Below are 56,457 nucleotides of genomic sequence, written 5' to 3'. Positions count from 1 at the left end.
TCGAAGTGCGCTTGTGCGCTGAAGATGAACACTTCACGCCGCAGACTGGCACGGTGCAAGCCTTTGCAGCACCTGCAGGCTTGCGCTTTGACCATGCGCTGCACGCGGGTGCAGTGGTCACGCCGCATTACGATGCGATGCTGGGCAAGCTGATTGCCCACGCGCCCAACCGCGCTGAAGCCATCGACCGCCTGCGCACAGGCCTGGACCAGACCGCCGTGCTGGGCCTGCCCACCAACCGCGCGTTTTTGGCCGCATGTTTGCAGCACCCGGTGTTCTGCGCGGGTGAGGCATTGATCCCTTTCCTGGCCGAACAGGCCGATGCGCTGCGCCAAAGCCTGCAGGCGACGAGTAAAACCAGCACCGTGGCTGCCTTAGCTGTTCTCTACGCGCAACAAGCGCCCGCCGCCGCCATGCCCAGCCCCTTCACGCGGCCGTTGCGCATGGGCCTGGGCACAGGCACCCTCTCGCTGAACTTGCAGGAACTCGGGCAGGGCCGTGTGCGCATTCAAACAGGCGATGCCACACACGAAGCCCGCGTGACGCACAGCCCTGAAATGCTGCACATCGACCTGGACGGCTGCCGCTGGCAAGCCCGCGCCGTGGCGTGCCGGGGCACCACCATCGCTGTGCAGTGGCATGTGCAGCTGCAAGGCCCAGAGACCTTTGAGCTGTGGCTCACCGACCAAAGCCACAGCGCGCCCAGCACAGGGGCTAGCGCACAAGCCGCGCAATCGTTGCGCGCGCCTTTTAATGGCAAGTTGATCACATTGCATGTGCAAGAAGGCCAATCGGTCCAACAAGGCGATGCCGTGCTGGTGATCGAATCGATGAAGCTGGAACACATCTTGTGTGCTCCACGCGATGCGGTGGTGCACAGCCTCTCGGCCAGCGTGGGCCAGCAAGTGGGACCCGGCCAGGTGCTGGTGCAATGGAAGGACGCGACATGAACACCGCCGATGGCACAACTGATTTCACAGCCGAAGACCTGCAAAGCCTGCAGACCACCGTGGAGCGTTTTGCCAGACAAGCCATTGCCCCGCATGTACCCGCTTGGGAAGAAGCCGGTCAGTTTGACCGTTCGCTTTACATTCAGGCCGCACAGCTGGGCCTGCTGGGCCTGGGCTACCCCGAGCATTTAGGCGGCAGACCCGCGCCTTGGCGAGCGCGCAACCTGCTGTCGCAAACGCTGGCGCGATACGGCGGCAGCGGCGGCGTGATGGCCAGCCTGTTTTCGCTCAACATCGGCTTGCCGCCGGTCATGGCGCATGGCACTGCCGAGCTGCAGGCCGAAGTGGTGCCCCCGGTGTTGCGCGGCGAGCGTATCGCAGCACTGGCCATCACCGAACCCGGTGGCGGCTCCGACGTGGCCGGCCTGCGCACCACGGCGCGCGCAGACGGCAGCGACTATGTCATCGACGGCGAAAAAGTCTTCATCACCTCAGGCCTGCGCGCCGACTGGATCACGCTGGCCGTGCGCACCCACCCGGCCAGCAAGGGCGCCAGCGGCATCTCGATGGTCGTGGTGCCGGGGGACACTCCGGGCATCTCGCGCATACGCCTGCACAAAATGGGCTGGCACAGCTCGGACACGGCACAGCTGCGTTTTGATGGCGTGCGCGTGCCACAACGTTACCGGCTGGGTGAAGAAGGCGCGGGCTTCAAGATGATCATGGGCAACTTCAATGGCGAACGCCTGGCCATGTCGGCCATGGCGCTGGGCTTTGCGCAGGCTTGTTTTGACGAAGCGCTGGACTGGGCACGTCAGCGCCAGACCTTTGGCGCGGCCTTGATCGAGCGGCAAGCGATCCGCCACAAACTGATGGACATGCAAATGCGCATCTCGTCCACCCAAGCCTGGGTGGATGCGGTGACGCAACAAGCGGACGCAGGACAGACCGGTGCCGAGTGGGTGGCCCAGGTGTGTCTGCTCAAAAACCACGCTACCCAAACCATGCAGTTTTGCGCCGATGCCGCCGTGCAATTGTTAGGCGGCATGGGCTTCATGCGCGGCACCGTGAGCGAGCGGGTCTACCGCGAAGTGAAAGTGATGATGATTGGCGGCGGGGCCGAAGAGATCATGAAAGAGCTGGCGGCCAAGCAGCTGGGCATTTGAAGCTGGGCCCAAGGCCTGAACGCCCACACGCGCCTGCACAATTGGAGAACCTGGCCTGGTGCTCAGGCCGGTCTGGGCTGACCTGGCGGCAACTCGTCGCGCAGCGCAAAAGCCATTTGCAACATGCCCGCCAGCAGCCCCACCAGCACCCCCACTTGCACGGCCCGGTTGTACGAGCCCATGGCATCGAACACCAGACCGCCCCCCAACGCGCCCATGAAGCTGCCCAGCTGGTGGCTCATGAAAGCGATGCCGCCGAGCATGGCTTGCCAGCGAAGACCAAAGGTTTCGCCGATGTAGCCCGTCACCAAGGGGGCCACTCCCAGCCACAAAAAGCCCATGATGGCGGCGAACACCAAGGTGTTCTCAGGCGTTGGCACCGACAGGAAATACCAGGCCAGACCGAATGAGCGCAGCACATAAATGCCCCCCAACAGCAGCAACTTGTTGTACCGCCCACCCGCCCAACCAAAAAAAAGACTGCCCAGCACATTGAAGCCCCCAATCATGCCCAGCGCCTGGGCACTGAGCATCGGGTCCATGCCGCACAAATCGAGGTAGGACGGCAGATGCGTGGTCAAAAACACCAGCTGCATGCCGCACACAAAATAGGCCAGTGTCATCACCGCAAAAGGCGGGTGTTTCAAGGCAAACCGGGCCATGTCGGGGGCATTGTCTTTTTCACCATGCGGTGAAAGCGGCACCGGCAAGGCGTCCACCCGACCGGCGTACCAGGCGGCGGGCAAGATGATCAGGGCCATGACGACAAAACCACCCACACCCACGCGCCAGCCATGCGCTTGAGACAACAATTGGCCGATGGGCGCCGCCATCAAGGCCCCCAAAGAGCCTGCGGCGGACACGATGCCCAGCACCGTGCTGCGCAAGGCCGGCGACACCGGCCGCGAAGCCACCGCCATGGCAATGGCCGATCCGTTACAAGCCATGGCCGCACCAATGGCCACGCCAGCGCCCAGGATCACACCCAGCAAGCCTTGCGCCAGGCACAGCAAAGTCATGCCCAGGATGTAAAGCACGGCACCGGTCATCATGAGGGGGCGGTAGCCGATGCGCACAGCCAAAGCCCCCGCAAAGGGCTGCAAAAACCCCCAAGCCAGGTTTTGCACCGCAATCGCCAGGGTGAACTGGGACACCGAAATGCCGATGTCCTGGGTCAGGGCAGGCATGAACACGCCCAGGCTTTGGCGCAAGCCCATGCTGACCGACAACATCAGCGCAGCGCCGATCAGGATGGGCAAGCCCGGACGCAAGGCAATCAAGAGGTTCATGGTGTGCTTCAGTGGTGCTTGGAGTCACTCTAACCACACCCACCCCAGCAGGCTGGCCTTTTCGCGACAGGCCACGCGCAGCCCTGACCTGCCATGACCCGCCCGTCCCTGACCAGCACTGGCCCGGCCGCGAGCTGCGAAGATCAGATCCAGCCTGACTTCAAACGCGCGATTCATCCTGCAAAAGCTGATAATGACCAACCAAACCTCTTGGAAATTCTGACCATGCGCACCACCTTCAACTACAAGCACCTGTATTACTTCTGGGTCGTGGCCAAGGAGGGTGGCATTACCCGGGCCGCAGACAAGCTGGACATGGCGGTGCAAACCGTGAGCGCACAGGTGCGTGAACTGGAACGGTCCCTGGGTTATGCCCTGCTCAAACCCGCAGGGCGCGGTCTGGTACTGACCGATGCCGGGCTGGCGGCCATGCAACAAGCCGACCAGATTTTTCAGTTGGGCGAAAACCTGCCGGCGCTGGTGCGCGACGCGGTGAGTTCTCCCACGGTGCGCTTGGCTGCGGGCATCTCGGACGGCCTGCCCAAACTGGTTGTGCGCCGCCTCATGCAGCCCGTGATGGGCGAGCCGCATTTGCGCTTGCTGTGCCACGAGGGTGAATTTGACGACCTGCTGGGTGACCTGGCCCTGCACCGCTTGGATGTGGTGCTCTCAGACCGCCCCGCGCCGGGCAACGCCAACATCAAGCTTTACAACCATGCGCTGGGGACGTCCCCAGTCTCTTGGTATGGCACGGCGGCGCTGGTCAAGGCCGCCAAAAAGAAGTTTCCAGCCAGCCTGACCGAGGTGCCTGTGCTGCTGCCCACGGGCCACACCGCCGTGCGTGCACGATTGGACCACTGGTTTGAACAGCACGGCATCCGTCCACGCATCGTGGGCGAGTTCGAAGACAGCGCCTTGCTCAAGACCTTCGGCGAAAGTGGCATGGGCGTGTTCCCGGCCGCTGAGTGGGTGCACGATGAGCTGCTGGCGCACTACGACGTGCAGCGCCTGGGGCCCTGCGAAGGCGTGAAAGAAAACTTCTTTGCGATCGGCACAGAAAAGAAAGTGCAACACCCGCTGGTGCAGCGGCTCTTGCAGGCCAACGACGCGGCCCATTGAGCCACGAACACACGGAGGCACGCAGGCTCTGCAGCTTTAGACGTGAAAAAGCCCCCAGGGCTTGTGACCCTGGAGGCTTCTTCAAGAGCGCCGCGCGTCAGGACTTGGCTGAACGCACACTCAACAACATGGTCACGGCCAGGATGCCAACCACCACACCCAGCGAGATGGCCACCGGGATCTTGAAGATGTCGATCAGGCACATCTTGGTACCAATGAATACCAGAATCACAGCCAAACCGTAGTTGAGCAAGTGGAACTTGTTGGCCACGGCCGCCAGCAAGAAATACATGGCGCGCAAACCCAGAATCGCGAACACGTTGCTGGTCAGCACAATGAAGGGGTCCGAGGTGATCGCAAAAATCGCCGGGATCGAATCCACCGCAAAGATCACATCGGTCAAGGCAATCAAGCAGATCACCATGAACAAGGGCGTGGCGATCTTCTTGCCGTTCTCCATGGTCCAGAATTTTTCACCGTCGTAGTTTTTGCTGACAGGCAAAATTTTGCGCAACAACTTGAGCGCAGGGTTATCGTCCAGCGAAGGCTCCTGCCCAGCGGCCCACCACATCTTCACACCCGTGAGGATCAGGAAAGCACCAAACACGTACAAGATCCAGTGGAACTGCTGGAGCAACCAGCCACCCACCAAAATCATGATGGTGCGCAGCACGATGGCACCGATGATGCCGATCATCAGCACGCGCTTTTGAAACTGGGTTGGTACAGCGAAGTAGGTGAAGATCATCAGGAAGACAAAAATGTTGTCCACCGCCAATGATTTCTCGATCAGGTAACCGGTGAGGAATTCCAGCGACTTGGTGTTCGCCAACTCCACCGAACCGGTGGTGTCCTTGATGGCCCACCAGAACAAGCCGTTGAACAAAAAGCTCAAGGCAATCCAGATCAGCGACCAGTTGAGCGCCTCCTTGACGCCGATGTCGTGCGCGCCCTGCTTTTTGAGCACGACAAAATCGACAAACAGCGACACCAACACAATGGCCACAAAAGTGGCCCATAACCAAAGGGGGGCAACGGTTTCCATAAAGACCTTTCAAATCCAGCAAAAAATCCAAAGCACCGGGTCGCACGCCGTGTGAACGACAAGCCGGTGAACGGTTTGAAGTCTAGGGCAGAAGGCACAATTTTTTGCTGAGTCAGAAGGCTATTTACTTCGCAAAAAAGGGAGTGTTTGGCTGAAAATTTCTGCTGCACACGCTCTTTTCCCCACAAAAAAACCGCCAGACCCTTGCGGGCGCTGGCGGTTTTTCATGCAGCAATTGCTGCTGGATTTACTTCTTGTCGCTGAAGTAGCCCGAGGTCACTTTCCAGCGGCCGTCGGTGATCTGCGACATGCGCGAGGCGTTGCTGCCCAAGCGCTTGGTGGCGGTGAAGGTCATCTCGCCCGTGCCGAAGATATCGGGTGGGATCACCATGGTGTCCATGGCCTTGATGATGCTCTCGGTGGTCACGTTGGCGCCCGACTTTTCAATGGCGCGCATGAACGAGTCGATGGCGTTGTAGCCGTAGACCGAGAACACGGTGGGGTCTTCGTTGAACTTGGTCTTGTACTTGTTGGCCCAGAAACGGATGGGCTGTGCGGCCTCATCCAGATAAGGGTGCTGGGTCGACATGGTGGCGTAGAAACCATTCATGGCGGGGCCACCCAATTTGTGGATTAGGTCGGTGTAGGCTGCGCTCGAACCCAAGAAGGTCGGGTTGAAGCCCAGGCGGCGGGCGGTGGCGATGCCGCCGATGGTTTCGCGGATGATGGTGCCCATGACCACGAAATCGCACTTGGACGAAGCCAGCTTTTGCATCTGTGATGCAAAGTCGGTCGCGCCACGCTTGTAGGTGGTGACTTCGGCAAATTTCATGCCCATGGTCTGCAGGCCGGCCTCGGCACCACGGAACACTTCCAGACCAAACTCATCGTCTTGGTGCATGGCACAGATTTGCTTGGCGTTCTTTTCCTTCACCAGAATCGGCACACCCAGACGCATCTGGTCGTAGTAGGTGGCGGCAAACGAGTACTTGAGCTTGTGGAAGGGCTCGTACATTTCACGCGCGGCCGTGACGGGGAAGAAGTTGATCACGTTCTTCTGGAACTGAACAGGCATGGCCGCCATGTTTTGCGCGGTTCCGATGTGGCCGATCATGGCGAAAATCTTGTCCTGGTTAACCAGCTTTTGCGCAGCCAAAACGGCGCGGCGGGGGTCATAAGCCGAGTCTTCGACCAGCAGCTTGAACTTGCGGCCATTGATGCCGCCTTGCTCGTTGGCTTCGTCCACGCGCAGCATCATGCCCAGGCGCACCTGCTTGCCAAAGCCGGCCAGTGGGCCCGACAAATCCTGGATGGAGCCGAGCGTGATTTCGGTTTTGGACACGCCTTGCGTCTGGGCCGTGGCCGCGCCAGCGGTCAGGGCCATCGCAGCGGCGATGAGGCTGAGTTTGATTTTCATGTTGCAGGTCTCCTGTTGTAGAAAAGGGTGAGGTGAGTCAGCGGTACATCGCCTCGATCTGGGGCGCGTATTTGTTCTCGACCAGTTTGCGCTTGAGCTTCATGGTCGGGGTCAGTTCTTCGTCTTCGGCTGTCAGTTGGGTGTCGAGCAGCCAGAATTTCTTGATCTGCTCCACACGGGCAAACTTCTTGTTGACGCGGTCCACTTCGGCTTGGATCAAACCCTGCACCTCGGCGCTGTGCGTGAGGCTGGCGTAGTTGGAGAAGGGCACGTCGTTGTCCTGCGCGTACTTCTCCACGTTTTCCTGGTCGATCATGATGATCACAGTCAGATAAGCCCGCTTGTCGCCAATCACCACCGCATCGGTGACGTAGGGCGAGAATTTCAGTTCGTTTTCCAATTCGCTCGGGGTGATGTTCTTGCCCCCGGCTGTGATGATGATGTCTTTCATGCGATCGGTGATGCGGAAAAACCCTTCCTCGTCCACCACGCCCACGTCGCCCGTGTGCAGCCAACCATCGGCATCGATGGTCTCGGCGGTTTTTTCGGGCAAATTCAGGTAACCCATGAACACATTGGGGCCACGCACCAAAATTTCACTGGTCACCGGGTCCAGACGCATTTCGTTGTACTCGGCTGCCGGGCCGATCGAGCCGGGCTTGATCCGGTCGGCGGGCACACCCGTGGATGCACCGCAGGTCTCGGTCATGCCCCAGACTTCGAGCATGGGCAAGCCCAGCGCCAAATACCAGCGCACCAGATCCGGGGAGATGGGGGCCGCGCCCGTCACCAAAAAGCGTGCGCGGTGGATGCCAATCATCTTGCGCACGTTGTTGAGCGCCAACAAACGCGCCACATGAAAGCGCAGCTTGAGGCTGGCGGGCACCGGCTTTTGTGCCAGCACCAAATCGGCCACTTGCTGGCCCACGCCAATGGACCAGCCGTAGACCGCTTGCTGTAAGCCGCCCGCTTCCTTGAGCGCGATCATCACGCCCGAGTAGAACTTTTCCCACACACGGGGCACGGCGGTGAACACGGTGGGCGCGATTTCGCGCACGTTTTCGGGCACGGTTTCAGGGTTCTCGACAAAGTTGAGCTTGGCCCCGGTGTACATCGAGAAATACTCGCCGCCCATGCGCTCGGCGATGTGGCACAGCGGCAAGAAGCACATGCACTCGTCGCGCTCGTCGCGGGCAATCAAGGTGTTGTAGCCGCGAACGGTGTAGACCAAACCGTGGTGGCTGTGCATGCCGCCCTTGGGTTTGCCGGTGGTGCCCGAGGTGTAGACCAAGATGGCCAGGTCTTCCGGTTTGCAGGCAGCACTGCGCTGCGTGAGCAGGTCAGGGTGTTGCTGGGCATGTTCGCGGCCCAAGGCTTGCAGCTGTTTGAGGCTGATCACCATAGGGTCGTGGAAGTCGCGCAAACCGTCCATGTCAAAGACGACGATTTTTTGCAACAAGGGCAAGGTGTCGCGCACGGCCAATGCTTTGTCGAGCTGCTCGTCGTCTTCGACAAACAGCACGCGGGTGCCCGAGTCTTCGCACAGGTAATGCACCTGCTCGGCCGCGTCGGTCGGGTAAATGCCGTTGGACACGCCGCCCGCGCTCAGCACGGCCAGGTCGCACAGCACCCATTCGATGTTGGTGTTGGACAGGATGGAGGCGGTGTGCCGCGCCTCAAAGCCCAACGCCATCAGGCCGTGGCCAATGTCGCGAACGGCTTGTGCGGTCTCGTCCCAGGTCCAGCTGCGCCAGATGCCCAAGTCTTTTTGGCGCATCCAGACGTGGGGGCCGCGAGCGGCCACCGCGTTCCAGAAAATAGCGGGGATGGTCTCGCCCGCCATGACGATGTTTTTTTGCGGCGCGATGCCAGAGGTGTCCCAGAGTTGGCTCATGTCTTATCTCCAGGTTTTCTTCTTTTTCCAGCGGCGGTCAGCTCGCACGCCTTCTTCCTTCATGCCCAAGTAGAACTCCTTGATGTCGTCCTTTTCACGCAAACGGGCGCAGCTGTCTTCCATCACAATGCGGCCGTTTTCCAGCACATAGCCGTAGTCCGAAGCGTTCAGCGCCATGTTGGCGTTTTGCTCCACCAGCAAGATGGTGGTGCCGCGCTCGCGGTTGATGCGTACCACGATCTCAAAGATTTCCTTCGTCAACTTGGGACTCAGGCCCAAGCTGGGCTCGTCCAGCAAGATCAAATCGGGGTTGGCCATGAGGGCGCGGCTGATGGCCAGCATCTGCTGCTGCCCGCCCGAGAGCAAACCCGCGTCTTGCGCAGCCCGCTCGCGCAGGATGGGGAAGTAGTTGTACACGGCTTCCATGTCTCGGGCCACGCCATCGCGGTCCTTGCGGGTGAATGCACCCATGAGCAGGTTGTCGCGAATCGACAGCAGCGGAAACACCTCGCGGCCTTCGGGCACATGCATCAGGCCGCTTTGCACAATGAAGGCTGGGTCTTGCGCGGTGATGCTTTGGCCCTTGAACTCGATCGAGCCCTTGCGCGGGTCGATGATGCCGCTGATGGTTTTCAGGATAGTGGTCTTGCCCGCGCCGTTGGAGCCGAGCACGGTGGCGATTTCGCCTTGGCGCACCTGCAGGCTCACGCCACGGATGGCCTTGATCGGGCCGTAAGCGCTTTCCACGTTGAGCAGCTTGAGCATCACGTTGTCAGCAACGGGCTCAGCGGCCGCGTTCAGAATGGGGTTGGCTGCGCTCATGCGGCACCTCCGGGCACATAGTTTTCGCGGCGCAGGCTGGACACATCGTCCACCGAGCCCAAATAGGCCTCGATCACACCCGGGTCGCTTTGCACCTGGCTGGGCGTGCCGGTGGCCAGTTCCTCGCCCTGGCTCATGGCCAGCACGCGGTCGGACACTTTGGACACCAGGCTCATGTCGTGCTCGACCATGAGCACGGTGATGCCCAGCTCGTTTTTGATGTCCGAAATCCAGAACGCCATGTCCTCGGTTTCTTCGACATTCAGGCCCGACGACGGCTCGTCGAGCAGCAGCAATTTCGGCTCGGTGCACAAGGCCCGCGCCAGCTCCACCACTTTGCGCACGCCGTAGGGCAGGCCGGCCACCATCGAGTCGCGGTGGTGTTGCAGGTCGAGGAAGTCGATGACCTCTTCGACCTTTTCACGCGCCTCGATCTCGGCCGCTCGGGTTTTGCTGCTGAAGAACATCTCGCTCCAGACGCCCGTCTTGCGGTGCGTGTGGCGGCCAATCAGCAGGTTTTGCAGCACGGTGGCGTGCTCGAACAATTCAATGTTCTGAAACGTGCGGGCAATACCCAGGCCTGCAATCTGGTGCGGCTGCTGGTCGGTCAGGCGCAGCGTGCCTTGTGGCCCAGCGTAGTCGATCACGCCCGTGGTGGGTGTGTAGATGCGGCTGATCAGGTTGAACACGGTGGTCTTGCCAGCACCATTGGGGCCGATCAGGGTGAAGACCTCGCCGCGTTTGACGTCGAAGCTGACCTTGTTCACGGCCAGCACACCGCCAAAGCGCACGCTCAGGTCTTGAGCGGATAAAAGGATGTCTGCGTTCATTTCAGGCGGTCCGACTTCTGGAACGATTTCTGGCGCTTGAACAGGCCACGGCGGTAAAACGGGAACAGCTGGAACCAGGTGCGCACCTTGAGCCAGCGGCCATACAGGCCCATCGGCTCGAACAACACAAAGGCGATCAGCACCATGCCGTAGACCGTGCCCTGCAAGCCGGCAGCGCCACCAATGGCGGCTGGCAAAAAGTCCTTGCCCAATGAGATCAGCTGCGGCATGACGATCAGGAAAATCGCGCCCAGGAAGGCCCCGTGGATCGAGCCCAGGCCACCGATCACCACCATCAAGAGCAAGTCAATCGACTGGATGATGCTGAACTGCTCGGGCGAGAGGAACTGGATCTTGTGCGCGTACAAAGCGCCGCCGATGCCCGCCAGTGCGGCCGACAAGGCAAATGACAAGGTCTTGTAACGCGCTAGGTGAATGCCCATGCTTTGCGCCGAAATTTCGGAGTCACGGATGGCCACAAAAGCGCGGCCCGTGGACGAGCGCAGCAGGTTGACGATGGCCAGCGTGGCCCCCACCGTTACCACCAAGCAAAGGAAGTAAAACTCTTCGGTGCTGTCCAGTGTCCAGCCGCCCAGTGTGGGGTAGGTGACCATCAGACCCGCATTGCCGCCCGTGACGCTTTCCCAGCGGGCCATGCCCTCTTCGACAATAAAGCCGAAAGCCAGTGTGGCCATGCCCAGGTAAATGCCTTTGACACGCAGCGCAGGCAGGCCCACGATCACGCCCGCAATGGCCGAGAACACCCCCGCGCACACCAGCGCCAGCGGAAACGGCACCCCGGCATTGACCATGACAGCCTGGGTGTAAGCTCCCACGCCCAAAAACGCGGCGTGACCCAGCGAGAACAGACCCGTGAAACCAGCCAGCAGCATCAGGCCCAAGCCCACCACCGCGTAGATCAGCACAAAGGTCAGCTGCGCCAGCCAGTACTCGGGCACGGCCCAAGGTGCGACCACCAAAAAGATGGCAAGCAAGCTGTACCAGAACACATGGCCGCCGTGTTTGGCCAGTGTGATGTCCTGGTTGTATTCGGTTTTGAAGATGAAACGCATGCCGGAGCCTCAGACTTTCTTGCGCAGTTGCTCGCCGAACAAGCCATTGGGCTTGAGCACCAGCATGAGCAACACCACGATGTAAGGGGCGATGTCCTTGAAACCTTCGGGCAAATAAAAGCCCGAAAGCGACTCGACAATGCCGATCACCAAACCGCCCACGATGGCGCCAGGCAAGCTGCCAAAGCCCCCCACCACCGCAGCCGGAAAGGCTTTGAGGCCAATGAATCCCATGTTGGCGTGCACAAAAGTGATGGGCGCCAGGAGCAGACCGGCCACCGCCGCCACACCTGCCGCCAAGCCCCAGACCAGGCCGTTGATGCGCTTGACCGGGATGCCCATGTAATAAGCAGCCAACTGGTTTTGCGAGGCCGCTTGCATGGCGATGCCCAACTTGCTGTACTTGAACATGGCAAACAGGCCCAGGCACAAGATGCCGGTGGCGCCGATCACCACCATTTGCTCGGCCGCGATCACCAAGCCACCCAGGCGCAACACCTCACCCGCATAAGGCACGGGCATGGTGTGGGTGTCGGTGCCCACATCGGGGATCATGGTGATCAGGCCGCGCAGCACGTAGCCGACACCAATGGTCAGCATGACGATGGAAAAAGCCGGTTGCCCCAGGATGGGGCGAATGACCAGGCGCTCGACCAAGACACCAAAAATACCCATGGCCACGATGGCTGCGGGCACCGCAATCCAGAAGGGAAAACCCAGCAGCGTCATGGCGGCCAGGCCCGAAAAAGCCCCCACCATCATCAGGTCGCCCTGGGCAAAGCTCACCGTTTCGGTGGCCTTCTAAATCAGCACGAAACCCAGGGCAATGAGTCCATAAATACAGCCCTGGGCCACACCGCTGATCAGCAGTTGCAGCAATTGCACACCTGTCTCCTCTTGGTTCTGTCAAGCCGAGTCCGCTGAGCTGGGCCGGGCACTGTTTCAGCACCGTGCAAAGCATTTGCGAACGACCGTGCGATTATGTCTGTCTTACACGAGACTTTCCCTAGGGGTTGTCCCCCATTCGAACTCACACACAAGGCTTCAATATCCCTTCATGACAAATGCCATACGCATCGGATCCGGGCTCGGTTTTTACGGGGACAACTGGGAGCCCGTGGTCGCCAGCATCGAACGCGGCCAAGTGCAATTCATCGCCAGTGACCACCTGGCCGAATTGACGCTGGCCATTTTGCAAAAAGACCGGCAACGCGACCCTGCTTTGGGTTATGCCCGCGATGTGGTGCCCATGCTGCTGCGCCTGTGGCCCCTGATGCAGCCGCGTGGGGTCCGGTTCGTTTGCAACGCGGGCGGCCTCAACCCGATGGGCGCGGCGCAGGCGGTGCAAAAAGCCTTGGCCGCCGCAGGCTGGCACCCGCGCATTGCGGTGGTGAGCGGCGACGATGTGCTGACGCAACTGCAAGCGCCCAGCGAACGCTTTGACCACATGATGAACGGCGCCGACGTGGCCAGCGTGCGCGAGCGGCTGGTGTTTGGCAACGCCTATCTGGGCGCACGGCCCATCGTGGAGGCACTGGACCAAGGGGCCGACATCGTGATCACTGGGCGCGTGGCCGATGCTGCGCTGTTTCTGGGGCCACTGGTGCACGCGCTGGGCTGGAAGCTCGCCGATGCGGCCACCCCCGAAGACTTTGACCGACTGGCGCAGGGCATGACGGTGGGGCATTTGCTCGAATGCTCGGGCCAGGGCAGCGGCGGCAACTTTGGCAGCCAAGGCAGCTGGCAAAACATCCCGGACTTGGCGCACATCGGCTACCCGATTGCCGAGGTCTGGCCGGACGGCACGGCCTACATCACCAAAGCACCCGATACAGGCGGCCTGGTCAACTTCGACACCGTGCGCCAACAACTGCTGTACGAGGTGCACAACCCGCATGCGTATTTTTCGCCCGATGTGGTGCTCGACATGGGTCAGATCCAGTTGCACGACGAGGGCCAGCACCGCGTTCGCTTGACCGGGGCCCAGGGCAGTGCCCCCACCGATCAGCTGAAAGTGGTGGCCGGTTTTCAGGACGGCTTCAAGGCCGAGGTCAGCTGGGGCTTTTCCTGGCCCGATGCCTGGGACAAGGTGCAGGCGGCAGAAAGCATGGTCCGCAGCCAACTGAAAGAGCGCCAAATGCCTTTTGACGAGCTGTTTGTGGAATACCCCGGGCTCAATTCGGCGCACGGCCCACTGGCACCTTTGCCGCCAGCGGCCGAGTTGAACGAGCGCGCCGAGATCTGGGTGCGCATGGTGCTTCGCACCCGCTCCAAAGCCGTGGCCGATGGCTTTGGCCGATTGTTCCCCTGGATGGCTTTGAGCGGCCCGGCCTACACCTGCGGCTTTCAGGGCCTGAACGCCTCCAGCGCCTTGCTGGGCATTTGGCCCACCTTGATCCCGCGTGACCGTGTTCAGGCCCGTGTTGAGATTTTGGAGCCCGGCGCATGACCTCACCCCTTGTGAAAATCCCCTTGGCCCGCATCGCCCACGCCCGCAGCGGCGACAAAGCCGACTGGGTGGACTTTGGCTTGTTTGCCTGGAACGAGGCGGGCTATCGACTCCTGGAACGCGAAGTGACAGCGACCACAGTGCAGGCCCACTTTGCGCCCTGGCTCCCGGGCCAGGTTGACGCTTGGCCTTTGCCCAACCTATTGGCCATGAAGTTCGTGCTGCACGGCGCTTTGCAAGGCGGCGGCGCACGCAACCTGCGCCTGGACAACCTGGGCAAAGCCATGGGTGCGGCGCTGCTGCGTCTTGAAATCGAAGTCAGTGCCGAAGAACTTGAGCAGGCACAAAAAAGCCCCCGAAGGGGCTGGTGGCCAGAGATGGCACCCCGGACTTGATCCGGGGTCCAAGCCTCAAACGCGCTCGATGATCAGCGCAATGCCTTGGCCCACGCCGATGCACATGGTGCACAGCGCGTAGCGGCCAGCGGTTTGCTGCAGGCGGTTGATGGCGGTTGTGGCCAAGCGGGCACCCGAAGCACCCAGCGGGTGACCCAAGGCAATCGCGCCGCCCCAGGCGTTCACGCGGGCGTCGTCGTCTTTCAGGCCCAACATGCGCATCACGGCCAGGCCTTGCGCGGCAAAGGCTTCGTTCAACTCGATCACGTCCATGTGGTCGATGGTCAGGCCGGTTTGCGCCAGCACCTTGAGCGTGGCGGGCGCGGGGCCAATGCCCATGACGCGCGGGGCAACACCTGCCGTGGCCATGCCCACGATGCGGGCTTTGGGCGTCAAGCCGTTTTTGGCGGCGGTGGCTTCGTCGGCCAGCAGCAAGGCGCATGCGCCGTCGTTCACGCCCGAGGCATTGCCTGCGGTCACAGTGCCGTCCGGGCGCACCACGCCTTTGAGCTTGGCCAGCGCTTCCAGGCTGGTTTCGCGCGGGTGCTCGTCGGTGTCGACGATGATCGCATCGCCTTTTTTCTGCGGGATGCTCACGCCCACAATCTCGCGGGCCAAGTGCCCGGCCTTGATGGCGGCCACAGCGCGCAGTTGGCTGTTGTAGGCCATCAGGTCTTGCGCTTCGCGCTCAATCTTGTAATCGGTGGCCACGTTTTCGGCCGTCTCGGGCATGGAGTCCACGCCGTACTGGGCCTTCATCAGCTTGTTGATGAAGCGCCAGCCAATGGTGGTGTCGTACACGGCGTTGTTGCGGCTGAATGCGGTTTCGGCCTTGGGCATGACGAACGGGGCGCGGCTCATGCTTTCCACGCCACCGGCAATCATCAAACCAGCTTCACCGGCCTTGATGGCGCGAGCGGCGGTGCCAATGGCGTCCAGACCCGAGCCGCACAGGCGGTTGATGGTGGCGCCGGGCACATCGATCGGCAAACCGGCCAGCAAGCTGCTCATGTGGGCCACGTTGCGGTTGTCTTCACCGGCTTGGTTGGCACAACCGTACAACACATCGGTCACTGCAGCCCAGTCCACGTTGGGGTTGCGCTCCATCAGGGCGCGCAGGGGCACAGCGCCCAGGTCGTCGGTGCGCACACTGCTCAAGGCACCGCCGTAGCGGCCAAAGGGGGTACGGATCGCGTCGCAAATGTAGGCTTGGTTCATGTGACTGGTCTCTTCAGGGTTGGAAATGTGCATTATATTGCACATCATGCGGGGATTGATGTCATTTTAGAGGTGGTCATTGGTCTGGCGTGAGCGTTTGGCGACTCCCCGGTGAAAAGATCTCTGGTGTCTGTCCGCAAGGCGGGGCGGCTGCTCTGGCCGGGCTCCGGGGAGAGTCTGTACGTTGATAAGGTGCCTGGTGTCTGTCCGCAAGGCGGGACGGCGGCGCTGGCCGGGCTCAGAGGCGCTTCGCTTTGCCGCATCGCCCGACCAGCGCCGCCCTCCCGCCTTGCTCGGTTGTTGGTGATATGTGCCCTGACACGTTCTAAACCCTCCGCGAAACGCCCACGTGAGTGGCCGGGGTGCGGGGCCGGGGCGATGTGGCAAAGCGAAGCGCCTCTGAGCCCCGGCCCCGCACCCCGGCCTCTCACTCCTCAAGCCCCATCCCCGAGCTACAAAGACAACAAGCCAACCCACATAAGAGACAATCCACCCCATGCTGATACAACCCTCACAAGCCGATGTCCGGCGCTTTTTTTGTGGTGTCTACGCCAAAGCCCGCACGACTGCAACGCTCGAACCCATGGAAATGCTGGTCAGCCAATGGATCGACGAACACCCCGAATACCATGCCGAACTCGCCGACGTCGATGCCGCCTTGGCCAACATGCTGAACGACGACCCCAATCGGACCAACCCCTTTTTGCACCTCTCGATGCACCTGTCCATCAGCGAGCAATGCAGCATCGACCAACCCCGGGGCATTCGCCAGGCGGTGGAACTGCTGACGCACCGGCTCAACTCGCTGCACGACGCACACCACCGGGCCATGGAATGCCTGGGACGCATGATTTTTGAAAGCCAGCGCTCAGGCCGCATGCCGGACGGCGAGTCCTACATCGCCTGCGTGCAGCGCAACGCCACCCAAGACTGAGGCCCAGCGGCCCAAAAAATGGCCAACAGACAACAAAAAACCCGCCGAGGCGGGTTTTTTGTGAGGTTCGCGCTGAGGACGATCAACGGAACTTGGACTGTGGCACAACCTTCATCTCGCCATCCAAAGAAGCGATGTAAGCCGACATGGCCTTCAACTCGGCATTGGAGAACTGCTTGGCGATGCCACCCATGACGCCATTGTTGCGGCCCCAAGTGGACTGGTTTTCGGTTTTGTAGGACTTGAGGGCCACAAACAAAAAGTCTTTGTGCTGACCGGCCAGCTTGGGGTAGCTCGGGTCGATCGGCTTGTTGAAGTTGTCCCCGTGGCAGGAAATGCACGCACCCTTTTGCAGCAAAGCCGCAACTTTGGCATCCGGGGCCTTGGGGGTCTTGGTCACGGGCTCCACCTTGGCGTGCTGTTCGTAGTAAGCACCCAGATCGGCCATGTCCTGCTCAGACAGGCTGTCGGCAATGCCACGCATGGTGGGGTGCTTGCGCTCGCCTTTTTTGTAGGCATTGAGAGCCGACACAATGTATTTGGCGTTTTGGCCAGAAATCATCGGCACGCGATAGACCTCAGGGAAGCTGGCTTGGTAGCCTTTGATGCCATGGCAACCAATGCACATGGCAATTTTTTGCTCTGCAGCTTTGGCGTCGCCCTTGATCTCTTGGGCATGGGCAGATACAGCGGTCACAGAAGCGACAGCCAAGGCAAACATCGAGGTCAACAGCTGGTTCATTTTGCTTACACAATCCAAGTGATTGATAAAAATCAACTGCGGATTATATCGGGCTGGCCCTCATAATCCTGACAAGCCCCTTTCCCTTTTTTGAGAAGTTGTCGCCATGAAATTCCAAGGTACCGAAAACTACGTCGCCACACCGGACCTGATGCTGGCCGTGAACGCCGCCATGACCCTCAAACGCCCCCTTTTGGTCAAGGGCGAACCCGGCACCGGCAAAACCATGCTGGCCGAAGAAGTGGCCGAAGCCTTGGGCTTGCCGCTGCTGCAGTGGCACATCAAATCAACCACCAAGGCCCAGCAAGGCCTCTACGAATACGATGCCGTCAGCCGTCTGCGCGACAGCCAACTGGGTGACGAAAAAGTCAAGGACATCGAGAACTACATCATCAAGGGCGTGCTGTGGCAGGCGTTCACTTCCGAAACGCCCGTGGCCATCCTGATCGACGAGATCGACAAGGCCGACATCGAATTCCCGAACGACCTGCTGCGCGAGATCGACCGCATGGAGTTCTATTGCTACGAGACGCGCCAGCTGATCAAGGCCAAGACCCGACCGCTGGTGTTCATCACCTCCAACAATGAGAAAGAACTGCCCGACGCCTTTTTGCGCCGCTGCTTTTTCCACTACATCAAGTTCCCCGAAGCGGACACCATGCGCCAGATCGTGGATGTGCACTTCCCCACGCTCAAGAAAGACCTGCTGGCCCTGGCGCTCAAGACTTTTTACGATGTGCGCGGCCTGCCCGGCCTGAAGAAAAAGCCCTCGACCAGCGAACTGCTCGACTGGCTCAAACTATTGGTGGCGGAAGACATCCCGCTCGAAGCCTTGCAAAGCGCAGACCAAAAGGTGTCGGTGCCACCGCTGGTGGGCGCCTTGCTCAAGAACGAGCAGGACGTGACCCTGTTTGAAAAGCTGGTCTTCATGAACCAGCGTAACCGCTGAGACATGCCAGATGAGCTCCCCCAACCCCTTCCTTGAAGGCATTTCGGATGCCGTAGGCTTTGTCGGCGGTGCCTTGGCCGGTTACTGGGCTGGCCAATGGCTGGGTCTGAATATTTTCAGCGCCGGCTATGACAACGCCAGCATCGGCGGCATTTTGTTGGTGGGCCTGGGCGGTGGCGCAGGTCTGCACTTGGCGCGCTTTTGGCGCAGCAAACAAAAAGCCAAAGACACCGACCCATCATGAATCACTGGATCGCGCCCATGTCGCTCTCAGGTCAGCACGTTCAGCTCGTGCCTTTGTCACACGAGCACCGCGATGACCTGGCCGAAGCCGTGCGCGACGGCGATTTATGGAACCACTGGTACACCGCCATCCCCACGCCCGAAGGCATGGCAGCCGAAATCACCCGCCGCCTGGACTTGCAGGCCAAGGGCAGCATGTGCCCGTTTGCCGTGATCGACCCGGCAACTGGCCAGGCCGTGGGCATGACCACCTTCATGAACATCGACGCGGCCAACCGCCGGGTGGAAATTGGCTCCACCTGGTACCGCCAAAGCGTGCAGCGCACACCGCTGAACACCCAAGCCAAACGCTTGCTACTGGCCCATGCCTTTGAGCACCTCAACTGCATCGCGGTGGAGTTCCGCACGCATTTCTTCAACCAGCAAAGCCGCCGAGCCATCGAGCGCCTGGGCGCCAAGCTCGACGGCGTGCTGCGCAGCCACCAGATCAACCCCCACCCTTTGGGCGCTGGCGCACTGCGTGACACCTGCGTCTACAGCATCATTGCCAGCGAATGGCCCAATGTGCGCACCCACCTCGACTTTCAATTGAGCCGCGCCAGAACCGAGGAACCCCGGTCATGCTGATCGACTTTTTCTACACCCTCCGCGCCGCCAAATTGCCCGTTTCGGTGCGCGAGTACCTGACGCTGCTGGAAGCGCTGCAGGCCAACGTGGTGGGCCCGGCGTCTGACGCCTGCAGCATCGACGATTTTTACCACCTGGCCCGCACCGTGATGGTCAAGGACGAAAAGCACTTCGACAAGTTCGACAAGGCTTTCGGCGCTTACTTCAAGGGGGTGGAGATGCTGACCGACTTCACCAAGGAAGTGCCGCTCGAATGGCTGGAAAAAATCCTGCAAAAGGAACTCACGCCCGAGCAAAAAGCCGCCATCGAAAAAATGGGCTGGGACGAGCTGATGGAGACGCTCAAAAAGCGCCTGGAAGAACAAAAGGAACGCCACGAAGGCGGCAACAAATGGATCGGCACTGGCGGCACATCCCCCTTTGGCAACGGCGGCTATAACCCGCAGGGCATCCGCATTGGCGGCAAGGGCGGCAACAAAAGCGCCATCAAGGTCTGGGAGCAACGCGCTTACAAGGACTACGACGACCAACAGGAGCTGGGCACGCGCAACATCAAGGTGGCCCTGCGTCGCCTGCGCCGCTTTGCGCGTGAGGGTTCGCAAGAAGAGCTGGACCTGGACGGCACCATCCGCAAGACAGCGGCCAACGCGGGTTATCTGGACATCCTGATGCGCCCGGAGCGCCACAACAATGTGAAAGTGCTGCTGCTCATGGACGTGGGCGGCACCATGGACGAACACATCGCACGGGTCGAGGAAATGTTCTCGGCTGTGAAGGCCGAATTCAAGCACCTGGATTTTTATTACTTCCACAACTGCGTGTACGACTTCATGTGGAAGAACAACAAGCGCCGCTACGCCGAGAAATTCCCGACCTGGGACATCTTGCGCAAGTACAACAAGGACTACAAGCTGATCTTCATTGGCGACGCGACCATGAGTCCCTATGAAATTTTGCAAAAAGGCGGCAGTGTCGAATACAACAACGAGGAAGCCGGGGCCGAATGGCTGCAGCGCCTGACGCACACCTTCCCCAAGTTCGCCTGGATCAACCCCGAGCCGCAAGGCGTGTGGCAATACCGCCAGAGCATCTCCATCATCCAGCAACTGATGAGCAACCGCATGTACCCCCTGACCCTCAAGGGGCTGGAAGATGCGATGCGTTTGCTGAGCAAATGAGGCGGCCCGCGCGGCCTGTTGGCCCGCACTGCATGGCTGTGGCCGTGCTGCTGGCCGCACTTGGGCCTGCCGCGCTGGCACCTCTTTCGGCCATGGCACAAACCACCGAAACGCCTGCGACCCTCACCGCCCAACCACCCCCAGCCAGCCCACAAGCCTTCGGCCTGGAGGTGCGCAGCAGCGACGAGGGCATCCGCGACTATTTGACGCAACACCTGGACTTGCAGCGCTACCGAAGCCTGAGCGATCTGGACGAGACGGAGCTGGCCCGCTTGCTGCGTGACGCCGATGTGCAGGCCCGCGAATTGCTGGGCACCTTGGGATTTTTCAAACCCACGCTGAGCTGGTCGCAAGACAAAAGTGGCAGCACCGGCAACTTGGGCCTGGTGCGGGTGGACGTGGACCCCGGACCCGCTGCCCGCGTTTCGGAAGTGCAGTGGCAGTGGCTGGGCGATGTGGCCGACGACCCCCAGGCGCGGGCGCAGCTCCAAGCCATCGAGCAGCAATGGACTTTGCCTGCGGGCGAAACCTTCAGCCAAAACGCCTGGAGCCGGGCCAAAAACCAGGCCCTGCGCCAGCTGCTGGCCGAGCGTTACCCCTGGGGCCGTATCTTGCACAGCCTGGCCTTGGTGGACGAGCCCAGCAACCAGGTGCGTCTGTGGTTGACCCTGGAGTCTGGCCCGGCCGTGCGTCTGGGGGCTTTGCAAATTTCCGGGGCTGACAAATACGGTGCCACCCAGGTTGAGCGCCTGGCGCGCTTGCCCGTTGGCCAGGTCTACCGCCAAAACGATTTGCTCGAAGCACAGCAGCGCCTGGTCACCAGTGGTTTCTACGATTCGGTGTTTGTCAGTCTGGATGCCGAAGGCAATCCGGCGCAGGCACCGGTCAAGGTCGAGCTCAAAGAAAGTCTGCGCCAGAAGTGGGTGTTGGGCTTGGGTGTGCGCAGTGACAGCGGTGCCCGCGTGAGCGCCGAGCACACCCACCACAGCGTGCCGGGCCTGCATTGGCGCTCGGTCAGCAAGCTGTCTGTAGACAAGGACTTGCAAAGCGCGAGCCTGGACCTGCTGGCTCCGCCAGATGCCAGTCTCTGGCGCTGGAACACCTCGGCCAAATTCGATCGTGAAAAACTGTTTGACGTTTCCCTGCAAAGCCAACGCTGGCGCGCAGGTCGCACCCAACTGGGTGAGCGCGTTGACCGCTCCTACTTCGCCCAATACGACTCGGCCCGCTTGCAAGGCGACCTCCAGCTCCAGCGCGAATCCATCAGTGCCAACTACGGCTGGACCTGGCGCAACTTTGACAGCCTGCCCTTTCCCAGCCGGGGCTTGGGCGTGGGCGTGGAGTTGGGTTCGGGGGTAACGCTGGGTGACCAGCGTGAGCCTTATGTGCGCTGGCTGGTCAAAGGCCTGGGGCTTGTGCCTTTGGGCACCAGCCTGGGTCGCCTGGCGGTGCGGGCCGAAATCGGCAGTGTGGTCAGCCGCGACACCTCCAACCTGCCCGCCACTCAGCTGTTCTGGACAGGTGGCGACAACAGCGTACGCGGATACGCCCCCAACAGCATTGGCGTGAGCGAAGCGGACGGCATCACCGCACCGGGCCGCTATCTGGCCGCAGGCAGTCTGGAGTGGCAGCGCCCCATCCGCATCAAAGGCCAAGCCACCGATTGGGAAAGCGCCGTGTTCGTCGATGCCGGGGCTGTGGCCAATGACACCGGACAACTCCAGCCCCAAATCGGCTACGGTGTCGGCGCCCGCTGGCGCAGCCCGGTCGGGCCGGTGCGCATGGACCTGGCCTATGCACAGGTGCTGCGCAAGCTGCGTCTGCACCTGAGTGTGGGTTTCACATTTTGACGATGAACACCCACCCCGAAGCCCCGACCGACAAGGATGCCATGGCACAGACCATGGCCTCGTCTTTGAACTCGACGGCGGATGAGACCGTCCCTGAGCACGCGCCTTCTCGCACGCTCCTGCGGCGCATGCTTGCCGCCTTGGGTGCTTTGTCGGCCGTGAGCCTGTCGGCTTTGCTTGGGCCCTTGGCGCTGGCCGCCGCGCTCTGGGGCCTGTGGGCCTGGACGGGCACGCCCGGGTCTTTAGGCACGGCCCTGAACATGGTCCACTGGGCCTTGCCCTCGGGCCAGCAACTGCGCAGCACCGACGTGCAAGGCAATCTGCAACAAGGCGGGCGCATTGGCCTGATCAGCTGGCAAAGCGATGGCTTGCAAGTGCAGGCCCAGGATGCCCAACTGGTGCTGGACTGGTCGCAGCTGTGGCGTCAGGCCTGGCCCCTCAAGAGCGTCCAGATCAGCAGCCTGCGCGTGCAAGACCAGCGCCCCCCCCAGCCCCTCACACCGCTGACCGAGCTGCGCCTGCCCCTGCCCTTGCAACTGGCGCTGCAGGTGGACCAATTGAGCTGGCAAGGCCACACGGCGGTGACGCTGTCCGATGTGCGGGCCCAGTACGCCTTTGACGGGCAGGACCACCGCCTGAATGTCGAATCGCTGGCGCTGGCCCAAGGCCGCTACACCTTGCAAGCGCGTTTGCAGGGTGCAGCGCCCATGGCCTTGCACATCACGGCCCAAGGCCAGGTGCAAACCCCGGCCAGTGGCCGCACACCGGCCGTTCAGTTACAGGTCCAGTCCACGGTGCAAGGCCAGCTGTCAGGTCCGTCAGCCCAACTCTCGGTGCAGGCCGAGCTGGCCCCCACACCCGGGCAAGGCGCTTTGGGGCGCGCACAAGACAAGGTCCATCTGGCGCTGCAGGCGCAAATCCAGCCCTGGCAAGAACAAGCGGTGGTGCAAGCCGATGGCCAGTGGCAAGCGCTGGACCTGGCCCCTCTGTGGCCGGGTGCCCCGCAAACACGCTTGCAAGGCCAGGCCAGGCTGCAGCCCGAAGGCGCGGCCTGGCAACTCGATGCGCAACTGGAGAACCTGCTGCCCGGTGCCTGGGACCTGCAGCGCCTGCCCTTGGCGCAGCTGAGCCTGAACGCCCGCCATGCGCAGGGCCTGTGGCAAATCCAGCAAGCCGGGGCCCGCCTGGGCGCCGGCCAAGTACAAGGCCAAGGCCAGCAAACCCCCCAAGGCTGGACCGGGCAGCTGGACATCCAGAACCTGCAGCCCGGCTTGCTGCACAGCGCCTGGGCTGGACCCGCCGTGCAAGGCCGCCTCAAAGCCGAGGCCTCAGGGGCGGACAGCATCGCGCTGAGCGCTGACTTGCAAGCGCTAAAAGCGCAAACCCCCGCTGCTTCCTCCAGCCCAGCCGCTTTGCAATGGGAGCAGCTCCAACTCACAGGCCAATGGCACCCGGACCGCTGGGACATCGACAGCCTGCGCCTGGAGGCTGCAAGAGCCGTGCTGGAGGGACAGTTCCAATGGCAACCGGCCCAAGAAGCGGTGCAAGGACGCATGACACTGCAACTGCCCGGCATGCAAGCCACGGCCCAAGGGAACCTGGCTCCCATGACCGGCCAAGGCCGCCTGGACGTGCAGATGCAAGACGCCGCCCTCAGCCAGACCTGGCTGCAAGGCCTGCCGGGTTGGGACGCCCAACTTAAAACTTTCAAGGCCTTCAAAGCCAGCGGGCCGGCTCAACTGCAAGCCCAATGGCAAGGCGGCTTCGCCCAAGCCGATGCGCCGCTCTCCCTCCAACTGCAGTGGCCGCGCATCGAGTGGACACAAGCCGGCCCCAGCAGCGCCCCCACAAACAAACCCACCACCCGACCAGCGCCCTGGTTCCTGGCCCCGGGTCAACTCCGCCTGCAAGGCACCCCCCTGGCGCTGCAGGCTGAGTTGCAAGCCCGCCTGGGCCAGGGCACGAACAGCGCCCAGCTGCAAAGCACCTGGCGCGCCAGCCGCGACGATGTCCGCAGCCCCAGCTGGCAAGGCCGCATCGAACAGCTGGCCCTGAGCACCCCCAACACCCAAAGCCCCTCGGCTACGCCCTGGCGTCTGGCCTTGCAGTCCACGCTCGCCTGGCAAGCAAGGCTCGAGCCCTTGGCCCTGACTTGGGGGCCATCGAACTGGTTGCTGCAAGGCCCGGGTCCTGGCCGCCCCCGCTTACAGGCCGAAGCCGGTGGCTGGACGGCGCCCAACGCGGGCCAGCCCCTGCAAACGCATGGGGCCCTGAGTTGGTCAGACCTGCCCGTTTCCTGGGCGCAAGCCTGGCTGGGCACCGACCTCCTGAACGACATCACGCTCCAGGGGCAGGCCCAGTGGCGCATGGATCGGGACCTGAACTTGAGCGTGACGGCTGAGCGCAGCCAAGGCGATTTGCGCATCAAGACCGACAGCGCATCAGGCCAGAGCACGGCGGCAGGTTTGCGCCAGGCCAAGGTCTTTTTGCGGGTGCAAAACGAGCAGCTGCTCACCGAGCTGAACTGGGACAGCGCCCAAATGGGCCAGGCACAGGCCCAGCTGAAAAGCCAACTGAGCCGAACCTCTGAGGGCTGGCAATGGCCCGAGCAAGCACCCTTGAGCGGCAGCGCGCGGGCCAGCTTGCCGCAAATCGGGGCCTGGTCGGTTCTGGCCCCGCCTGGCTGGCGCGTGCAAGGCACACTGGACGCGAACCTGACGCTCAGCGGAACGCGCAGCCAGCCACAGTGGCAGGGTCGCTTGCAGGCGGATCAACTGGCGGCCAGATCGGCTGTGCAAGGCATCGAGTTCAGCCAAGGGCAAATGCAGGCACGCCTGCAAGGCCAAAGCCTGGTGCTGGAGCGCTTGAGCCTGCGCGGGGCCGGCGCACAAGGGGGCGAACTCCAGGCCCGTGGCCAGGTCCAGTTCAAGACGGCACCGGGTGCCCCTGCAGGCAGCCTCCAAAACCCTTTGCGCACAGCCGATCTGGCCTTGCAGATCGAGGCCAAAAACCTGCGCGTGAGCAACCGAGCCGATCGGCGACTGAGCGTGTCGGGCGATGTGACGGCGCGCATGGCACAAGGCCAACTGCAACTGCGCGGGGGCCTCAAGGCCGACCAGGCCCTCTTCATCCTGCCCGACGACAGCACCCCCAGCCTGGGCGACGATGTGGTGGTGTTTCGCCCCGGCATGGGCGAGCTGAATGTGAGCGCCCTGAGCGCCCCACCCGACCCCAATGCGTCCTCCGGTTCCTGGCTGGGTGTGCCCGATGTGCGCGTCATGCTCGACTTGGGGCAAGACTTTCAGCTGCAGGGCCAAGGCCTTGTCACCCGTCTGACCGGTCAGGTGGAATTGCTCAGCAACGCCAGCACGCGGGGCCAACCCCGTCTGAGTGGGCAGGTACGCACCGAAGGCGGACGCTACAAAGCCTATGGCCAGCAACTGAACATCGAGACCGGCGTGCTGCGCTTCAATGGCCCGTATGACAACCCCAGCCTGGACATCATTGCGCTGCGGCCCAACCTGCCGCAAAAAGTGGGCGTGCAAGTCACGGGCACCGCATTGCTCCCACGCATCCGCTTGTACGCAGACCCGGACCTGCCCGACGCAGACAAACTGGCCTGGCTGGTGCTGGGCCGCTCTGCAGCCAACGGCGGCGCCGAGTCGGCCGTGTTGCAACAAGCGGCGGTGGCCCTGCTCAGCGGCAACGGCAAAAGCCTCAGCGGCGAGTTGGCCAGCAGCCTCGGGCTGGACGAAATCTCATTGGGCAGTGGCAGCCGCTCGGACGCCTCTGCCACAGGCGCGGCCGTGACACTGGGCAAACGCTTGTCCAAAGACTTTTACCTCGCCTACGAAACCAGCCTGAGTGGCGCTTTTGGCAGTTTGTACATTTTTTACGACCTCTCGCGCCGCCTGACTCTGCGGGCGCAAGCAGGGGAACAAAGTGCGCTGGATTTGATTTTCACGGTGCGAAGGGATTGAACCCTTGGTCAACGCTCTCCGTGAAAACGATGATCCCTCAACATCAAAACCAATACTAAAATTCCAATATCCCAAGCTTCACTTGTTCTGACAGCTTCAAACATTCAATTGACACGCGCGCCGTGATTTCACCCTGAATGAAACTGTTGGCCGCACTTTGAAAACCACTTCATTTTTGAGCGTCGCATGTTTCCGCAGTCCAGCCTGATCCAATTTTCGGCACCAGACATCCGACGCAAGACGCTCAGACTAATTATCTTTATTACATATTTACCAAAACTGTTCTATCATCCGCGAGTTGTCCCTGGCTGGGGCTCGCGATTCACTGATGTCAGCTTTCACCTATGAACAATCCCACATGGCGTTCTGAAGATGGGCAGCTCTTGCGAAGTTTGCGGGAAGAGGCAGGTATTGATGAACTGGTATTCGCTCGGACCAACACCGTGTCCTTGGCCCAGCTCAGAGAGCTTGAGCGGGGTGGCAACAGCAGCTTTTACAACCCCGCCATCAAGCGCAGCACGGGTGTCAAACTGCTGAAGAAACTGGGGCACGACCTGGTCACACCAGAGATGGTCAACCTGGCCATTGAGCCCGCCGAGCCCAAAGTGATCGCGCAACCCTCTGCCATGGCCCCCGTGATGGCGCAAGCGCTTGTCAGCCCGTCCCAGACCCCTTCAGATTCCCAGCCGCGTGGGCTGTTTCAACCACCTTTTTTTTGGGCTTTGAGTTTGCTCAGTCTGGTGGCACTGATCACCATTAAACCGTGGAATTTGCTCGATTTACCTGCACCCGACAGACGCTCTGCCCACTTGGCAACGCAGGACCTGCCCAGCAGCGCCCTGTCGACACCAGCGCCTGCGCAGCCTTCCCTTGCCAAAAGCGCTCAGACGCCGCCATCAGAACCAGCCCAAGTGATCGCATCCGCCTCTGCAATGGCTGAACCACCTGTGGGGACGGTCAAAGTCTCGGCACCCACAGTCACCTCGGCCTGCGATTGGCAGCACCGCAACAACAGCAAAGCCCACACCCCCAGCCAGCCACTCAAACCAGGTAATTACGTCTATTTGGAAGCTCAAGCCGATACCGAACTGTGTGTGCTCGACAGCCAAAACCAGAAAACTCTGCTTCAACTCAAAGCAGGCATGGCCAAAAGCGTTTATGGCTCCGCACCTTTTCTGGTTTTCAGCCAGGATTTGCAAACTCTGAAATTGTTTTTCCAAGGCCGCCGCGTGCATGAAGCCCTGGATGACATGCAGTACCTGCTCTTGAACAGCCAACCCCTTTAAGGCCACGGTTGACGTGCCGCCAAGTTCAGCGCGAAAAACCAACCGACACGCCACGTGTCTCTGGGCCCCGAGGACCATTACAATCCGCAACCTGGCCACCGTAGTTCAATGGATAGAACTCTCCCCTCCTAAGGGAGTGATACAGGTTCGATTCCTGTCGGGGGCACCAGGCCGCGCGTCAGGCCCGAATGGGGCCCAACGCCACCAGGCGCTGGATGGCCTGGCGCAAAGGGGCTGTGCGTGGGTTCTTGGCAAGGGTCTTGAGGCTGTAACGGTGGCCGGCCGGTAACACGTGCAACTGGACCCCCAGCATTTCTATCTGCTCGAAGGCTTCGAGTTCATTCACATTCGATTGCATTTGCGAGGGGTCTACCAAGGTCACCGTGCCCTTGCCGATGACCTCCATGGCTTCACCTCGCTCGATCACCAAAGCGGTATCTTCGTCGATACCCACCCCCAGCAAATCCGGGCGCATGGCCAAAGTGGACAACAAACGCGCCAAGCGTCTTCGTTCCGAAAAATGCTGATCCACCACCGCCTGTGACAGCAAGCCCAAGCCAATGTCGGTGTCCACGGCCTCCTTGCTGGGTCGCAAAACCGCAGGCCCTTGGGCGATCATGTGCCGCGACATGACCGCTGCACCTGCACTGGTGCCTCCAATGCAGCAACGGTTGAGGTGAAAGGACTGGTGCAATGATTGGTAGGCCGGGGTACTCCACAAAGTGTCCATGAGTTTGGACTGGTCTCCGCCACTCATGAAAATGCCATCAGCTTGCAGGATCTCCGCCTGCAATGGCAACGCGTGTGCACTCTCTCGATCATCGATGGCCAAACGCTGCACGTCTTCTACCCCAATAGACCTGAAGGCATTTTGGTAACTTTGCCACACCCCTTCAGGGTCGCCACTGGCAGCTGTGATGACACGGATGCGTGCCTGGCTGCCACCACAATAATCGGCGAATTTGCGCAAGATGATGCGATCCTGCAAACGGTCCTCTGCGCCGCCCACGATCACCAGGCGGGAAATTTTGGGGTACTGTGCCCAAACAGGCGGCCCCACCAGCGCAGCAACACCTGCAACGGTCATACCGCCCAATACATCTCTTCGGTTCATGGGGGCACTCTAACCCATGAACGAAGAACAGAACTGTGCAGCAGACCCCTTAAAAAGCCAGCTTTTCGGCTTCCAGATATGCGAGGCTGATGTACTTGCCGATGTTGCCTTCGAAGCCTTGCATGTTCTTGGCACGGGCGGCCACACGGGGGTCTTTGAGCACCGCAGCTTTGGCATCGGCTTCAGACTTACCGTCCTCCACCGCTTTGAGGCAAGGCTCCCAGATGCCGGCCATGAACTCGCCATAGGTCTTGAGCAAATCCTTACGCGCGTGGCCATGGCCTGGCACCCACAGCTGATCGCCCGTGGCCGCCTGCAGGGCTTTGTAATATTTGAAGGTGCCGGGGTAAGAGCCTTCGTCCATGTTGGCGATGCGGTTGGTCATGGCAATGTCCCCCACCGCTGTCACCTTGTCCTGCACCACTTCCACGCACAAGTCTGAGGGGGTGTGCGCCGTGCCATAGTGGTGCATGCGCAGGCTCACGTCGCCTACCTGGATGAGCTGCCCGTGCTGCACGGGCGAGTTGGGCAAGACCACCTGGGTGCCCAGGGTGGACTGGTTGGTCCAGCGCTCCATCAGGCTGCGCCACAAATTGCCTTCAGTGCCTTTGAGTTTTTCGATGGTGCTGGGCAGCGCGTAAATGGGCAGCTTGTCGCCATAGGTTTTGACAAAGGCGTGGTTGCCCAGCCAATGGTCGCCATGGTAGTGGCTGTTGAACACGGCCACCACGGGTTGGTCGGTCACTTGGCGGATCATGCGGATGGCCATCTGGCCGATTTGCAGCGAAGCCCCCGAATCGATCACCACCACCCCGGCCGGGGTCACCACAAAGGTCACGTTGGCCATCATGCCCCGGTTTTCAGGGGTGGGAAATCCATCGGGGGAGTAGATCATCCACACATGGCGCGACAGCTGTTGCGCGGGGATGTCGGCCACGGGCGGGCCTTCGATGAAATCCTGCGCTTGCTGCGCCAGCAATCGGGCCTCAGGCCACAGGGCTGCGCCACCCACGGCCGCACTGGCCAACAGTAAATGTCTTCTTTTCATGGTCATTCCTCCTCTCGCGGTGCAGCGCCAGACAGTGTCAGTTGGCGCTGCACATCCCCATCAAACGGCATAGCCCTTGTTGGGCAAAGCGCCCATGATTTTGGGGGTGTTGAGTTGGCGTGGCTTGATGCGACCGCCTTGCGCCTTGAGCCAGGTTTCGACCACTTCCCAGACCTGCTTGTTGCCCTGGTTACGGGCTTCTTCAGCCACCGGGGCCCAGCCAGCGACCTTGTACTTTTTACCCGCCTCGATGAGCTGGCCTTTCAAGCGCAAATCACCAATGCGCTTGCCTGCGGTCTCCACAGGGTTGCAGCTGTAGCTCAGACCCCCCACGCGCACCATGTCGCCGCCTTGCTGGTAATAAGGGTCAGGGTTGAAGAGGTTGTCGGCCACGTCTTCGAGAACGGTCTTGATGGTCTCACCCGTCATCTCGGTCACGGTGGCGTACGAGTAGGTGGTGGCGGTCATGTCAAGCAGCCACTCGCGCGTGATGGCCTGGCCCGGCAAGAGCGTGGTGCCCCAACGGAAGCCGGGCGAGAACGCGATGTCAGCGCCTTGCACGTCCAGCAGCGCATCGACCAGCAACTGGTCGCCCGTGCCGTTGAAGTTGCCACGGCGGTAGAGCAGACCATCGGTCACGGCCAGTTTTTCGGCCAGCTTGGCCTCGTAAGGCGCACGGATCTTGGTGATCAAGGCGTCCATCTCTTTGTCGGCGGGCAGCATGTTGGAGAACACGGGCAGCAGCTTGTATCGGAAGTCGCTGACTTTTTTGTCCTTGACCTCGAAGTCCAGCACGCCCAAAAACTTACCATTCGAGCCCGCATTGGTCACCAGGGTCTTGCCACCCTTGTTGGACACGATGGAGGCCACGGGCATGCCGTCGTGGGTGTGACCACCCATGATGGCATCGATGCCGCTGACGCGGCTGGCCATTTTCAGGTCAACGTCCATGCCGTTGTGGCTGATGACAACGACGACTTGCGCGCCTTTGCCGCGCGCCTCGTCCACCATCTTTTGCATGTTCTCGTCCTGGATGCCGAACTCCCAGTCGGCCACCATGTAACGCGGGTTGGCAATCGGGGTGTAGGGGAAGGCTTGGCCAATGATCGCGCAGGGCACGCCATTGATCTCGCGGATCACATAGGGTTTGAACACCGGGTCGCCAAAGTCGTTGGTCTTGATGTTTTGCGCCACAAAGTCGACCTTGCCCGCAAAATCTTTTTCGACGATTTCCTTCACGCGCTCCATGCCCAGGGTGAATTCCCAGTGGCCAGTCATCACGTCCACGCCCAGCAGTTTGCAGGCATCCACCATGTCCTGACCATTGGTCCACAGGCTGGTGCCCGAGCCTTGCCAGGTGTCACCACCGTCGAGCAGCAAAGCGCCGGGACGGCTGGCCTTCATGCGTTTGACCAGCGTGGCCAAATGCGCAAAACCACCCACCTTGCCATAGCGCTTGGCGGCTTTTTCATAGTCCAAGTAAGTCAGCGCATGGGCCTCTGCCGTGCCCGGACGGATCTTGGCCACTTGCAACAAATACTCACCCACCAAATGCGGCAGGTTGCCCTGCATGGAGCCAACCCCTAAGTTGATGCTGGGCTCACGGAAATAAATCGGCTTGAGCTGCGCATGGCAATCGGTCATGTGCAGGAAAGACACATTGCCGAACTTGGGGATGTCATACAGACCATTGGCGGCTGTGCTCGCGCTGGATTGGGCGTAAGCGCCCATGCTCATGCCGGCCATCGTGCCAGCGCCCATGATTTGGATAAATTCGCGTTTGGAGAGATTCATATTTGCAACCACTGATATATAGGGGGCTAAAAAACCCGGACCAGCCGGGTTTTGGGTCGTTTACTGGTTAACAGGCGACTTAGGGTCCAGCAACAGGCCCACGATGTGGCGAACCTGTGTTTCGTTCAAGATACCCATGTGGCCGGCGCGAGGCATGTTCGAGCAAGCGTTGTAGGCCTTGGCGTTCCAGATCTTGCCCCAGGTGTACTCCACGATGGCTTTGCTGGCCGGATCGTTGGGGTTGGTCACGCCACGAATCTTGCCGTAGTTGTACAGGCTCGGTCCAATGGTGCCGTAAGAAATTTCTTTCTTGTCCATCTGGTGGCAGTTGTAGCAATTGCCGCCGTTCACAGCCGTGGCCGAGTCGGTCCAGGTCAGGCCACGACCGCTTTGCGCAATGGCTTCACCTTGCTTCCAGTCACCGATGAACTTGCCGTCCGATGGCCATTTGATGGCTTTGAGGTTGGCTTCTTCGATGCGCTTGGCTGTTTTTTCATCCAAGGGCTTGCCTGCCACATCGGCATCACTGCAGGCGCGGTTGGTTTCGTCGGTGGCCGTGATGCGCTCCACTTTCACATGGCTTTCATCACGGAAAGAGGCCTTGACGATCTTGTCGGTCAGGGCATTGAGCTCGGCCACAGATGGCGCGGATGCGCAGCCTGCAGCCACCAATGCGGCAGCCAAGCTGGCCAATACAAGTTGGGTCTTTTTGTTCATGGGTTTCTCCTGCTCAGATCAGCGTTTGATGGCCGGTGCAACCGAGGCAGCGCCCTTGGCGTTCACACCCAGATAGGTCGACAAGGCAATGGTGGCATCGCTGGCAAAGCCAGGATAGGGGAAACGCTGCTGGCGGTAGCAGTCGTTCAGGCGCAGCTGCATGCTCCACATCTGGCCGTTCGAGACGCGATAAGCTGGCCAGGCAGCAAAGCCTACGCCATCGCCGGGGTTCTTGGTCAGGATGGGCAGATCTTGCAAACGGATGCGCTTGCCTTCTTCACCGTGGCAAGAGGCGCAGGAGAAGTCGTGCGAGCCACCACGCTGAAAGAAGAGGCGCTTGCCCACTTCATAAAACGTTTTTTCCTGGGCATGCGATTGCGACAGGTTGAACCTCAAGCCTTTGGATTCGGCAGCGATCCAGGTGGCCAAGGCGGTCACATTGGCCATCTCGCCACGACCAAATGCGGTCTTGGAGATTTCGGCAGCATTGAAGCCCTGCAGGGTTTCCATGCAGGTCACCAAGCGCGACTCCAGGTCCTGCATGCGCTGGGTGTCAGCGAAGTATTTGGGCAACTCCACAAACGCACCTTTGACCACGCCAGGGCCTTTGCCCAGATCGCATTTCTCGAGACTAGCATTTTTGGGTCCGCGTGCTTTTTTCCAGAGGTCTTCGCCTTTGGCTTCAAAGAGTTCAGCGGGGTTGCCGTCTTGCAACATGGCGCGGTATTCGTCAATGCCTTGGCTGGCGGTCTTTTGGGCCAGAGCGGGCATGGTACTCAAGGCCAGTGCTGCTGCCATGGCCAAACTTGATGCTTTGTTCATTGTCACCTCTGTTGGTATTTTTCAAACGCGAAAAGGGTGAAGTAGTCACTTCACCCTTTGCACTGTCATCGCACGATCACGAAACGGTGGCTTCGTCGGTGCGGGTATCGCCTTTATTGTCTTTCCAAGTCACCGCAATTTTGTCCCCGGCTTTGGCGCCTTTGACGTTGAATTGCAGGAAGGGGTTTTTCGACACGGCGGGGCCCCATTCAGCGGAAAACACGTCCTTGCCGTTGAGCTTGGCTGTGACTTCCTGGATGAACCAGGCGGGCACGGTTTTGCCGGAAGCGTCTTTGCGTTGGCCGGATTCCATCTCGTGGCTCATGAGCACACGAACGGTTGCTTTGTCGCCAGATGACTGGGCACGAATGCGCATTGGATCTGCCATTTTTCTCTCCTAAATCTTTCAGTGAATCAATGTGTGGTCGATGGGTCAAGGGGGATTAACCGCCGCAACCGCCCAAAGTGACCTTGACTTCTTTCTTGGCCCACAAGGCCTTGCCGTCGTTCATGATGGCCACAGCATAGACATCAGAAGACTGGCCCATTTTGGCGCGGGTCGAGAAGTTGGCTTCAACAGCATCGGTCACATGGAACATGGCCACCAAAGCGGATGGGTTCTTTTCAACCATGATCAACAACTGCTTGACGCCAGGCAGCGCTGTGCTGGCACCCAAAGGCACCACAGCGCCGTTTTCAGCGATGTCCGGACCGGTGATGGTCACGTCTTTGCTCTCGGCCATGCTGGTGGCACCAGCGGCTTTGGCAGCGTCTTGCACCGACTTGGCGTCGAATGCGGCTTTGTTGAAGGCAGCGTGGGCGAACTGTGGGAAACCCGCAGTGGCCAAGAGGCCAGCCACAACAGCGCTTTGCTTGAGTGTCTCGCGACGGTTTTGCATCTGATATCTCCTTGATGGTTGAGTGATGCTATTGAAACAGGTTCAGAAGTGCAACGGGGATACCCCGAATCACTTGCTGGCCCCCTTGGAAATCCATTCGGCAATTTGCTTGGCGTCAACGTCTGGCAGTGATTGTGCGGGCATGGGGATTTGACCATAGACACCCACACCACCGGCCTTGATTTTGCTCAAAATATAGTCGGTTTTACCGGCTTGCTTTTTCGCAATTTCATTGAAACCAGGGCCCACGATTTTCTTGTCCACACCGTGGCAAGCGGTGCAGCTGTGCTTGTTCAGGAGCGCAATCGCAGCCTTGGCTTCGTTGTTTTCAGGCTTGGCAGATGCTGCAGGAGCTGCAGCGGCCACTGGCATGCCGGCCTTGGGCTCGGGTTTGGTGGTGTCCGCTCCACGCTGTGGACCGACGATGCGGTTTTGTTCTTGCAGGTTACCGTGGGCATTTCGCGCAAAGTCAGGCAAGAACGATGCCACTTTGGCTTCAGGCGTGCACTCCTTCATGCAAATCTTGTTGGCGGTGTCGGGTTTTTTAACGCCACCAAATTCATTGCCGGGCCACATCGCATGGGCTGTGCTCATGCCGTTGCGGTTGGGCATGCGCGCCTGCACTTCGGCGATGTTCTTGTCAGACAGCACATAGTTGTCCGGCACGATGTTGGCCATGTTGAGCATGAAGGCCGTAACGGCATACACCTCTTCCGTGGTCAGTGTCTTGGGGTTGGTCCAAGGCATGGCGCGGTTGATGTAGTCCCACAAGGTTGAGACTGTGGGCACCTTCATGATGGTGGTGCGACCGGGGTAGTCGGTACGCTTCAAGTTGGCTACGCGGCCATTCTTGATGTCTTCGGCGGTGGTGCCACCGATGAGCGGACTGAAGACCTCGTTGGACTCACCAAACACACCGTGGCAGTGGGCGCATTTGCCTTCCCAAACGTCCTGGCCTTTGGCGACCGACCCAGCGCCTGCTGGCAGACCCTTGAAGTCAGGGCGCACATCGATGTCCCACTTGGCCACTTCCTTGGGCGTGGCAGCACGCCCCACACCAGGATATTGGGTGCTCTGTGCAGTCGCCAAGCAAGCGACCGCCATCAACGCCACCGTCAAAACGGCATTACGAAACCTGGACATTTTTCACCTCACCGTTTTCCTGCACCAACCACGATTGGATGGCATTGTTGTGATAAATGGAGCGCGTTCCGCGAACACTGCGCAACTGCTGGTATGTGGGCTGCACATGACCTGTTTCGTCTTGTGCGCGGCTTTGGATGATGGCTGGTTTGCCGTCCCACACCCAATCCAGGTTGAAACGGGTCAAAGCTTTGGACAAGACCGGGGTTTCCAGTCGTGCTTGACGCCAGTTGCGACCGCCGTCTGTGGACACATCCACGCGCTTGATCTTGCCTTTGCCCGACCAGGCCAGACCCGTGATGTTGTAGAAACCTTTGTCCAACAACACTTGACCGCCAGAGGGTGTGGTCACCACGCTCTTGACTTCCTGGATGTTGGTGTATTGGCGATGAGTACCATCGGGCTGCAAGTCGACGTAGTGAATCGCTTCGTCTTTGGCGGCATAGGGCTTGTCGCCCACTTCCACGCGACGCAGGTACTTGACCCAGCTCACACCTTGCACGCCGGGCACCACCAATCGCAGGGGATAGCCGTTTTCGGGCCGGAGCATTTCACCGTTTTGGCCATAGGCCACGATGACTTCACCCGATGTGATCAGGCTCATGGGGATGGTACGGGTCATTGACGACCCGTCACCGCCTTCGGCCAAAACGAACTTGCCGTTTTTCAGATCGGCACCGGCCAACTCAAGCAAAGTGATCAAAGGCACGCCCGTGAACTCGCTGCAGGAGAGCATACCGTGGGTGTACTGCACAGTGGGCACGGCCACATTGCCCCATTCGGTCGCTGTGTTGGCACCGCACTCGATGAAGTGGAAACGTGACACCGATGGCAAACGCATGATTTCGTCCATGGTGAACACCATGTTCTTTTTGACCATGCCGTTGATCATGAAGCGGTGCTTGGATGGATCGATGTCCCACCAGCCCTGGTGGTGACGCTCGAAGTGCAATCCGCTGGGCGTGACGATGCCAAACAAGGACTGCAGTGGTGCAAACGACACCGAAGCCTGTGTGGTTTGTGTCAGCCCGGGGCTTTGACGGCGTTGCAAGTTCGCTTCAAACTTGGAGGGCTTGCCATATCCTTCAACGGCCACACCCTGCCCCAAACCCGTGGCGTGCTCGGGCAAGTTCAGAATATTGGGGTCACCACCTTCGGCGGGCACCGGGTTGCCCTGGGCCATGGCCATGGGGGCAGCGGCGCCTGCAGCAGCAGCCGCAAAGGCGTTGCGAATGAAATCGCGGCGACCTTTTTTGCCTTCGGCAAAGACTGCTTTGATGCCACTGGGTGTCAGGAAACTTTCAGGTGCTTTTTGCACCCTTCCTGAATTGATGCTGTCTTCTTTCACACAAACTCCTCGTTTTGAGTTGTCAATTCACGGCCGTGTCGATGGCGACCTGGGTGCACATGGCACGGCACACCACCACCGCTTTTTCGTCTGCAATCCGGTAAAACATCTGGGCCCCTTGGCGACGCTTACCCAAAATGCCTGACCTGTACATGATGTTCAGGTGTTGAGACATATTTGGTTGTGCCACGCCGATATGGTCCAGCAGCTGCCCTACATTCTTTTCCCCTTGGCACAACTCGCTGATGATGCGCAAACGAATGGGCGTGGAAAGGACTGCAAACATTTCTGCTGCCTTCTCAAACACCTCATCGGTTTCTTCGCTCATGCGGGCTTTGCTATTAGGTTCATATATTCGGATGTGCGAATATATACGATAAACAATGAATCTGAATCAGGGATTACACGGAAAGTTTTTCCTGATCAGGAAAAACCCTGATCAGGAAAAAATAGCTCTCAGATCAGAACTTCCAGCTGTACTGCACACCCAGAGATTGCTGAGACATGCGCACGGTTTCTGTGATGGTGGTCGTTCCCATTTGCATGTTGTACATCGAAGGGCCGGTGACCGTGTTCTTGGGCGCGTACATGTAAGCCCAAGTGAACTCGGCATCCTTGCTCAGTGCATAGGTGCCACCCACGGTGTAGTGCTGCTTGATCACGCCAGGCGCCAGGATGTTGAAAGTCACGTTCTCAGGCTTGACCGGGTTGGTGCTCTGGTTGTAGCCCGCGCGCAACACCATGGTCGGCGTGGCTTGCCATTGCACGCCCAGTTTGATCACGCTGACATCAGACCAGCCAAATCCCGGGCCATTGGGCGAACCCATGGGGTTACCTGCCATCAAATTGCTCATGGGGTTGCCAATGGAGAGCACACCGCTGTAGTTGACGCGTGAGTAGTCTGCCGCCACCGACACCGCTGGGGTCACTTGGACATTGACGCCCAAAGCATAGTTTTCAGGGATATCAAAGGAGCCCGAGCCTGCGAACAGACCGGCATATTCGTCGAATTTGCCCATCTTGATTTTGGGCGAGTAGGTCGCACCAAACTTCAAGCTGTCGCTCAACTGACCCAGGTAGCCCAAACGGACCCCCACGCCCGTGCTGCGGTCAGTGCCAGTGTTGCTGACTTTGCTCGGCGCCATGGAGAAACCTGCAAACGCATCCAGCCCTGTGGCACTGAACTGCTGCACCACGACGAGCGGCGACACGCCCAACGAGTGCTGTGCGTCAAGTTTGTAGGCAAATGTAGGGGCGATGATCAGTTGCATCAAATCGACGCCCAGCTTGCCTTGGCCGCACAACAGGTTGCCTTGATAAGGCTGACCATTGTTCGGGTTCATGCACATGACATTGCCGCCCTCGAACTCGGTGTTCATGCCGCCATTGCCATAGACCGTGACACCCCAACTGCGGCGGTCATCGATCTTGGTGTTGTAGGCAAACTCGGGAATTGCAAAGGCGCTGCCACTGCTTGTCACATCACCTTCAAGCATGCCGCCAAAGCCAGGGGCCGAGCGTGCCGCACTGCGCTTGGGCATGAAAATGTCCAAACCGAGATCGGCACGGTTGCCCGCCCACACGGAAGCGGCCGGGTTGTTGATGCCCGCAAAAGCGTTGTCGGTCACAGCCACGGCAGCACCACCCATGCCCTTGGACTTCATGCCAAAGCCATGCGGAAAGTAACCGTCAGTTGCCCAAGCAGCAGAACCTGTGGCCAAAACAGCCGACACGACGGTGGCGCGCAAAGTGTTGATTGATTTCATGTTGATCTCCTGGTGTTGACCGCTCAGAACTCGCCTTTGCTACCGCGTTCCATCATTTCCCAGATGGTGTCGCGCACGGCTTTGGCTTCTTCTTTCAAGGGCGAGGGGAGCTTGCGGCCCATCTTGACCATCATGTCCATGTTGAGGGTGTAGAGCCAAAGGCCGTCTTCCTTTTCAACCATCGACACGCGGCATGGCAGGTAAGCGGCCATGTGGGGGCTGAAGTCCACCATGCGGCGGGCGGTGGCGGGTGAGCAGAAGGAGTAGACCGTCAGCAGCTTTTCTTTTTTGCCAGAACGCGCTTCGAGTTCTTTGGACAGGGGCAGCGTGCCGACATCGCGCATGTTGCGCTCGGTGGCCACTTGTTTGAGGACTTGCTCAACCTCTTGGGCGGTCACTCCTTTCTTGACCTTGCGCTCCCAAGTGGTGGCCACGGCGATGTCGCCCTCGCCTTCCACCCAGCGGTCCCACATGCGGCTGGCTTCTGAGCCTGCGCCCGATTCAAGTTTGCCGAGGGTGCTGATGGTTCCGCAGCCTGTGAGCCAGATCGAGCTGGCCAGAACGACCCATTTCATCCATGTGAAAGATTTGCGCATTGATTTTTTCTCCTGAGGTCATGCATTGATGGAACCCAGCGATACACACCATGTGTCCTGCTGGATTGACATCAATCTTCCATGACCAGGAAAAAATAAGGTATTGGCAGATACCCTATACCCCACGGGGTAAGGTATCTGTCAGTCCCAAAGGCTCTGAAGACTTAAAACCTCATTTGAACTTGTAATGGTCGCGGTTGAGCACTGCCGCCACCGAAGTCACATCCTCTGGAAACATGCCCAGGTTGAGCTCTGTGTTGCATTGCTCCACCATGCCGCGCAACAATGAAGCGTTGTTGATGCGGCCTTGGGGTTTGTAAATGGCACTGCCGTTGCCACCGACTTTGGAGACATGGCAGGCCACACACTTGCTTTCGGCAATCAGTTTCTCACCCAGCTTGTAGTCGGCATCCTTGAAAATGGCCGGCTGCGCATGCACGATTGTTGCAAAAAAAGAACTGATCCAGACCATCGCGGTCTTGTTACGGTTGTTCATTCAAGTCTCCCATCAAAAAAGCCGCTCAAGGGCAGACCCTTGAGCGGCAAAAAAGCCACGAGTACCAATCGAGCTTTCTAAATCATGCCATGGCGATCAAGCCTGCAAGGGCTTGATTTACTTGGCACCAGCCAAAATCCAGGTGGCCAGCGTCAGGGCGTCGGCATCGCTCAATGCCGCTTGGGCGGGCATGGGCACTGGGCCCCACTTGCCAGAACCACCGGCTTTGATGCTCTTGGCCAAAGTTGCTGCCGCGTCTTTTTGACCGCCGTATTTCTTGGCCACATCCTGGTAGGAAGGCCCCACCATTTTCTTGTCCACTGCATGGCAGGCCATGCAAGCATTTTTCTTGGCCATGTCCATGTTGGCGAAGGCGGGGGCTGACATCAGGGCAGAGACGGCAGCAGCAGCAAAAATCAGTTTCATGAGGGCTCCATGTGAGGGGTTTTTAATATAACCAACCGCTAATTTAACCTAAATCAAGACGGCTTTGAAAAAAACCGCTCAAGTTGGGCTGGTGAATTTTACTGAGGGCAAGCCGTAAAAAGACCCAAAGCCATCCCCAAAACACGGCCATCTGACTCACTCAAATGCAGTCGGCTCGGGTTTAACCACCGCTTTGCCAGCAGCAGCCCAAGCATCAAAACCTCCTGCAATGGATGACACATTGAGGTAACCCATGCTCTGCATGGTTTGAGCAGCCAAGGCTGCGCGGCCGCTGGTCTTGCAGTACAGCACGACCTTCAGGTCGCGGCCTGACAATGCGGGCGTGCCGCTGAGCTTGAACTCGAGCAAGCCCCGGGGCACCAGCACGGCACCCGGCAGGTGGCCTGCGGCAAACTCATCGGCCTCGCGCACGTCGATCAAGACATCGGCTTGGCGAATGGCGTCTTCGGCGTCTTGCAAGGCGATCTCGCGGACGTTGGCCTTGGCTTGCAGAACCAGGTCGTGGGCTGTTTTCATGGTGTCTCCTTCAGTTTCTAATTAGGGGGCTCAAGGTGCCAACTGGGCGTTCAGGGCTTGCAGGCTTTGCACCGTCATGCTGCCAGTCAAAGCGTCGAGCTGCAAGCGGGTGAGCAGCCACTCGGTCTGTGCACGCAGCCAGGCCAGCTCGGCTTGGGCGGCATCGTTTTCGGCTTGCAGCAGCGCCAGCGTGGTGCGGTCGCCCACTTGACGGCCCAAACGGGTGGCATCCAGACGTGCCGTGCTGGCCTGCCAAGAAGCTTTGAGGGCAGCCAAACGGGCGGGGCCTGTCTCCAGCGCCAGCCAAACGGAGCGGGCTTGCTGCTGTGCTTGCTGCACCGCCAAGTCCACTTCGGCTGCAGCCCGCGCCTGGGCATCCACCGCTTCTTGCAGCTTGGCGCTGCGCCAGCCGCCCGTGTACAAAGGCACATTCAGGCTCAGGCCTACCATCTGCTGGCCTTGGCTGTTGGCCGATGGGCCGAAATCACCCTCGCCGCTCAAGCGCTCACGACCTGCCGAAGCCACCAAATCCAGCGTGACACCGCCACTGCGCTGGTGCTTTTGAAGCTCCGCCTGGGCCACGTCTTGCTGGGCTTTTTGCAAGCGCACGCCCGTGTTGGCCTCGCGCACCTGCTCCAGCACCTGCGCCAAAACGGGCACGGCAGTGACGGCCGCATCGCCCTTGGGCGAAAGTGGCTTCAAAGCATCGGGACCCAGCCGGGTGGAGTCGGTCAACACACTGCGGGCCATTTGCACTTCACTGCCAGCAGCCAGCAACTGCGCCTTCAGGCCTTCGGCACGGGCAGCGGCCTCGTGCGTGTCGGTGACCGGCAAATCGCCCAAGGCAAAGCGGTCTTTGGCTTCGGTCAGTGAGCGGCTCACAGCGGCGTACTGGTTTTTCAGCACCTGCTCCTGGCGCTCGGCCAGCAGCAGATTGAAATACCTTTGCGCTGTGAGCAGCATGAACTGTTGTTGGGCCAGGTCGGCACGCAGCTCGGCCACGCCCGCTGCGGTGTGCAGCTGGGCTTGCTGGGCCTGGCGCTCGGGGCTATAAAGCGGCTGTTTGGCCTGCAGCGACCAACGCGTGGAGGTGGCTGCACTGGCCGAGGTGGCGAAAGACACCCCAGCGGATTGCCCAAAACCGGGTGCTGAAAACTGTGCGCCCTGCATGCTGGTGTCCGCCGACATGGCGCCCACCGTGGCGCTGCCCATCAGCACCGGTCGCCACAAAGCTTGGGCTTGCGCTTCAAAGGCTTGCACCGATGAGCGCGTGGCGGCGACCACCTGCATTTGTGGGTCGTGCGCACGCGCCTGCTCCCAGGTTTGCAACAAATCCAAGGCCTGCACGGAAGGACTGGCCAGCAGGGCCGCCAGCACCCAGCCGCTCAGGGGCCGGGGTTTGAACAAGGGCGAACGCATGGCGGGCATGACGGCCAGATCAGCAGCCGCACTCGACGCCGAATTTGCGCAAGATGGTCTCCATCAAGCACCACTTGGTCAGGGCGCTTTGCAGCAAATTCAAACCCACAAACGCGGTGAAAGCCAACCACCACTCATTCACAAAAACGGGGCTGGCCTGCACGCCCAAAGCCAAAGACAACAAGACAAAAAAGCCAGCGACCAAACGAACGATTTGCCAAGATTTCATGATGATTTACTCCAGTTGATGAAAGAAAGAAACAAGTCAAGCGCCGTACTTTTTGCGGTACGCCACGTAATACAAAGTCGGGATGACGACCAGCGTCAGCACGGTGGACACAAAGATGCCAAAGATCAGCGAAATGGCCAGGCCGTTGAAGATCGGGTCATCCACAATGAAGAAGGCCCCGATCATGGCCGCCAGGCCCGTTAGCATGATGGGCTGGGCACGGGTGATGGCCGACTGCACAATCGCCCGCTTGAAGTCCATGCCGCTGTTCACCTGCAGGTTGATGAAGTCCACCAACAAGATCGAGTTGCGCACGATGATGCCCGCCAGCGCGATCATGCCGATCATGCTGGTGGCGGTGTATTGGGCATTCAGCAGGGCGTGGCCTGGCATCACGCCAATGATGGTCAGTGGAATGGGTGCCATGATGATCAGAGGCGTGAGGTAGGAGCCAAACTGCGCCACCACCAGCAAATAGATCAGGATCAGGCCCACCCCATAGGCAGCGCCCATGTCGCGGAAAGTCTCATACGTGATTTGCGACTCGCCATCCCACTTGATGCTGTAACCGCGCCAGGCGTCGTCGGGCTGGCTGATGAAGTACTCTTCAATCCGCTCACCGTCCGGGCCTTTGATCTGGGCCACGTCGCCGCGCATCTTGAACAAACCGTACAAGGGGCTGTCCACTTTGCCGGCCATGTCGGCATTCACAAAGTTCACGGGCAGCAGGTCTTTGTGGATGACAGGCTGCTCACGCAGGGTGTCGCTCACGGTGACCAGCTCGCGCAGGGGCACCACCTTGCCCGTGGCGCTTTTCACGCCCAGCTGCAGCAAGGCGTCCAGATCGCCATGCAGCTGCTCGGGCAGCTGAATCAAGGCGGGCACCGGGTACTTGCTGCCATCATGCAAATACGTGACAGACTCGCCCGCCAAACCTGCACGCAAGGTGGTCACGATGGCTTGCTGCGACACACCCAGCACGGCCGCTTTGCGGCGGTCCACCAGCAGCAGCTTGCGCGGTGCATCGGCAATCGAGCTGTCGTCGATGTCCACCACACCTTCGGTCTTTTCGAACACGGCGCGCACCAACTTGGCCACTTGGCGACGGCCTTCGGCATCGGGCCCATAAATCTCGGCCACGATGGGCGACATCACGGGCGGGCCTGGTGGTACTTCCACCACTTTGACGTTGGCCCCGTGACGTCGACCGATCTCTTGCAAGGCCGGACGCACACGCGTAGCGATCACATGGCTCTTGTCGCTGCGCTCAGACTTGCGCACCAGATTCACCTGAATATCACCCAGCTCGGCGCCTGCACGCAGGTAGTACTGGCGCACCAGACCGTTGAAGTTGATCGGCGAAGCCGTGCCCACATAGGCTTGGTAATGCGTCACCTCGGGCACGGTGGCCAAGTGGCCGCCCAGTTCGCGCATCACTGCGGCGGTTTTCTCCAAAGGTGTGCCCGCAGGCATGTCCACCACCACCTGAAACTCCGACTTGTCGTCAAAGGGCAGCATCTTGAGCATGACCAGCCCAGTGACCGGCAGCACCAAGGACAAAGCGATCAAACCCGCGATGCCCAAACCCAGCAGCTTGCGGTTGCGCCCACCTGATTGGGTGTCGAGCAAAGGCTTGAAGATTTTTTCGAACAACGGTTCGAGCTTGGCGCTCAGACCGCTGTGCCCGCCTGCCGCGTCATGCGCATGACCCGAAGACGGCTTCATCCACATGCCCGACAACCAGGGCGTGATGACAAAGGCAATGGCCAGCGACAACAGCATGCCCAAGCTGGCATTGATCGGGATCGGGCTCATGTAGGGGCCCATCAGGCCGCTCACAAAGGCCATGGGCAACAAGGCCGCGATCACCGTGAAAGTGGCCAAGATGGTGGGGCCACCGACTTCATCCACCGCACCGGGGATGATCTCGCGGATGCTCTTGCCCGGGTACAGCTGCTGGTGGCGGTGGATGTTCTCCACCACCACGATCGCGTCGTCCACCAAAATGCCGATGGAAAAAATCAGGGCAAACAGCGACACGCGGTTGAGCGTGAAGCCCCAGGCCCAAGAGGCGAACAAAGTCGCCGTCAGCGTCAAGATGACCGCCACGCCGACGATGGCCGCCTCGCGGCGGCCCAGCGCCATGAACACCAGCGCCACGACCGAAGCGGTGGCAAACAGCAGCTTCTGAATCAGTTTTTGCGCCTTGTCGTTGGCGGTTTCACCGTAGTTGCGGGTCTCCACCACCTGCACGTTGTCAGGGATCACCGTGCCTTGCAGCTTCTCGACGCGGCTCTTGACGCCATTGGCCACATCGATGGCGTTTTCGCCCGATTTTTTGGTGATCGACAGCGTCACGGCGGCAAACTCCTCGCCGCCATTTTGGGCGTTGTTGCCGTGCCAGACATAACGCTCAGCCGGCATGGGGCCGTCTTTCACGTCAGCCACGTCTTTCAAGAAGACGGGCTTGCCCTGCACCACTTGCACGACCAGATCGGCCACGTCGCTGGCTTGCGCCAGGTGTGGGCCGGCTTCGATGGCCACGCTCTGGTTGGCACCCAACAATTCACCGACTGACAAGCCGAGGTTGGCGGACTGCAAGGCCATGCGCAAGTCGTGCACCGTCACGCCCGAGCCGTTCATGCGCTGCGGGTCGATCTGCACCAACACCGCGCGGCGCGGACCACCGATGGTGACCACATCGCGGGTGCCAGGCACGCGCTTGATGTCGGCCTCGATGCTGTGCGCCACGCGCTCCAGATCAAAGGCGCTCACGTCTGCATTTTTGCCATGCAAGGTAAGCGATACGATGGGCACATCGTCGATGCCCTTGGGCTTGATCAAAGGTTCAGGCAGACCCAGGTTGCGGGGCAACCAGTCAGAATTTTCGCGGATCGTGTCGTGCAACTTGACCAGCGCCTCGGTGCGCGGCACGCCCACCTTGAACTGCACCGTCAGGATGGCCACGCCGGGGCGAGAGACCGAATACACATGCTCGACACCCGCGATTTTGGAGAGCACCTGCTCGGCCGGGATCGCCACCATTTGCTCCACATCGCGCACCGATGCACCCGGGAACGGCGCGATCACATTGGCCATGGTCACGTTGATTTGTGGCTCTTCTTCGCGGGGCGTCACCATCACGGCAAACACGCCCAGCAAAAACGCCACCAGCGCCAGCAAAGGCGTGATCTGCGCGCTCTGAAACATCGCCGCGATGCGGCCTGAAATGCCCATTTTGTGCTCGCTCATGGGATTCTCTTTCAGAGTTTCTTGCCAAGGCTGGCGGGCTCGGTCACCACCTGCTCACCCGCGCTCACACCGGACAGCACCTCGACGGTCTGACCAGTGGTGCGCCCCAAGCGCACTTGGCGCAAACGCGGTTGGCCTTTTGCGTCCATCACGTAAACACCGGTCATTTCGGCGCGGCGCACGATGGCTGTGAGCGGCAAGAAAACGCGGCCGGCTTGGGCTGCATCCTTGGCTCCGTTCTGGGCCGCAGCGCTGGCCGAGCTGCCAGGCACCCAAACCCGGGCGAACATGCCGGGCACCAAGCCCTCAACGCCCGCTGGCAATGCCACACGCAACTGTGCGGTGTGCGTCACCGGGTCTACAGCAGGCATCAGTTGCACGCTGGCCGCTGCCACGCTGGTGTGGCCCGCGATCTCATAACGCACCGATTTCAACTGGTTGCGAACACCTTGAATCATCGACTGCGGCACCGCCGCGCTCACGCGCAAAGCCGAGGGGTCGTGCAAGGTCATCAAGGGGCGGCCCGGCATGGCCATGTCACCCAAGGTGACGGGCACATCGGACACCACGCCATTAAAGGGGGCACGCACGCTGAAGAAACCCGTCTGGGTTTGGGCCGCGCGGGTTTGGGCTTGCTGGGCATTCACCTGCGCCTGAGCGGCTTCGTACTGGGCTTGGGCGCGTTCGAGTGCGCCCTGGCTGATGTACTGCTTCTGGAAGAGTTGCTTTTGGCGGTCCAGCTCTTTGCTGGCCACGCGCAAATTGGCCTGCGCGGCTTCGAGCTGGGCGTTGCTGCCCGCCACGTTTTGCTGGGCAGCGCTGGCATCAATACGCAGCAACTCTTGCCCGGCCCGCACCCGGTCACCGGCCTTGACGTTCAAACTGACAATGGCCCCGGGGACCTGGGCCGACAAGGTGGCCTGGCGCACCGCCTCGACCACCGCATCCAGGCTCACCTCTTGAGCACCCGCCGCACTGGCTTGGGCGGCCACACTTTTGACCGCTGCCGCATCGGCATTGGCCCAAACTGGGACGCTGGTCAAACCAGTCAGTGCCATGGCCGAGGCCAGTATCAATCGTCTGTTCATCAAAGCTTCTCCGTCAAACCGTTGATTTTGCGCATTTAGTTGTTTGCTTATATGCGCAATGATACAATGAACTTCAGCAACACGTCAAACAGTGTCCGGCAATCGCTTGATTTGTTGTGTAATGGAGCGCTCATGAAAGACCTGCCAGCCAAAGCCCTCGATCAGATTGCGGCCTATTTCCAGGCGCTGTCGGAGCCCACACGCCTGAAAATCCTGAATCTGCTGCGCGACACCGAACACAACGTGGGCGAATTGGCCCAGCTTTCGGGTTACTCGGCGGCCAACGTGTCACGCCACTTGTCTCACTTGGCGCAGCACGGCATCGTCGCGCGCGAGAGCCGGGGCGCCAGTGTGTTCTACAAAGTGAGCGATCCCTCCATCTACGCCCTGTGCGACCTGGTCTGCGCCAACATCGCGCGGCAATACGAACAAACTTCCAGCGACCGGGCCTTGTTCACGCCGGGTTGACCTCTCGGGCATTTCGCTAGGCATGCACCCCCGCATGCTCAGTCGCCGCTGGACGCACCAACCCACGTCCTGAATCTGAACGCATCACAAAAAGCTATCATGGCGCTCCAACAGCCCTACCCTCCACTCAAGGGCCACTCAGGAGACCTGCATGAGCCGAATCGTGAACGCCGAGAAAAAGAAAAACCTGTGCGCCCGCTTGGCCCGCATTGAAGGGCAGCTTCGCGGTTTGCAAAAACTCATCGAAGCCGATGCCGATTGCGAAAAAATTGCCCAACAAATGGCCGCCGCCCGCAAGGCGCTGGACAAATCCTTTTTCTCCATGGTCGGCTGCATGATCGAGCAAGGGGATCAGTCGCCCGAGCACGTGGCGGAAATGCTGACCAAGTTCGCTTGAAACCCAAGCTCCGCCTGATTTGCGTCCACCCAGGAATTGAGCGGTAGCACCGCAGCCGCTCCAGGCACCAACGGCCGACATTCATTCAAGTCTTGCACCAAGCAGCGGTCAAAAAGTAGGCTGGGGACGTCTCTTGGCTGACAAGCTGATCACCTGGACGGCCCCTCCAGATTTTCCGGCTTGACCAAGAGCCAACCGCGCTTGGCCCACTCGTGCCTGCCACCATGTACATGTCGGATGTTGGTGAAGCCCAGCCCTTCCAGCGCCTGGGTCACGGCAGGTGAGCCGCTTTGGATGCTCAGATCAACAAGACCGTCTGATCGGCTTGCATGGGGATCTCGGCCACGCACTGCGCCACTTGGCTCCTGGGCAAAAAGACCTCTCCCTGCGCCATGCCCGACAAGCCAGGCGTCCTGCCGAACAGACAAACGCATGGCCAGCAGCTTGAATGCAGGCTTGGGGTCATAGTTTTTGACTAACGATAGTTTAGATAAAACAAAATAGTTTTTTGATTTATTAAAGCTATCATTACGCCATTGAACAACAAACTCAACCATGACCTCCTTATCCCTTCACCCCCTGCCCTGGCCCGACTTGTTGGCCCAACACGCTCGCCAACGCCCACGGGTCTTGCTGGGCTTGGGCATTGCATTGGCGGGCATATGGGTCTTGCTGCTGCAAGGCCAGGTCTGGCTGGCCGAGGCCACACAACACGAGGTGGTGCGCTGGGCATTGTGGGGCGGCAGCGCAGGCCTGGCCGCCACCACTATCGGGGCTTTGCCCGCTGTTTTCCTGAAGAGCCTGAAAGCCCAACACGAGGACGCCATGCTGAGCATGGCCGCGGGCATGATGCTGGCTGCTGCGGCTTTTTCACTCTTGCTGCCCGGCATCGAAGCGGGCACCCAACTGACGGGCCATGCCCTCACGGGCGCAGGCCTGGTGGTGCTGGGCATGGGCTTGGGCGTTTTGCTCATGCTGGGTCTGGACGCTTTCACACCCCACGAGCACGACAAAACCGGCCCCTGTGGCCCCGGCCATGACCGCTGCCAGCGCGTGTGGCTGTTCGTGATGGCCGTGGCCATCCACAACCTGCCCGAAGGCATGGCTGTAGGGGTCGGGTTTGCGCAAGGCGACTTGTCGGTCGGCCTGCCACTGGCCACGGCCATCGCCCTGCAAGACATCCCTGAAGGCCTGGCCGTGGCCATGACTTTGCGGGCCATCGGCACCCCCGCCTGGAAGGCCGTAAGCATTGCTGCTCTGGGAGGCTTGCTCGAACCCATTGGCGCTCTCATCGGGGTCAGCTTGGTGGGTCACTCAGCGCTGGCCTACCCCGTGGGCTTGGGTCTGGCTGCAGGCGCCATGCTGTTTGTGGTGTCGCACGAAGTGATTCCCGAAACCCACCGCAACGGACACCAAACCACCGCCACCCTGGGCCTGATGGCAGGCTTCGCGCTCATGATGGTGCTCGACACCAGTCTGGGTTGATCATTTTTTTAACCACAAGGAAACATTATGAAAATCGACATCGGCATCTCTGAATCGCACCGCCAGGCCATCACCGAGGGCTTGAGCCACTTGCTGGCCGACACCTACACGCTGTACATGACCACACACAACTTCCACTGGAACGTGACCGGCCCCATGTTCAACAGCCTGCACGCCATGTTCATGCTGCAGTACACCGAATTGTGGAACGCGGTGGACCCGATTGCCGAGCGCATCCGCTCGCTGGGCCACCCGGCGCCGGGCTCGTATGCCCAGTTTGCCAAACTCAGCTCGCTGCCCGACGCACCCGCCCTGCCCCCCAAAGCACTTCAGATGGTCGCCATCCTGGCGCAAGGGCACGAAGCCGTGGCCCGCACTGCACGCGGCTTGTACGAGGTGGTGGAACAAGCCAAGGACGAGCCCAGCGCCGACTTGCTGACCCAGCGCATTGCCGTGCACGAGCAAACCGCCTGGATGCTGCGCAGCTTGCTCGAAGAGTAAGGCGTTCAGGTTGGGGCGTTATGGTCGAGGCGTTCTGCGCCGACCTTTGCGCTATGCAGCCGGGCGGTGTCCACACACGCAGCCGCACCGATGCACCCCGGCGGCTCAGGGACAAGGTTTGACCGATAGGATGCAGCCCTTGGTCGAAACACGACCTCCACCCAAGCCCTGACGTGAAAAAACCTGCACCGCCTGAACATCCCTCCAACAAGCTGTCGAGACACATGGTGCAAGAACTGCGCTCCGATCACGCCGGCGAGACTGGGGCTGTTTACATCTACCAAGGTATCACTGTCGTGGCTCGCTGGCGGCAAGATGCCGAGTTGCTGGCCTTTGCTCGCGCACATGGCGACACCGAAGCCGAGCATCTGAAGCTGGTGGAAGAGTGGCTTCCCCCTGCACTTCGCAGCCGCTTGCTGCTGCCCTGGCGCATGGCAGGTTGGCTGACCGGAGCGCTGCCCGCGTTGTTTGGCCGCCGCGCCGTCTACGGCACCATCGCCGCGGTCGAGACCTTCGTAGACGTGCATTACCAACAACAAATAGACCACCTGCAGGTGCACGGCGGCCCAGATGGCCTGCTGCCTTTGTTGCTGCGCTGCCAAGCCGACGAACAGCACCACCGCGACGAAGCCACTGCGCTTGCAGGCCCGCACACCCCCTGGTTGTTGCGCCTGTGGTGTGCGGTGGTCGGTTCGGGATCAGCGGCTGCGGTTGTGCTCGCCCGGCGAATTTAGCGGGGTGGCTTCACGCAAATCAATCCCCTCGTGCTGTGCGATTTTTTCGAGAGCGTTTTCGAACAAGCTGCGTGCCGAACCCGAGATGGCGCGCAAATACGAGTGCAGGTGCGCATCTTCGGTGTTCTTGTTCAGGCATTCCTGGCTGTAGGCCTCAAAGCTGGCCAACTGCGCGATCAGTTCGGCCACATGCTTGGGGCACTCGCACAGCACATTGGTCGAGATACCCGCCACGCGCCGCAAAGTGTCGTCCGAGTATTTGCGCCCGGTGATCACCGCCCCCTGGTGGCCATAGGCCTGGGCCCGGTCGCGGTCCACAAACAAAATCGACTGCAGCAACTCGGCCAACTCACTGTCCGAGATCGGGTCGCGCCGGACCGTCAAACCCGCCAGCTTCATGGCTTGCACGATCTTGTCGGGTGCGAAGTGGTAGAGCACGATGGTCTGCGCAAACGGCTGGCGCTGCATTAGCGCCTGGATCGATTCGAACACCGAGTCCTGCAGCGAGTTGACCTTGATCAGCAGCACTTGCGGCTTGTCTGACAAAGGCGCGTGACGCGCGGCGGCCAGGTCATCGAGCACATCGGTGACCTGAATGCGGTGCTGGCTCAACACCGCTGCGAACTGCCGCGACTCGATGCGGTTGGCCAGGCCCAAACCCACCACGGCCAGGCACACGGGCTGGGCCAGTGCCTGGGGCGGCTGGGCCTGATGGTCGGGGTGGCACAGCTGGCGCAGCTGGGCCAGATCCAGACGAGCGATGCTGCCAATGCCATGCCCCGCCCCCGACAGCTGCTTGAGCAAGAGCGCCTTGGACACATCGTGCTCGGCAAACAGGCGTTGGTTGCCCTCGGTCTTGACGGGGGTGAAAGCCCCATAACGCGTTTGCCAGATGCGCAAAGTGGAGACCGGAATCTCGGTGACTTTGGAGACGGCACCGATGCGGTAGAGCGGGGACTGAGCGCTGGGAATATGGGGCACAGAGGCTTTCTTTGTTCAGGTATTGCGTAGATCTTATGTCGAAATACTCTTAAAAACCAAAAAATCATGGATTTGAGGAGTTATTGGTCGCAAAATTCTCCTCACTGGGGGTTCAACAAATGATTTCGAACAAAACCATCAACGCCATGGACGTGTGCGTGCTGATCGCCGCACAGCAAAACCTGGGCCGCGTCTCCACCACCGAGCTGTCCCAGCGCTTGCAGCTGTCTGTCTCCAACCTGGAAAGCATCCTCAAACCACTCAAAGACCAGCAGATCGTGTCCTCCCGCAAAGGCCCGGGGGGCGGCTACGAAATTCGGGGCGACCTGGCGCTGATTTCGATGTGGGACATCGCAGCCGTGTTCGAGCCCACCTTGGCTCAGCAAGGCAGCGAAGCGCAGCCCATCGACGCTGCAGACTTCGAATGGGGCCTCGAGCAGGTGATCATCGGCACGCTGAGCCAGTTCTCCTTGTCGGATTTCGTGACCACGCACGCGCTGCAAGCACCGATTGAAACGCCTGTGGTCAACCGCTTCAAGTTCAAACCCCTGGCTGCCCCCCTGGTGCCCAAGGCCCCCAACTCGGTGTTTCAGTTGCACATGGCGATGTAGGCCCTGCTGGCCTGGCGGCAGAAAGGCCCATCATGAGCACGTTCAACAAGACGCAGACTTGGTTGGACCTTGGCACCCGAACCGCTCGCTAGAATGAGCCATCGGGCCCGCCCAGACCACCAGAGCATTCCCATGAACAACCTGCCTGTTGATGACGCCTTGCGCATCGAATTGCACAACGAGGTCCACGCCCGACCCAGCGCCCGCATCCATTTGCCGGCCTTCATTGTGCTGGTCGGTGTGTTCAACAGCGGGGTCAGCCGCGAGCAGGAATGGGAGCACCTCAAGCGCCTGCATCCTGATTTGTTGTTCGAAGAGATTCAAGGCAACTTTGTGCGCCTGCGCCTGGGCGCTTACACCCTCAAGTGGGAGCGTCATACCGAATTCACCCGCTACTCACTGGTGCAAGCGCTGCCGCAAGGCGTGGACCTGGAGTCCCAAGACACCCATCTGCTGAGCCACTTGGCCTTGCCCGATGGTTGGCTGGCCGCCATTCCCGGGCGGACCTTCGCGGCCATTGAACTCATCATGCTGCACGACGATTTGAGCGAGTCTCAACAATCCTTGCGCAAAGCGCAGAAATGGTTTGGCGAAGACACCGTGGTGGCCTCGCGCATGGGCAACCCCGCGCACTCGCTGGTGGTGACCGACTTCCATTTGCGCCCCAGCGGCTTTGAACGCATCTTGGTGCTGGCCCCAGAATCCACCAGCGACTCGCGGGGCGGGCGCATATCGCAGCGCTTGCTGGAGTTGGAAACCTACCGCCTGATGGCTCTGCGCGGTTTGCCCGTCGCCAAGTCCGTGGGCGCGCAACTGGGTCTGGCCGAACGCGAACTGGCCGACATCACGGCCGCCTTGCAAAACAAGGCCGCACAAGACCAAACCATGCTCGACCGCCTGATCGGTCTGGCCGCCTCGGTCGAACTCATCACCGCCGAACACGCCTTTCGCTTTGCCGCCACCGCCGCCTACGACAAGCTGGTGCGCGAGCGCATCACCGAGCTGCGCGAATCACCCATCAGCGGCACCCAAACCATTGGTGAATTCATGCGGCGGCGCTTGTCGCCTGCCATGGCGACCGTGGCCGCCACGGGGCAGCGCCTGTCCAATCTGTCCGAGCGCATCAGCCGCACCAGCGCCTTGCTGCGCACGCGCGTGGACATCGCGACCGAAGAACAAAACAGCCAGTTGCTGGCCAAACTCACCAAAGGCCAAGAGCTGCAGCTGCGCTTGCAAACCACGGTGGAAGGTCTGTCGATCGCGGCCATTTCGTACTACGTCATCAGCCTCTTGCTGTATTTGGGCAAAGCCGCCAAAGCCGCTGGCCTGCCCATCCACCCCGAAATGGCCGCAGGCGCTTTTGTGCCCCTGGTGCTGTGGCTGGTGTGGCGCACCAACAAGCGCATCCACGACAAACTGCGCAGTGAGGGCTGAGCCTACGCGAATCAGCCACGTGACCTCGGCTTGCGCCGGCTCATGCTGGCGCAGACAGTTGGGCAAGCTTCGTTAGTGGCAAGCCTAGAGGTTTCACAGTGCGTTCAATGGAATCTTCAGGTAACGCTGGCCGTTGTCTTCGGGCGGCGGCATGTGGCCAGCGCGCATGTTGATTTGTACCGAAGGCAGGATCAGCACGGGCATGGACAAGGTGGCATCGCGCTTTTCACGCATGGCCACAAACTCGGCCTCACTCACGCCTTGGTGCACATGCACATTGGCCTTTTTCTGCTCGGCCACGGTGGTCACGCACTGGGGCTGGCGGGACTCTGGCGGGTAGTCATGGCACAAAAACAGCTCGGTGCTGTCCGGCAGACTCAGCACTTTCTGGATGGACTGGAACAACACATTGGCACTGCCCCCAGGAAAGTCGCATCGGGCGGTGCCGTAGTCGGGCATAAACAAGGTGTCACCCACAAAGGCCACCTGCCGTGCGGGCTCTGCGCTCGGGTCCGTCACCACATAAGTCATGCAGGCAGGGGTGTGGCCCGGGGTGTGCATGGCCCGCACCTGCAAGCCACCGATCTGAAAATCCTCACCATCGCTCAGCAAGCGGTCAAACTGGCTGCCGTCGCGGGCGAATTCGGTGCCCGCGTTGAACAGCTTGCCAAAGACGTTTTGCACCGTGGTGATGTGCGCACCAATGGCCAGTTGACCGCCCAGCTGCTTTTGCAAATAGGGCGCGGCCGACAAATGGTCGGCGTGCACATGCGTCTCCAAAATCCACTGCACGCGCAGGTCCAGCGCCTTCACACGCGCCACCAACTGGTCGGCACTTGCGGTGCTGGTGCGGCCCGATTTGGGGTCATAGTCCAGCACGCTGTCGATCAGGGCGCACTGCCGGGTGGCCAAATCGGCCAGCAGGTGGCTGAAGGTGAAGGTGGCCGGGTCAAAAAACGATTCGATGTGCATGGGACTTCCTTCTGGGGCTGGTGTTGCATCGGACCCTGGGTGTGCAAGCTCAAGGGCCTCCACTTCGTCAGGTAATATCAGCCAAAACGAATATTGTCGCTGAATGGCTGCAAGACCTCCAACAATGGCCTCTGCGCCCATGTTCAGAAACCAACATATCTTCGCGCTTGTCCTCACGCTGGCTCTGCATGCGGGGGTGTGGCTGTTGGCCGGCGGATACGGATTCAGATACATCAGCCCAGCCGAGGCACCCCAAAAACTTGAAAAAATCGTCTTTCTGGCGCTGATCCCGCCACCGCGCCAGCCGCTGAATGAACCGCCATCAGCGCCCCAAACATCGCCAAACGCATCGCCCACGCCCAACCAGGCTTTGGCGGCCCCTGCCCCAGCGTCCTTGCCCGATCGCCCTCGCACCAGCATGGCCGCGCCCCCGCCACCCACCGCCGAAGAATGGGCTTTTGCCGCGAACTACACGAACAAAAACAGCAAGGGCTACCGCTACAGCTGGGGCCAGCAAGTGCGCAGCATGATGGGCACAGCCGTCGAAGGCCCCGACCAGGGCGTGGTGCGCTTTCGCATCGAGATCGCACCCGACGGCCGCTTGACGCAGCTGCAAACCCTGTGGACCACCTCTGCCGTGGCCGAACAACTCGCCCGCCAAGCCATACAAAACATGCCACCGCTGCCGCCCACCCCCACGGGCAAGCCGCTGATTTTTGACAAGACGATTTCGTTTTCACCTTTTGCCAACGACGGGCCTCCCATTTACAGGGACGACTGCAAACCCGAGCCGCCCGTATTCCGCAACCCCTTTGCTTGGGACGGCAAATCGCCCCAAGTGGTGGCCGCACCCACCCCGACCGTCCCACTGGACCCGCAAGCGCTGGCCGATTGCCTGCGCCAGCTGCCCCAAGACAGCGTCGAAGCCGAAAGCGCCAGCGACCAGCGCCTGATGGACCAATGGGGATCGCGCAAAACAGGGCGTTGAGCCACTCGTTGAACGGCCCGGCGCCCCCAGACGTCGTCCCGCTTGAACGCTCATTGAGGCCTCAGCGCTGGCGCATGGCCAGCACCGGCCACAGCAGCACCGCTGCCGCCACACCCACACCTGCGGCCATGCCCAGCAAAGCGGCCCAGTCCACCCCATAGCCCATGTCGGCCAGTGTGGACTTGAACAAAGACGGCAACGCCAACACCGCCGCCAGCGTCACCAGCACGGCCAAGGCTGCCAGCGTTGAGGCGCTGACGAGCGCCAGCTTCTTGCGGTTGATCAGCATGACCGCCGCCCACACCAGCGCCAAAGGCAACAGCGCCGGCCACAGGTCCCAAGCGATTTCGTAGGCGATGTTCATCGCCAGCCAGATTTCATACATGTGCGTCTCCTGATGTTGTGAATGGGCTTCAAACCCGGCCCTTGAGCGTCGCCATGTAGGCAGGCTTGAGCATGCGGTATTTCATCAGCCAGGCGAAATAGCTCGCCTGCAGCGGATCGATCATGGGCAGCGATGGCGTGAGGTTGCCTGCGTAGTCGAACTCGATCAGCATGGCCGAGCCTTCTTTCACGATCAGCGGGCACGAGGTGTAGCCGTCAAACTTCTGGCCGGGCGTGCGGCCCGCGATCACGTCCACCAAGTGCTCGGCCACGATGGGTGCGCTCTTTTTGACGGTGGCCGCCGTCTTGCCACGTGGTGTGCCGTTCACATCGCCCACGCCAAACACGTTGGGATAGCGGCGGTGTTGCAGGGTGTCCTTGTCCACCTCCAGCCAGCCGCCTGCGGCAAAGGGGCCCTCTTTCCAGGCCAGGTCGGAATTCTTGACCGCATCGGGCGCACGCATGGGCGGCACCACATGGATGAAGTCGTAAGGCACCTCGGTGCTCGTGCCTTCGGGCGAGACAAAACGCGCCCGCTGCGCACCGATGTCGATGCCCTGCAGCTTTTGTGTGGTCTCGACCGCGATGCCCAGATCGCTCCAGCGCGAGAGCACGTTGTCGTTGACCACCTTGACGCCAAACACATTGCCCAGCGCCGAGTAAAACGTGACTTTGGATTGGCCCAACGTGCCCGATTGCGCCAAGCGGTCGCGCAGCATGAAGGTCATCTTGAGGGGCGCGCCCGCGCACTTGAGCGGCGTGGCCGGCAGCGTCAGCACCGCGTTGCCGCCCTTGCGCCGAAACGCGTCCATGCTGGCCCAAGTGGCCTGCGCCGCCTCGGGGCTGGGGTAGACGCTGGTCAGGCCCTTTTGGCCAATCGCGTTCACATCCATGCCCTCGATCAGCGACCAGTCCTGGTGCGTGCCCATGGCCACCACCAGATAGTCGTATGGAACGCGCTGGCCCGACGCCGTGACCACGGTATTGCTGGCCGGGTCCAGCTCGCTGACCATGTCCTTGATCCAGTTGAGCTGCGGCGGGTGAAAGTCAGCATTGCGGTCGCGCACCTTGCTCACGGGCCACACGCCCGTGGCCACCAGGGTGTACCCGGGCTGGTAGTTGTGTTCTTCCTTGCGGTCGATCAGGGTGATCTTGGCCCCGTCGAGCAAGGCATGGAGCCGGTTGGCCACGGCAATGCCACCCAAGCCACCACCCAAAATCACGATGTGCGCCTGCGTTTTGGTTTTGGCCGCCTGGGCAGCGGGCGCGGCGCTGGCCAAAACGGCAGCACCTGCCGAGCCCAGCAACCACTGGCGGCGGCTCAGCGCGGTGGTTGAGGCGCGGGTTAAGTT

At 60.5% G+C, this 56,457-nt stretch carries 54 protein-coding genes, 1 tRNA gene and 1 pseudogene (1 of these 56 only partly in view); 22 read left to right on the top strand and 34 right to left on the bottom strand.

The window, feature by feature from the left end:
• On the top strand, nt 1-950 hold the 3' portion of the coding sequence (locus tag QZ190_RS07945) for a biotin carboxylase N-terminal domain-containing protein (RefSeq protein WP_291915235.1). It extends 1,033 nt beyond the left edge of the window; only the last 950 of its 1,983 coding nucleotides appear in the window; its start codon lies off the left edge, out of view; its stop codon occupies nt 948-950.
• A complete protein-coding gene (locus QZ190_RS07940) occupies nt 947-2,116 on the top strand; it encodes an acyl-CoA dehydrogenase family protein (protein ID WP_291915234.1) in 1,170 nt (389 codons plus the stop codon). Before QZ190_RS07945 ends, QZ190_RS07940 begins: the two co-directional genes overlap by 4 nt.
• 62 nt (nt 2,117-2,178) lie before the next feature.
• On the opposite strand, the gene QZ190_RS07935 is transcribed toward QZ190_RS07940, so the two are convergent.
• Entirely contained in the window at nt 2,179-3,405 is a 1,227-nt protein-coding gene (locus tag QZ190_RS07935) for an MFS transporter (RefSeq protein ID WP_291915233.1), read from the bottom strand.
• A gap of 225 nt (nt 3,406-3,630) precedes the next feature.
• Between QZ190_RS07935 and QZ190_RS07930 the strand changes: the two genes are divergently transcribed.
• Complete coding sequence (locus tag QZ190_RS07930) at nt 3,631-4,524, top strand: LysR family transcriptional regulator (protein ID WP_291915232.1); 894 nt, start codon at nt 3,631-3,633, stop codon at nt 4,522-4,524.
• Between the two features lie 97 nt (nt 4,525-4,621).
• Here QZ190_RS07930 and QZ190_RS07925 read toward each other — a convergent pair whose 3' ends face one another.
• The 7 genes and pseudogenes from QZ190_RS07925 to QZ190_RS07895 all read right to left on the bottom strand — a co-directional run bounded on the left by QZ190_RS07925 (nt 4,622) and on the right by QZ190_RS07895 (nt 12,490).
• The gene (locus tag QZ190_RS07925; RefSeq protein WP_291915231.1) at nt 4,622-5,569 is read right to left on the bottom strand and encodes a TerC family protein; all 948 of its coding nucleotides are present in this window, start codon (nt 5,567-5,569) and stop codon (nt 4,622-4,624) included.
• Nucleotides 5,570-5,816: 247 nt separating this feature from the next.
• Entirely contained in the window at nt 5,817-6,986 is a 1,170-nt protein-coding gene (locus QZ190_RS07920; RefSeq protein ID WP_291915230.1) for an ABC transporter substrate-binding protein, read from the bottom strand.
• 37 nt (nt 6,987-7,023) lie between these two features.
• The gene (locus tag QZ190_RS07915; RefSeq protein ID WP_291915229.1) at nt 7,024-8,880 is read right to left on the bottom strand and encodes a long-chain fatty acid--CoA ligase; all 1,857 of its coding nucleotides are present in this window, start codon (nt 8,878-8,880) and stop codon (nt 7,024-7,026) included.
• Between the two features lie 3 nt (nt 8,881-8,883).
• Nucleotides 8,884-9,702, bottom strand: a complete 819-nt coding sequence (locus QZ190_RS07910) for an ABC transporter ATP-binding protein (protein ID WP_291915228.1) — start codon at nt 9,700-9,702, stop codon at nt 8,884-8,886.
• Complete coding sequence (locus QZ190_RS07905) at nt 9,699-10,532, bottom strand: ABC transporter ATP-binding protein (RefSeq protein ID WP_108365323.1); 834 nt, start codon at nt 10,530-10,532, stop codon at nt 9,699-9,701. Before QZ190_RS07905 ends, QZ190_RS07910 begins: the two co-directional genes overlap by 4 nt.
• The gene (locus QZ190_RS07900; protein WP_108365321.1) at nt 10,529-11,605 is read right to left on the bottom strand and encodes a branched-chain amino acid ABC transporter permease; all 1,077 of its coding nucleotides are present in this window, start codon (nt 11,603-11,605) and stop codon (nt 10,529-10,531) included. The genes QZ190_RS07905 and QZ190_RS07900 overlap by 4 nt, the downstream gene beginning before the upstream one ends.
• Nucleotides 11,606-11,614: 9 nt before the next feature.
• Nucleotides 11,615-12,490 (bottom strand): annotated as a pseudogene (locus tag QZ190_RS07895) (branched-chain amino acid ABC transporter permease).
• Nucleotides 12,491-12,662: 172 nt separating this feature from the next.
• On the opposite strand from QZ190_RS07895, the gene QZ190_RS07890 reads away from it, so the two are divergent.
• Both QZ190_RS07890 and QZ190_RS07885 read left to right on the top strand, forming a co-directional pair.
• Nucleotides 12,663-14,054: an acyclic terpene utilization AtuA family protein gene (locus tag QZ190_RS07890; RefSeq protein WP_291915227.1), complete on the top strand. Its 1,392-nt coding sequence runs from the start codon at nt 12,663-12,665 to the stop codon at nt 14,052-14,054.
• Entirely contained in the window at nt 14,051-14,449 is a 399-nt protein-coding gene (locus QZ190_RS07885; RefSeq protein WP_291915226.1) for a hypothetical protein, read from the top strand. The genes QZ190_RS07890 and QZ190_RS07885 overlap by 4 nt, the downstream gene beginning before the upstream one ends.
• Before the next feature lie 15 nt (nt 14,450-14,464).
• Here the strand turns inward: QZ190_RS07885 and pcaF are convergent, their stop codons facing one another.
• Nucleotides 14,465-15,667: a 3-oxoadipyl-CoA thiolase gene (pcaF, locus tag QZ190_RS07880; protein WP_291915225.1), complete on the bottom strand. Its 1,203-nt coding sequence runs from the start codon at nt 15,665-15,667 to the stop codon at nt 14,465-14,467.
• A gap of 499 nt (nt 15,668-16,166) precedes the next feature.
• Between pcaF and QZ190_RS07875 the strand changes: the two genes are divergently transcribed.
• Complete coding sequence (locus tag QZ190_RS07875) at nt 16,167-16,601, top strand: DUF1841 family protein (protein WP_291915253.1); 435 nt, start codon at nt 16,167-16,169, stop codon at nt 16,599-16,601.
• An 82-nt stretch (nt 16,602-16,683) separates the two neighbouring features.
• Here the strand turns inward: QZ190_RS07875 and QZ190_RS07870 are convergent, their stop codons facing one another.
• Complete coding sequence (locus QZ190_RS07870) at nt 16,684-17,343, bottom strand: c-type cytochrome (RefSeq protein WP_291915224.1); 660 nt, start codon at nt 17,341-17,343, stop codon at nt 16,684-16,686.
• 106 nt (nt 17,344-17,449) lie between these two features.
• Between QZ190_RS07870 and QZ190_RS07865 the strand changes: the two genes are divergently transcribed.
• From QZ190_RS07865 to QZ190_RS07830, 8 genes are all read left to right on the top strand, one after another.
• Nucleotides 17,450-18,292 (top strand): MoxR family ATPase, encoded by an 843-nt coding sequence (locus QZ190_RS07865; protein WP_090141562.1) that lies wholly within the window; start codon nt 17,450-17,452, stop codon nt 18,290-18,292.
• A gap of 10 nt (nt 18,293-18,302) precedes the next feature.
• A complete protein-coding gene (locus QZ190_RS07860) occupies nt 18,303-18,536 on the top strand; it encodes a hypothetical protein (RefSeq protein ID WP_090141561.1) in 234 nt (77 codons plus the stop codon).
• A complete protein-coding gene (locus tag QZ190_RS07855) occupies nt 18,533-19,162 on the top strand; it encodes a GNAT family protein (protein ID WP_291915223.1) in 630 nt (209 codons plus the stop codon). Before QZ190_RS07860 ends, QZ190_RS07855 begins: the two co-directional genes overlap by 4 nt.
• Nucleotides 19,156-20,340: a VWA domain-containing protein gene (locus tag QZ190_RS07850; RefSeq protein ID WP_291915222.1), complete on the top strand. Its 1,185-nt coding sequence runs from the start codon at nt 19,156-19,158 to the stop codon at nt 20,338-20,340. The genes QZ190_RS07855 and QZ190_RS07850 overlap by 7 nt, the downstream gene beginning before the upstream one ends.
• 32 nt (nt 20,341-20,372) lie before the next feature.
• Nucleotides 20,373-22,190 carry an autotransporter assembly complex family protein gene (locus tag QZ190_RS07845; protein WP_291915221.1) on the top strand — a complete coding sequence of 606 codons (1,818 nt, stop codon included), beginning with the start codon at nt 20,373-20,375 and terminating at the stop codon, nt 22,188-22,190.
• Nucleotides 22,191-22,192: 2 nt separating this feature from the next.
• Nucleotides 22,193-26,170 (top strand): translocation/assembly module TamB domain-containing protein, encoded by a 3,978-nt coding sequence (locus QZ190_RS07840; RefSeq protein WP_291915220.1) that lies wholly within the window; start codon nt 22,193-22,195, stop codon nt 26,168-26,170.
• A gap of 344 nt (nt 26,171-26,514) precedes the next feature.
• Nucleotides 26,515-27,456 (top strand): hypothetical protein, encoded by a 942-nt coding sequence (locus QZ190_RS07835; RefSeq protein ID WP_291915219.1) that lies wholly within the window; start codon nt 26,515-26,517, stop codon nt 27,454-27,456.
• 94 nt (nt 27,457-27,550) lie between these two features.
• Nucleotides 27,551-27,625, top strand: a tRNA-Arg gene (locus QZ190_RS07830).
• 9 nt (nt 27,626-27,634) lie between these two features.
• On the opposite strand, the gene QZ190_RS07825 is transcribed toward QZ190_RS07830, so the two are convergent.
• The 19 genes from QZ190_RS07825 to QZ190_RS07735 form a co-directional block, all read right to left on the bottom strand.
• The gene (locus tag QZ190_RS07825) at nt 27,635-28,570 is read right to left on the bottom strand and encodes a cyanophycinase (RefSeq protein WP_291915218.1); all 936 of its coding nucleotides are present in this window, start codon (nt 28,568-28,570) and stop codon (nt 27,635-27,637) included.
• A gap of 49 nt (nt 28,571-28,619) precedes the next feature.
• The gene (locus tag QZ190_RS07820; RefSeq protein ID WP_291915217.1) at nt 28,620-29,618 is read right to left on the bottom strand and encodes an MBL fold metallo-hydrolase; all 999 of its coding nucleotides are present in this window, start codon (nt 29,616-29,618) and stop codon (nt 28,620-28,622) included.
• 60 nt (nt 29,619-29,678) lie between these two features.
• The gene (gene soxB / locus QZ190_RS07815) at nt 29,679-31,412 is read right to left on the bottom strand and encodes a thiosulfohydrolase SoxB (protein ID WP_291915216.1); all 1,734 of its coding nucleotides are present in this window, start codon (nt 31,410-31,412) and stop codon (nt 29,679-29,681) included.
• A gap of 60 nt (nt 31,413-31,472) precedes the next feature.
• Nucleotides 31,473-32,129 (bottom strand): sulfur oxidation c-type cytochrome SoxX, encoded by a 657-nt coding sequence (soxX, locus tag QZ190_RS07810; protein ID WP_291915215.1) that lies wholly within the window; start codon nt 32,127-32,129, stop codon nt 31,473-31,475.
• An 18-nt stretch (nt 32,130-32,147) separates the two neighbouring features.
• Nucleotides 32,148-32,951: a sulfur oxidation c-type cytochrome SoxA gene (soxA, locus tag QZ190_RS07805; protein WP_291915214.1), complete on the bottom strand. Its 804-nt coding sequence runs from the start codon at nt 32,949-32,951 to the stop codon at nt 32,148-32,150.
• Nucleotides 32,952-33,027: 76 nt separating this feature from the next.
• A complete protein-coding gene (soxZ, locus tag QZ190_RS07800; RefSeq protein WP_291915213.1) occupies nt 33,028-33,339 on the bottom strand; it encodes a thiosulfate oxidation carrier complex protein SoxZ in 312 nt (103 codons plus the stop codon).
• 55 nt (nt 33,340-33,394) lie between these two features.
• On the bottom strand, nt 33,395-33,850 hold the full coding sequence (gene soxY / locus QZ190_RS07795) for a thiosulfate oxidation carrier protein SoxY (protein WP_291915212.1): 456 nt from the start codon (nt 33,848-33,850) through the stop codon (nt 33,395-33,397).
• Nucleotides 33,851-33,919: 69 nt separating this feature from the next.
• Nucleotides 33,920-34,993, bottom strand: coding sequence for a c-type cytochrome (locus QZ190_RS07790; protein ID WP_291915211.1), 1,074 nt, complete (start codon nt 34,991-34,993; stop codon nt 33,920-33,922).
• Nucleotides 34,977-36,341 (bottom strand): sulfite dehydrogenase, encoded by a 1,365-nt coding sequence (gene soxC, locus QZ190_RS07785; RefSeq protein WP_291915210.1) that lies wholly within the window; start codon nt 36,339-36,341, stop codon nt 34,977-34,979. Before soxC ends, QZ190_RS07790 begins: the two co-directional genes overlap by 17 nt.
• Before the next feature lie 22 nt (nt 36,342-36,363).
• Nucleotides 36,364-36,669, bottom strand: coding sequence for a helix-turn-helix transcriptional regulator (locus tag QZ190_RS07780; protein WP_291915209.1), 306 nt, complete (start codon nt 36,667-36,669; stop codon nt 36,364-36,366).
• Between the two features lie 133 nt (nt 36,670-36,802).
• The gene (locus QZ190_RS07775) at nt 36,803-38,107 is read right to left on the bottom strand and encodes an OmpP1/FadL family transporter (RefSeq protein WP_291915208.1); all 1,305 of its coding nucleotides are present in this window, start codon (nt 38,105-38,107) and stop codon (nt 36,803-36,805) included.
• 23 nt (nt 38,108-38,130) lie between these two features.
• Nucleotides 38,131-38,703 carry a DUF302 domain-containing protein gene (locus QZ190_RS07770; RefSeq protein ID WP_291915207.1) on the bottom strand — a complete coding sequence of 191 codons (573 nt, stop codon included), beginning with the start codon at nt 38,701-38,703 and terminating at the stop codon, nt 38,131-38,133.
• Between the two features lie 172 nt (nt 38,704-38,875).
• A complete protein-coding gene (locus QZ190_RS07765; RefSeq protein WP_291915206.1) occupies nt 38,876-39,199 on the bottom strand; it encodes a hypothetical protein in 324 nt (107 codons plus the stop codon).
• 117 nt (nt 39,200-39,316) lie between these two features.
• Entirely contained in the window at nt 39,317-39,625 is a 309-nt protein-coding gene (locus tag QZ190_RS07760) for a c-type cytochrome (RefSeq protein WP_291915205.1), read from the bottom strand.
• A gap of 156 nt (nt 39,626-39,781) precedes the next feature.
• A complete protein-coding gene (locus tag QZ190_RS07755) occupies nt 39,782-40,162 on the bottom strand; it encodes a rhodanese-like domain-containing protein (RefSeq protein ID WP_291915204.1) in 381 nt (126 codons plus the stop codon).
• 30 nt (nt 40,163-40,192) lie between these two features.
• Nucleotides 40,193-41,590 carry a TolC family protein gene (locus QZ190_RS07750; protein ID WP_291915203.1) on the bottom strand — a complete coding sequence of 466 codons (1,398 nt, stop codon included), beginning with the start codon at nt 41,588-41,590 and terminating at the stop codon, nt 40,193-40,195.
• A gap of 10 nt (nt 41,591-41,600) precedes the next feature.
• A complete protein-coding gene (locus QZ190_RS07745) occupies nt 41,601-41,810 on the bottom strand; it encodes a DUF2892 domain-containing protein (RefSeq protein ID WP_108365273.1) in 210 nt (69 codons plus the stop codon).
• Nucleotides 41,811-41,846: 36 nt separating this feature from the next.
• The gene (locus tag QZ190_RS07740; protein WP_291915202.1) at nt 41,847-45,062 is read right to left on the bottom strand and encodes an efflux RND transporter permease subunit; all 3,216 of its coding nucleotides are present in this window, start codon (nt 45,060-45,062) and stop codon (nt 41,847-41,849) included.
• A gap of 11 nt (nt 45,063-45,073) precedes the next feature.
• Nucleotides 45,074-46,150 carry an efflux RND transporter periplasmic adaptor subunit gene (locus QZ190_RS07735; RefSeq protein ID WP_291915201.1) on the bottom strand — a complete coding sequence of 359 codons (1,077 nt, stop codon included), beginning with the start codon at nt 46,148-46,150 and terminating at the stop codon, nt 45,074-45,076.
• 132 nt (nt 46,151-46,282) lie between these two features.
• Here QZ190_RS07735 and QZ190_RS07730 point away from each other — a divergent pair, with 132 nt between their 5' ends.
• The gene (locus tag QZ190_RS07730; protein ID WP_291915200.1) at nt 46,283-46,618 is read left to right on the top strand and encodes a helix-turn-helix transcriptional regulator; all 336 of its coding nucleotides are present in this window, start codon (nt 46,283-46,285) and stop codon (nt 46,616-46,618) included.
• Between the two features lie 151 nt (nt 46,619-46,769).
• Entirely contained in the window at nt 46,770-47,015 is a 246-nt protein-coding gene (locus QZ190_RS07725; protein ID WP_019430145.1) for a metal-sensing transcriptional repressor, read from the top strand.
• A 149-nt stretch (nt 47,016-47,164) separates the two neighbouring features.
• Here QZ190_RS07725 and QZ190_RS07720 read toward each other — a convergent pair whose 3' ends face one another.
• Nucleotides 47,165-47,572, bottom strand: coding sequence for a hypothetical protein (locus QZ190_RS07720; RefSeq protein ID WP_291915199.1), 408 nt, complete (start codon nt 47,570-47,572; stop codon nt 47,165-47,167).
• Between QZ190_RS07720 and QZ190_RS07715 the strand changes: the two genes are divergently transcribed.
• The 3 genes from QZ190_RS07715 (at nt 47,571) to QZ190_RS07705 (ending at nt 49,735) form a co-directional block, all read left to right on the top strand.
• Nucleotides 47,571-48,500, top strand: a complete 930-nt coding sequence (locus tag QZ190_RS07715; RefSeq protein WP_291915198.1) for a ZIP family metal transporter — start codon at nt 47,571-47,573, stop codon at nt 48,498-48,500. The genes QZ190_RS07720 and QZ190_RS07715 overlap by 2 nt on opposite strands.
• A gap of 27 nt (nt 48,501-48,527) precedes the next feature.
• A complete protein-coding gene (locus QZ190_RS07710) occupies nt 48,528-49,001 on the top strand; it encodes a Dps family protein (RefSeq protein ID WP_291915197.1) in 474 nt (157 codons plus the stop codon).
• Nucleotides 49,002-49,174: 173 nt separating this feature from the next.
• Nucleotides 49,175-49,735 carry a demethoxyubiquinone hydroxylase family protein gene (locus QZ190_RS07705; protein ID WP_291915196.1) on the top strand — a complete coding sequence of 187 codons (561 nt, stop codon included), beginning with the start codon at nt 49,175-49,177 and terminating at the stop codon, nt 49,733-49,735.
• Here QZ190_RS07705 and QZ190_RS07700 read toward each other — a convergent pair.
• Nucleotides 49,700-50,716 (bottom strand): MerR family transcriptional regulator, encoded by a 1,017-nt coding sequence (locus tag QZ190_RS07700; protein ID WP_291915195.1) that lies wholly within the window; start codon nt 50,714-50,716, stop codon nt 49,700-49,702. The genes QZ190_RS07705 and QZ190_RS07700 overlap by 36 nt on opposite strands.
• Nucleotides 50,717-50,835: 119 nt before the next feature.
• Here QZ190_RS07700 and QZ190_RS07695 point away from each other — a divergent pair, with 119 nt between their 5' ends.
• Together QZ190_RS07695 and QZ190_RS07690 are read left to right on the top strand one after the other, a co-directional pair.
• Nucleotides 50,836-51,327 (top strand): Rrf2 family transcriptional regulator, encoded by a 492-nt coding sequence (locus QZ190_RS07695; protein ID WP_291915194.1) that lies wholly within the window; start codon nt 50,836-50,838, stop codon nt 51,325-51,327.
• 132 nt (nt 51,328-51,459) lie between these two features.
• Nucleotides 51,460-52,761, top strand: coding sequence for a DUF3422 family protein (locus QZ190_RS07690; protein WP_291915193.1), 1,302 nt, complete (start codon nt 51,460-51,462; stop codon nt 52,759-52,761).
• A 93-nt stretch (nt 52,762-52,854) separates the two neighbouring features.
• Here QZ190_RS07690 and QZ190_RS07685 read toward each other — a convergent pair whose 3' ends face one another.
• A complete protein-coding gene (locus tag QZ190_RS07685) occupies nt 52,855-53,733 on the bottom strand; it encodes an MBL fold metallo-hydrolase (RefSeq protein WP_291915192.1) in 879 nt (292 codons plus the stop codon).
• 394 nt (nt 53,734-54,127) lie between these two features.
• Between QZ190_RS07685 and QZ190_RS07680 the strand changes: the two genes are divergently transcribed.
• A complete protein-coding gene (locus QZ190_RS07680) occupies nt 54,128-54,721 on the top strand; it encodes an energy transducer TonB (protein WP_291915191.1) in 594 nt (197 codons plus the stop codon).
• A gap of 61 nt (nt 54,722-54,782) precedes the next feature.
• Here the strand turns inward: QZ190_RS07680 and QZ190_RS07675 are convergent, their stop codons facing one another.
• Nucleotides 54,783-55,106 (bottom strand): hypothetical protein, encoded by a 324-nt coding sequence (locus tag QZ190_RS07675; RefSeq protein ID WP_291915190.1) that lies wholly within the window; start codon nt 55,104-55,106, stop codon nt 54,783-54,785.
• A gap of 28 nt (nt 55,107-55,134) precedes the next feature.
• Nucleotides 55,135-56,412, bottom strand: coding sequence for an FAD/NAD(P)-binding oxidoreductase (locus QZ190_RS07670; protein WP_291915252.1), 1,278 nt, complete (start codon nt 56,410-56,412; stop codon nt 55,135-55,137).
• Nucleotides 56,413-56,457 lie beyond the last annotated feature (45 nt).

Source organism: Limnohabitans sp. (assembly GCF_017848645.1).
Taxonomy (GTDB): Bacteria; Pseudomonadota; Gammaproteobacteria; order Burkholderiales; family Burkholderiaceae_C; genus Limnohabitans_A.
The sequence above is the reverse complement of the archived record's forward strand: the minus strand, read 5'-3'. Positions and strand labels throughout refer to the sequence as shown.

What these genes read in the sequence shown, in the direction of transcription:
- soxZ (WP_291915213.1), bottom strand. Translation starts at nt 33,339, where the DNA reads ATGGCAGATCCAATGCGCATTCGTGCCCAGTCATCTGGCGACAAAGCA.
- QZ190_RS07840 (WP_291915220.1), top strand. Translation starts at nt 22,193, where the DNA reads ATGAACACCCACCCCGAAGCCCCGACCGACAAGGATGCCATGGCACAG.
- QZ190_RS07925 (WP_291915231.1), bottom strand. Translation starts at nt 5,569, where the DNA reads ATGGAAACCGTTGCCCCCCTTTGGTTATGGGCCACTTTTGTGGCCATT.
- QZ190_RS07745 (WP_108365273.1), bottom strand. Translation starts at nt 41,810, where the DNA reads ATGAAATCTTGGCAAATCGTTCGTTTGGTCGCTGGCTTTTTTGTCTTG.
- soxY (WP_291915212.1), bottom strand. Translation starts at nt 33,850, where the DNA reads ATGCAAAACCGTCGCGAGACACTCAAGCAAAGCGCTGTTGTGGCTGGC.
- QZ190_RS07750 (WP_291915203.1), bottom strand. Translation starts at nt 41,590, where the DNA reads ATGCCCGCCATGCGTTCGCCCTTGTTCAAACCCCGGCCCCTGAGCGGC.
- QZ190_RS07930 (WP_291915232.1), top strand. Translation starts at nt 3,631, where the DNA reads ATGCGCACCACCTTCAACTACAAGCACCTGTATTACTTCTGGGTCGTG.
- QZ190_RS07845 (WP_291915221.1), top strand. Translation starts at nt 20,373, where the DNA reads ATGGCTGTGGCCGTGCTGCTGGCCGCACTTGGGCCTGCCGCGCTGGCA.
- QZ190_RS07850 (WP_291915222.1), top strand. Translation starts at nt 19,156, where the DNA reads ATGCTGATCGACTTTTTCTACACCCTCCGCGCCGCCAAATTGCCCGTT.
- QZ190_RS07855 (WP_291915223.1), top strand. Translation starts at nt 18,533, where the DNA reads ATGAATCACTGGATCGCGCCCATGTCGCTCTCAGGTCAGCACGTTCAG.
- QZ190_RS07885 (WP_291915226.1), top strand. Translation starts at nt 14,051, where the DNA reads ATGACCTCACCCCTTGTGAAAATCCCCTTGGCCCGCATCGCCCACGCC.
- QZ190_RS07790 (WP_291915211.1), bottom strand. Translation starts at nt 34,993, where the DNA reads ATGTCCAGGTTTCGTAATGCCGTTTTGACGGTGGCGTTGATGGCGGTC.
- QZ190_RS07720 (WP_291915199.1), bottom strand. Translation starts at nt 47,572, where the DNA reads ATGGTTGAGTTTGTTGTTCAATGGCGTAATGATAGCTTTAATAAATCA.
- QZ190_RS07735 (WP_291915201.1), bottom strand. Translation starts at nt 46,150, where the DNA reads ATGAACAGACGATTGATACTGGCCTCGGCCATGGCACTGACTGGTTTG.
- QZ190_RS07900 (WP_108365321.1), bottom strand. Translation starts at nt 11,605, where the DNA reads ATGCGTTTCATCTTCAAAACCGAATACAACCAGGACATCACACTGGCC.
- QZ190_RS07910 (WP_291915228.1), bottom strand. Translation starts at nt 9,702, where the DNA reads ATGAGCGCAGCCAACCCCATTCTGAACGCGGCCGCTGAGCCCGTTGCT.
- QZ190_RS07905 (WP_108365323.1), bottom strand. Translation starts at nt 10,532, where the DNA reads ATGAACGCAGACATCCTTTTATCCGCTCAAGACCTGAGCGTGCGCTTT.
- QZ190_RS07825 (WP_291915218.1), bottom strand. Translation starts at nt 28,570, where the DNA reads ATGAACCGAAGAGATGTATTGGGCGGTATGACCGTTGCAGGTGTTGCT.
- QZ190_RS07740 (WP_291915202.1), bottom strand. Translation starts at nt 45,062, where the DNA reads ATGAGCGAGCACAAAATGGGCATTTCAGGCCGCATCGCGGCGATGTTT.
- QZ190_RS07935 (WP_291915233.1), bottom strand. Translation starts at nt 3,405, where the DNA reads ATGAACCTCTTGATTGCCTTGCGTCCGGGCTTGCCCATCCTGATCGGC.
- QZ190_RS07760 (WP_291915205.1), bottom strand. Translation starts at nt 39,625, where the DNA reads ATGAAACTGATTTTTGCTGCTGCTGCCGTCTCTGCCCTGATGTCAGCC.
- QZ190_RS07780 (WP_291915209.1), bottom strand. Translation starts at nt 36,669, where the DNA reads ATGAGCGAAGAAACCGATGAGGTGTTTGAGAAGGCAGCAGAAATGTTT.
- QZ190_RS07940 (WP_291915234.1), top strand. Translation starts at nt 947, where the DNA reads ATGAACACCGCCGATGGCACAACTGATTTCACAGCCGAAGACCTGCAA.
- QZ190_RS07755 (WP_291915204.1), bottom strand. Translation starts at nt 40,162, where the DNA reads ATGAAAACAGCCCACGACCTGGTTCTGCAAGCCAAGGCCAACGTCCGC.
- QZ190_RS07820 (WP_291915217.1), bottom strand. Translation starts at nt 29,618, where the DNA reads ATGAAAAGAAGACATTTACTGTTGGCCAGTGCGGCCGTGGGTGGCGCA.
- soxB (WP_291915216.1), bottom strand. Translation starts at nt 31,412, where the DNA reads ATGAATCTCTCCAAACGCGAATTTATCCAAATCATGGGCGCTGGCACG.
- QZ190_RS07770 (WP_291915207.1), bottom strand. Translation starts at nt 38,703, where the DNA reads ATGCGCAAATCTTTCACATGGATGAAATGGGTCGTTCTGGCCAGCTCG.
- QZ190_RS07835 (WP_291915219.1), top strand. Translation starts at nt 26,515, where the DNA reads ATGAACAATCCCACATGGCGTTCTGAAGATGGGCAGCTCTTGCGAAGT.
- QZ190_RS07695 (WP_291915194.1), top strand. Translation starts at nt 50,836, where the DNA reads ATGATTTCGAACAAAACCATCAACGCCATGGACGTGTGCGTGCTGATC.
- QZ190_RS07920 (WP_291915230.1), bottom strand. Translation starts at nt 6,986, where the DNA reads ATGAAAATCAAACTCAGCCTCATCGCCGCTGCGATGGCCCTGACCGCT.
- QZ190_RS07690 (WP_291915193.1), top strand. Translation starts at nt 51,460, where the DNA reads ATGAACAACCTGCCTGTTGATGACGCCTTGCGCATCGAATTGCACAAC.
- QZ190_RS07685 (WP_291915192.1), bottom strand. Translation starts at nt 53,733, where the DNA reads ATGCACATCGAATCGTTTTTTGACCCGGCCACCTTCACCTTCAGCCAC.
- QZ190_RS07870 (WP_291915224.1), bottom strand. Translation starts at nt 17,343, where the DNA reads ATGAACCAGCTGTTGACCTCGATGTTTGCCTTGGCTGTCGCTTCTGTG.
- QZ190_RS07890 (WP_291915227.1), top strand. Translation starts at nt 12,663, where the DNA reads ATGACAAATGCCATACGCATCGGATCCGGGCTCGGTTTTTACGGGGAC.
- soxA (WP_291915214.1), bottom strand. Translation starts at nt 32,951, where the DNA reads ATGAACAAAGCATCAAGTTTGGCCATGGCAGCAGCACTGGCCTTGAGT.
- pcaF (WP_291915225.1), bottom strand. Translation starts at nt 15,667, where the DNA reads ATGAACCAAGCCTACATTTGCGACGCGATCCGTACCCCCTTTGGCCGC.
- QZ190_RS07715 (WP_291915198.1), top strand. Translation starts at nt 47,571, where the DNA reads ATGACCTCCTTATCCCTTCACCCCCTGCCCTGGCCCGACTTGTTGGCC.
- QZ190_RS07775 (WP_291915208.1), bottom strand. Translation starts at nt 38,107, where the DNA reads ATGAAATCAATCAACACTTTGCGCGCCACCGTCGTGTCGGCTGTTTTG.
- QZ190_RS07710 (WP_291915197.1), top strand. Translation starts at nt 48,528, where the DNA reads ATGAAAATCGACATCGGCATCTCTGAATCGCACCGCCAGGCCATCACC.
- QZ190_RS07765 (WP_291915206.1), bottom strand. Translation starts at nt 39,199, where the DNA reads ATGAACAACCGTAACAAGACCGCGATGGTCTGGATCAGTTCTTTTTTT.
- QZ190_RS07865 (WP_090141562.1), top strand. Translation starts at nt 17,450, where the DNA reads ATGAAATTCCAAGGTACCGAAAACTACGTCGCCACACCGGACCTGATG.
- QZ190_RS07730 (WP_291915200.1), top strand. Translation starts at nt 46,283, where the DNA reads ATGAAAGACCTGCCAGCCAAAGCCCTCGATCAGATTGCGGCCTATTTC.
- QZ190_RS07725 (WP_019430145.1), top strand. Translation starts at nt 46,770, where the DNA reads ATGAGCCGAATCGTGAACGCCGAGAAAAAGAAAAACCTGTGCGCCCGC.
- QZ190_RS07915 (WP_291915229.1), bottom strand. Translation starts at nt 8,880, where the DNA reads ATGAGCCAACTCTGGGACACCTCTGGCATCGCGCCGCAAAAAAACATC.
- soxX (WP_291915215.1), bottom strand. Translation starts at nt 32,129, where the DNA reads ATGAACAAAAAGACCCAACTTGTATTGGCCAGCTTGGCTGCCGCATTG.
- QZ190_RS07860 (WP_090141561.1), top strand. Translation starts at nt 18,303, where the DNA reads ATGAGCTCCCCCAACCCCTTCCTTGAAGGCATTTCGGATGCCGTAGGC.
- QZ190_RS07675 (WP_291915190.1), bottom strand. Translation starts at nt 55,106, where the DNA reads ATGTATGAAATCTGGCTGGCGATGAACATCGCCTACGAAATCGCTTGG.